Raw genomic sequence first — 55513 nt, 5'->3', positions numbered from 1 at the left:
GCCATTCTGGTCACGCACGACAGAGAGGAAGCGTTTGCGATGGCGAGCCGCGCCGCGGTGCTGCGCCAGGGGCGCATCGTGCAATGCGAGACGCCGCCGCAGCTGTTGGCCAGGCCGGCGAATGCGTGGCTGGCGCGCTTCATCGGCTATGAAAACGTGCTGGAGCACGCGGTGGTGCCGGGCCACGCGCTGCGGCTGGGGCCGCAGCACCCGCTGGCGCGCATCGAGTCGCTGACCTGGCTGGCGGACGGCGCCCGGGTGGAAGTGGCGGCGCAGGCGGGGCGGCTGAGCCTGAGCCTGTCCGCGCGGGAGGCGGCGAGCCTGGGCGCGGAACTGCGGCTTGGCGGCCGGTTTGGGCTGGGGGTGGACGCGTCCGCCCTGATTCCGTTCAGCGCAGGCTCTTGATGCGCTGTTCCATTTCCTCGAACTCCGGGCGTTCGCTGGAAAACAGCACCTTGCGGCCGAACTCGATGGCGCTGGGCGGCGGATAGCCCTGCATGCCGGCCAAGAGCACGGTCTTGATGCATTGCAATTCCTTGCTGTCCTCGTCCAGCTTCTGTTCCAGCAGCGCGCCCAGCGGCGACACCATGCCGTAGGACAGCAGGATGCCGAGGAAGGTGCCCACCAGCGCCGAGCCTATCATGCCGCCCAGCACCGCCGGCGGCGCGCCGACCGAGGCCATGGTGTTGACCACGCCCAGCACGGCGGCGACGATGCCGAAGGCCGGCAAGGCGTCGCCCAGGCGCTGGATGGCGGCGATAGGCGCCATGCCTTCCTGGTGGTGGGTTTCCAGTTCCACGTCCATCAGGCTCTCGATTTCGAAGGCGTTCAGATTGCCGCTGACCATGATGCGCAGATAGTCGCGGATGAAGTTAAGCGCATGGTGGTCTTGAGCGATGGCCGGATACTTGCTGAAGACCGGGCTTTGTCCGGGGGCGTCGACATCGGCTTCCAGCGCCATCAGCCCTTCCTTGCGCGCCTTGGCCTGCAGTTCGTACAACAGGCACAGCAAGTCCAGCGCGCGGGCCTTGTTGTGGCGCGAGCCCTTGAGCGCGGCGGGCAGCGCGCGCGCCACCGCTTTCAGATTCTTGGTCTGGTTGGCGACGATAAAGGCGCCCAGCGCGCCGCCCAGAATCGCCATCATCTCGGTGGGCATCGCGGAGAGAATGGCGCCGATGGCGCCGCCGTGGATCAGAAAGGCGCCGAAGATCATGCCGATCACGACGAGGTAGCCGATGATTACATTCATATGTGGTAGTCCCAAGCAAAGTCAGACCGATGCCGGCCTGGCGCGTCGCCGCGGCGAACGCGGCGGGTCTGCGAGATAAAGAAGGCGGAAGGCCTGGGGTCGGTTCAAAGTCCGGCCGGCGTGGCGATGGCTGAGCGCGCAAGCGGCGCATAAGCATTTCGACGCGGCGTCAGCCGTGCAAGGCGCCGCGGCGCGCGGCCGGCTTTGAACCGGCTCTCAGACGCGAGGCGGCCGACGCGGCGGATTGGGCGGCGGCGGCGAGGGAAGGGCGGCGATGAAGTCGGGCCAGCCAGGCCTCGCCGCATGCGTCGCCATGGCCGGGCTCATGCCGGGCAGGGTCTGGCATTCTCCGCATCCGCCCAACTCGGCGGCGCAGTGAGCGTGGCCGCCGCTGACCGCTTGCGCCGCGGCCGTGCCGTGGCCGAGGGCATAGGATGGACCGGCGCGGCCAAGGGCGCCGTCGGTGTGAACCGCGGCGTTGGCCAAGGGCAAGGCCTGCCAGAGCATGAACAGCAGCAGGGCCAGCCGGGTGATGGATTTGAATGCAGAAAGTCTCAATGCCCGTTTCCCATGAATCGCAGCGCAATCTAAATCAGGATCGGAGGGCTGGCAAGCCTAGATTCAGGCTTGAGCGGCAAGCGACGATATTTTCATGTTAATTAAATGGCATTTATCATGCCAATATCTTAATTGGAACTATTTATTAGTTTAAAAACTCTACCTTTGCTGCGTGCGCCGGGAAAAGGTCCGCGCGCATGCTTGACTCTAAGGTTGAATGGAAAATGATCAGTAGAAGACGAATTTTGGCTTGGAGCGGGGCCTTGCCCCTGCTGGCGCCGTTGGCGGCCAGCGCATTGAGTTCCGCTTGCGCCAGCGCGGCCGGGACGGCCAAAAGCTATCGGGTGGACGCCAGTCTGCAGTCCGAAAACCAGGATTCCAGAGTACGCAATCTGGTCTTCCATTACACTGCCGTGCCCAACGGCCTGGCGCTGGAAATGCTCACCCAGGGCCAGCACGGCGCCAGCGCGCACTACCTGGTGCCGGATGCCGCATTGCTGGGCATGTCCAACAAAGTGTACCAATTGGTGCCGGAGGAGCGCAGGGCCTGGCATGCCGGGCGCAGTTACTGGCAAGGGGACCGGCTGATCAACTCCAGCTCCATCGGCATCGAGATCGTGAACCTGGGCTATCCGTCTCCGGAAGAGGACGAACTGCCCTTGATGCGGCGGCAGTGGTTCGACTTCGATGAGGCGCAGGTCTCGGTGGTGGCGCAACTGGCGGCGGACATCATCGCGCGGCATCAGATTCCGCCGCACAAGGTGGTGGGGCATTCCGACGTGTCGCCGGGACGCAAGGTGGACCCGGGGCCGAAGTTCCCCTGGGAGCGCTTGTACCGCGACTACAATATCGGCGCCTGGCCGGAACGCGAGGCGGTCGAGTTCTACCTGCGCCGGGCGCCTTATCGCGGCGACGTGCGGGATCTGCAGAAACGCTTGCTGGATTACGGCTACGAGGCGCCGCAAACCGGCGTGCTGGACAAAGAGAGCCAGGACGTGGTGGCGGCCTTTCAGATGCATTTCCGGCCTGCGCGTTACGACGGCGCGCCGGATGCCGAGACTTCCGCGATCCTGGACGCCTTGCTGGAAAAATACTTCGACCGGCCGCGTCCGGGACGAACGCCGGGCTCGAAACCGGCCGCTGCGCCGAAGAAGGACAATGGAAAGGGCAGCGATACCTGGCCGCTGACGCCTTAGAACCTGTTCAATGCCTGCTGCGCTTCGTGAGGCGTGGCGCAGTGAGTACCGCTTCAGCCTGCTCATACGCCACGCCAACATTCCTCTTTCTCAGCCGTTTTCGTCTTGATCTCGCCCTTGTTCGCGGGGCATTGAACAGATGCTTATCAGGTTTCATCCTCGCCGGCGCTCAGGCCGGCGGAACCAAGGGACGGCTAGCCGTCCCTTTTTTGTCGCCGTCCGTCGGGCGGCCGGCCATGCCAGCCAAGGAGGGTGGGCGGCCGCACTTAGTTTGTGCCATAACGATAATCAGACAGCGTCATTTAGAGTTATTAAGCACTTTCTGCGTAAACAAGCATTTATTAGTAAGAAACACTTATTTCTAAAACAAAATAATTTGTAATAAAAACTATCAAATAGCCCTTTCAATTTAAATGCGACTTGTACTAGAATGCAATTGAACTGGTTGAGCTTATAAAAAAAGCCGAAACCTAAAAGTGATTGCTTACTAATTGCGGGATTTGGAAAGGAAGGTCGAAAATGAAACGTCTGCACGCACTTGGACTGGCAGCCCTGCTTTCCGCTCTTTCTACCGCAGCAATGGCCCAAGGCGGCCAAGTCCATTTCTACGGCGCCATCGTTGAAGGCGGCTGCAGCGCCCAAACTCACGAAGTGGCCAGCGCCGACGCGGCCCGCGCCAAGCCGGCTCTCGAACTCAATCAATGCGCCAGCCCGGCCAAGCTGACGCTGGATAGCGAAGCCGCCGCCCAGCAAGGCAAGATCGCCAGCCTGAACGTGCGCAAAGGCGAGAACCAGTTCAGCAGCCGCGATTTGCTGCGGAGCGCCACCGCCCGGGCCGGCGCGGTGAACCTGGTGGTCAATTACTTCTGATTGCAGTCCAAACCTGCTCAATAAATCAGCAAAAAACCCATTCAGCATTGACTGAGTGGGTTTTCTTTATTTGAAGTGTTGTTTTATTGCAAATATCGCTCAATCCTTAACAAACCCCTGAAATAAAACAAATATTCAAGATTGATTCATCAAATCGTTTAAAGTCGACGAGGCGTGTTTTTGCATAGATTTTAAAGAAAAAATTTAATATGAAACAAAAAAATCTACGCAATGGTTCCGCTTGATACTATGCGTCTGCGTTCCAGTACTGCAGGTCAGCACTGGCGGATGGTCCGCGACGCGGCATGCGAGGCTGCTGTGCGGTTTGAGAATGATTACCCTAGTCGGAGTCAAGAATGAAAAAATTTGTATTTGCTGGTTCCCTGATGGCTGTTGCCGCTTCCTCCATTTTCGCCGCCGCCGGCACCCTGGATGTTAAGGGCGAAATCGTTACCGCAGCTTGCGGCCTGGATTCCAAGAGCGTGAACCTGGAAGTGGGTCTGGGCAAAGTGCCGACCCATGTATTCAAGAAAGTGGGCGACCGTTCGGCTCCGACCCCGTTCCAAATGACCCTGACCGACTGCACCACCACCACTCTGAAGACCGTGGCTGTGATGTTCTCCGGCACCGCTGGCTCCAACAACGAACTGATGGCTCTGAAGAGCGGCGGCGCCAAAGGCGTGGGCGTTCGTCTGGTGAACACCAACAACGGCGACCAGATCAAGCTGAACCAGTACGGCACCGCCCTGAACCTGGTTGACGGCAACAACACCCTGAACTTCAGCGCTGCATACGAAGCCGACGGCGCCAAAGCCGGCGACGCCGTAACCGTGACCCCGGGTCAAGCGGATGCCTTCGCCGTATTCGATCTGCAGTACAAGTAATCCGCAGTTCGATTCAATAACGGAACCAAGCAAGGTTCCGGCTCCTGTTTCCTTGTGCCCTGAAGGTCTCATCGCTTAGGCGATGGTCTGGCCTGGTTTGTCCGCTGTCAGCAATGAGTAGTCTGCAAACCAGGGCATGAGGATAGTCATCTGCAAGCATTCCCCCAAGGCATACACCTGCGCCTGACAAGCGGCGCGGCTTCGTCATTGCCTGACGGGACAGATTCAAGGCCGGCGCGCTTCGACGCGACGGCGTGTTTTGGGCCAGGCTGCCGCAGGCGGCGCGCACTTAAATCGGGATATCGGCAGGCATGAACAAGCATCGCATTTACATTGTGGCAGTGGCGCTGACGCTGGGCCCTTGCATTGCGCATGCGGTGGAGTTCAACGACGCCTTTTTGCAGCTGGACCCGAGCAGCAGCGTGAGCCTGGAGCAGTTCGAGCAGGCTGGTTATATCGTGCCGGGCCGCTATATCGCCGATGTGTATCTGAACCAGCGCTTTTTGCAGCAGCTGGAGCTGGATTTCCGCCCGGAAGGCGCGGATCAGACCGTGCGCCCGTGTTTGCCGCCGGATTTGATTCGCCAGCTGGGCCTGCGTTCCGGCATCGTCTGGCCGCAGAACGAGCAGTGCGTCGATTTGTCGGCGGTCAGCGCCGCAAAAGTACGCTACAGCAAGAGCAGCGCGCGCCTGGACATCTCGGTGCCGCAGGCGGAACTGGCGTATCGCGATGAAGACTACGCGCCGCCGGAGACCTGGAACGACGGCGTGCCGGCCGCGATGCTGGATTACCGCGTATTCTATCAGCGCACCGACAACGGTCTTGGCGCCAGCAGCAGCAAGACCACCAGTTACGGCGTGGCCGGCGCCAACGCCGGCCCCTGGAGGCTGCGCTCCAATTACCAGTACGACGACAGCGCGACTAACCGCAGCCGTCTGAGCTGGAACAATACCCAGGTGTATCGCGATCTGCGCGGCATGCAGGCGCGTCTGACCCTGGGCGAAGTCTTCAAGACTTCCGAGATTTTCGACGCCTTCTCCATGCGCGGCGCCACGCTGAACAGCGACGACCGCATGATCCCGCAAAGCCTGCGCGGCTACGCGCCGCAGGTCAACGGCGTGGCCAAGACCAATGCCAAGGTGACCATCCGCAATCAAGGGCGGGTGCTGTACACCACCAATGTGCCGCCGGGCCCGTTTTCCATCCGCGATCTGAACAGCAGCACGCAAGGGCAGCTGGATGTGACCGTGGAGGAGGCGGACGGCAGCCAGCAGACCTTCACCGTCAATACCGCCTCGGTGCCCTTCCTGACGCGCAACGGCATGTGGCGTTACAAGGCGGCCATTGGCCAGGCGGATCAGAACGGCAGCGCGTCGCACCCTAACGTGGCCAGCGCCGAGGCGTCTTACGGCCTGACGCAGACCTTGTCGCTGTACAGCGGCTTCATCGCGTCCGCCGACTACCGTTCGCTGGCGATGGGCTTCGCCAAGGATCTCGGCAACTGGGGCGCTTTGTCCGCCGACGTGACCCAGGCCAACGCCCAATTGCGCGGCGGCCTGAACATGGCCGGCCGTTCTTACCGTTTCAACTACGCCAAGAAGTTTGAAAGCCTGGACGCGGACATCCGTCTGTTCGGCTACCGCTTCTCGGACCGCAACTTCCGTTCCTTCGGCCAATTCCTCAGCGATCTGGACGGCCAGAACTATATCAGCGACAAACAGCGGGTGGGCATGACCGCCAGCAAGACTTTCGGCCAGACCAATGTGTTTCTGTCGGCTGAAAAGTCCACTTATTGGAACGCCACCGCCACCCAGCGCGTGGATCTGTCGCTGAGCCGCGACGTCAATATCGGGTCCTTGCGCAACGTCAGCCTCAATCTGTCGGTGCAGAACCTGCGCGACCAGACCGGCAGCAGCAACCGCGTCTACCTGGGTTTGAGCATGCCGCTGGAGAACAACCGCCGCATTGGCTACGACGTGCAGGGCAGCGCCGGCAACACCAATCACACCGTCCGTTACTCGGACAGCAGCAACCCCAACCACAGCTACAACGTGGCGATGAGCGCGGACACCCGTTCCGGCAAGCCCTTGGTGTCCGGCGACTATCATTACACCGGCCGCGTCATGCAGGCCGACGTCTCGGCCAGCAAGCAGCAGGGCGGTTACAGCAGCCTGTCCGCGGGCTTGGGCAGCTCGCTGGTGCTGCACGCCGGGGGCCTGACCATGGGCAATAGCTACGGCGGCGAAACCCGCATGCTGGTGGACACCGACGGCGTGGCCGGCGTGCCGGTCTACGGCGTGTCGGCGCAGACCGACCGCAACGGCTACGCGATGCTGAGCAGCGTGGCGCCGTATTACAGCCAGGACGTGCGCCTGGACGACGACAATATGCCGGATTCGGTGGAGGCCAGTTCCGCGGTGCGCCGTGTGGTGTTGACCGAAGGCGCGGTGGGGCGCACCGAGTTCCCGGTCAAGGTCGGACGCAAGGCCTTGCTGACGGTGCGGCTGCCGGATGGCAAAATGCCGCCTTTGGGCGCCACCGTCAGCGACGTGGCCGGCAAGCGCGACGTCGGCATGGTGGGCGACGGCGGTCTGACCTTCGTCACCGGCTTGAGCCCGACGCCCAAGCTGGAAATCTCCTGGGGCAAGACGCGTTGCCGCGTGGACCCGCTGCCGGCCGATTACGAGCTGAGCCAGGGCAGTCGCGACATGGTGTGCGCGCCTCTCGCAGAATAAAGAATAAGGAATCGATATGAAAACGTTTCATCGCGCACTGGGGTTGGCGGGCGTGCTGGCCGCGCTGACCGCGCCGCTGGCGGCGCAGGCCAACATCCTGCTGGACCGCACCCGGATGATTTATCTGGAGCAGGACAAGAACGTCAGCATGGTGCTGAGCAACAAGAACCCGGAGCAACCTTATCTGGTTCAATCCTGGCTCAGCGACGGCGAGGGCAAGCGCCTGGCTTCCCCCTTCCTGGTGTTGCCGCCGCTGCAACGCATCGAGGCCGGCGAGAAGGGCGTGGTGCGCTTGAGCCGCATTCCCGACCCCAGCCTGCCGTCCGATCGGGAGTCGCTGTTTTATCTGAACGTGCAGGAAGTCCCGCCCAAGAGCGATAAGGACAATGTGCTGCAACTGGCGATCAAGTCGCGCATCAAGGTGTTCTACCGTCCCAAGGAAGCGCAATTGCCGCGCGGCGAAAACCCGGCCAACAAGCTGCAGCTGAGCTTCGACGCCGCCGCCGGCAAGCTGGTGTTCAAGAACCCCAGCCCCTATCACCTGACCCTGGTGGGCTTGGAACTGCCGGGCGACAAGAAGCCGCGCGATATGGATGGCCTGATGGTGCCGCCCAAGGGCGAGGCCCGTTTTGCGCTGAAGGCGCTGCCGGTCAGTCTGAAGCTGAGCAATATCAATGATTTCGGCGCTCAGGACACCTTTACCTTCGTTTGCGCGGACGGCCAGTGCCAGTACCGCGAAGACAAGAAATAATTCCGCAGGCGCACAGCGCAGGGAGAGCCCATGTTGAATCGTCGTTTGCCGCGTTTGCTATTGATGGCCGCGCTGGCCATGCTGCCGGCCTTGAGCCACGCTTTGGCGTGCAAGGAAGGGGGGCGCAATGGCAGCGTGATGATTACCGAGGACATAGGCTCCACGGTGGCGGTGCCCATCACCCTGCCAAGCGGCGAGATCATCTGGCACTCCTCGGTGCGCACGGTCAATGTCTCTTGCTACAAAGACCATAATGGCTTGCGGGAGGCGGAGGAGGTGTTCTTCTATCCTAACCCGCGCAAGGACAGTTCTCCGCAGGGGGTGCAGTTTGGCGTGATGTATAACGGGCGCCCCAATTTCGACCCCAATCTGCGGATTGCGACGGGTCAGGTCATTCCGAAGTGCCCGTCCAATATCGCATTGAATCAGTGCCCGACAACGGATTTTTCCTTGAGCTTCCAGGTGGTGATCGCCACCAAGACGCCGTATCCCGGCAATGGGAGCGTCGGCAAGTCGCAGTTTGAAGTCTTGCAGTTCGACGGGGTCGGCGGGATCAACGACATCAAGGGCAGCAATCTGGTTTACAAGGTGACCGGGCTGGACAAGATCCGTTTCATCCAGTGCGCGGTGAAGGTCAGCCTGAATCCGGCCAGCAATGCTTTGGACTTCGGCAAAATCGCCAAAACCGTCAAGGGGCTCAACCCGGCGGTGCCGCGCAGGGACTTTGCCCTGAAGCTTGAGAAAACCTGCGACGATCCGGTCAAGGTCAACGGCTATTTCCGCGGCATCAACGGCAAGGCGGATACCTATACCGCCACTTTGGTGAAAAAGAAGGACAACTCGGATAGCGGGCTTGGCTTGCAACTGTTTTACGGCGACGGACGCCAGCTGCGGCTGGAGCAGTCGGAGTTCCTGGCGGAGTTTTTCAAGGGCGACCGTCAGAAAACCGTGCCGATGTTCGCCACCATCGTCCCCACCAATATGGGCAAGGTGGAAGAAGGCCCGTTCCAGGGCACGGTCAATATCGATCTGGATTATATCTGAGCGGCTCGAGCCCTCTGGTAGGGTGGCGAGACGGCGAACTGAATTGGCGTAAGGAGTGGAGCAATGAAATTCAAGGCGATGGTGCTGGCTTTGGCGCTGGCGGCGCCGTTGGCGCAGGCGGCGGACGGCACCTTGAACGTTTTCGGCGAACTGGTGTTGAGCGCCTGCGGTCTGGATCCCAACTCGCAGAGCCTGGAAGTGGGCATGGGTCTGGTGTCCTCGCAGATGTTCCGCAAGATCGGCGACCGTTCCCGCCCGGTGTCCTTCGATATCCGGCTGACCGAGTGCTCCATCGACACCATGACCACGGTGGCGGTGCGTTTCAACGGAGAGGCCGACCGCGACAACGGCGAACTGATGGCGATCAACGGCAGCGCCGCCGGTGTGGGCATCCGCCTGATGGGACCGGGCGGCGGCGACATCGTGCTGGGTCAGTATTCGCCGCTGGTGGGCTTGACCAACGGCAGCAACACCCTGCGTTTCAACGCGATGTACGAATCCACCCGCGCGCCGGTGCCGCAAGGGCAGGAGGGCGGCATCAAGCCGGGTTCGGCCAACGGCCTGGCTCAGTTCGACTTGCGCTATATGTAAGCGTATGCATGAAAACGGCCCTTCCGCCATATGACGGAAGGGCCGTTTTCGTTTGGAGGCGGCGGACTCAGCCGGCCAGCCAGCTGCCGGGATGCGCCTCCAGCCAGGTTTTGATGCTCCTGGCGTCGTTGACGCGGGCGGCGCTGCCGCCTGCGGCCAGCAACACGATGATCAAGGGCTGGGAGCCCACGGTGGCCTGCAACACCATGCAGCGGCCGGCCTCCTGGATGTAGCCGGTTTTTTGCAGGGAAATCTCCCAGTCGCCTTCGCGCACCAGCGCGTTGCTGTTCTTGTATTGCAGCACGCGGCGGCTCACCGATTGAATCTGGTGCTTCTCCGTGGTGGTGAAGGCGCGGATCAGCGGATAGCCGTGCGCGGCGCGGACCATGCGGGCCAGGTCGGCGGCGGTGGAGGTGTTGCGCATGTCCAGGCCGGTGGCATCGTAAAAGATGGTCTCGCTCATGCCCAGGCTGCGGGCCTTGCGGTTCATGCGTTCCACGAAGGTGGCGCTGCCGCCCGGCAAAGCGGTGCGGGCCAGCGTGGCGGCGGCGCGGTTTTCCGACGACATCAGCGCCAGCAGCAGCATTTCCTTGCGGCTGAGGGTGGTGCCCACCGCCAGGCGCGAGGAGGTGTTTTTCACCCGGTCTATCTCGGCGTCGGATACCGTCACCTCCTGATCCAGCGAGGCGCCGGAATCCAGCAGCACCATGGCCGTCATCAATTTGGTGATGGAGGCGATGGGCATGCGTTGGTGGATGTTCTTTTGGTACAAGGGTTCGCCGGTGATGCCGTTGAGCACCAAGACCGAATGCGAATTCAGCCGCGGAACGGATAGGTCGGCCATCTGCGAGGCCACCATCACGCTGGACGGCGCACCTGCCAGCACCGGCATGGCTAACGCCGCGGATACCAGCAGGCTTGCAATTTTCTTGATCATGCTTCACTCCAGGGAGAGCGGATATTAACGAATCTCGGACCGAAAAATAGGCTCGCGGCGTTTGCGCCGCAAGCCGTGTTTTATGCTCGGTCTAACTGTATTTTAAACAATGTTTTGACTGTGTATAGCCTGAATCGCAGCTTTTTTATATGCAGGCGCATCGGGGGTGTGAAGCGGGGGCGAACCGCGTAGAATCAGGCTATCTCCTCCGATGTCTCGACCCATGCTGCGCACCTATCCCAACAGTCCGTTCAAACTGCATCAACCATTCGAACCGGCCGGCGATCAGCCCGGCGCCATCGTCCAATTGCTGGAAGGGCTGGGCGACGGCCTGTCCTACCAGACCTTGCTGGGGGTCACGGGTTCCGGCAAAACCTACACCATGGCCAACGTCATCGCCCAAAGCGGACGCCCGGCCATCATCATGGCGCACAACAAAACGCTGGCGGCGCAGCTCTACAGCGAGATGCGCGAGTTCTTTCCGGAAAACGCCGTCGAGTATTTCGTGTCCTACTACGACTACTATCAGCCGGAAGCCTATGTGCCCAGCCGCGATCTTTTCATCGAGAAAGATTCCAGCATCAACGAGCACATCGAGCAGATGCGCTTGTCGGCGACCAAGTCCATTCTGGAACGGCCGGACTGCATCATCGTCGCCACCGTCTCCGCCATTTACGGCATTGGCGACCCCTCCGACTACCATCAGATGATTCTGCATCTGAAGGAAGGGGAGACGCTGGCGCAGCGCGACATCATCAGCCGGCTGGCCACCATGCAGTACGATCGCAACGATATGGATTTCGGCCGCGGCACCTTCCGCGTGCGCGGCGATGTGATCGACATCTATCCGGCGGAAAGCAGCGACACCGCGCTGCGCGTCAGCATGTTCGACGACGAAGTGGAAACGCTGACCCTGTTCGATCCCCTGACCGGCACGACCAAGCAGCGGGTGGGGCGCTTCACGGTGTTTCCCTCCAGCCACTACGTGACGCCGCGCGACACCGTGCTGCGCGCCTGCGAGCACATCAAGGAAGAACTGCGCGCGCGCCTGGAGTGGTATCAGAAAGAGGGCAAGCTGGTGGAGGCCCAGCGCCTGGAGCAGCGCACCCGTTTTGACCTGGAAATGCTGTACGAGATGGGCTTTTGCAAAGGCATCGAAAACTATTCCCGGCACTTCTCCGGGCGGGGCCCCGGCGATCCGCCGCCGACGCTGATCGATTACCTGCCCAAGAACGCCTTGATGTTCATCGACGAATCCCATGTCACCGTGCCCCAGGTGGGCGCCATGTACAAGGGCGACGCCGCGCGCAAGGCCAATCTGGTGGAGTACGGCTTCCGCCTGCCGTCGGCCACCGACAACCGGCCGTTGAAATTCCACGAATTCGAATTGCTGATGCCGCAAACCGTGTTCGTGTCCGCCACCCCGGCCAACTACGAGAAAGAACACGCCGGCCAGGTGGTGGAACAGGTGGTGCGTCCCACCGGCCTGGTGGACCCGGAGATGGAGGTGCGGCCGGTAGCCACCCAGGTGGACGATCTCTTGTCCGAAATCCGTCTGCGCATGGAACGCGGCGAACGGGTGCTGGTGACCACGCTGACCAAGCGCATGGCCGAGCAACTGGCCGACTACTACACCGAGCACGGCATCAAGGTGCGCTATCTGCACAGCGACATCGATACCGTGGAACGGGTGGAAATCCTCCGAGATCTGCGCTTGGGCGTGTTCGACGTGCTGATCGGCATCAATCTGCTGCGCGAAGGCCTGGATATTCCGGAAGTCAGCCTGGTGGCCATCCTGGACGCGGACAAGGAAGGCTTCCTGCGTTCGGACCGTTCTCTGATCCAGACCATAGGCCGCGCCGCGCGCAACCTCAACGGCAGGGCCTTGCTTTACGCGGACCGCATCACCGATTCCATGAAGCGGGCGATGGACGAAACCGAGCGCCGCCGCGCCAAGCAGATGGCTTTCAACGCCGAGCACGGCATCGTGCCCAAGGGCGTGCAGAAGAAGATCAAGGACATCATCGACGGCGTTTACAGCGTGGAGGACGAACGCAAGAAGCTGGTGGACAAGGCCCGCGTGGCGATGTTGGACGAAAAGTCCCTGGCCAAGGAAATCAAGCGTCTGGAGAAGGAAATGATGGAGGCCGCGCGCAATCTGGAGTTCGAAAAGGCAGCCGGCCTGCGCGACCAGCTCAAGCATCTAAAAGAACAGGCCTGGATCAACGAGCTGTAAGAGCCTGTTCAAAATCTAGCTAGTAAGAGCGAGACAAGACGAAAACGAGCGAAAAAGCAGAGTGTACGAGTGCTACATGAGCATTTTGAGCTTGTTTTTAACGCTCTATCGCCGCAGCGCAGCAGATTATGAACAGGTTCTAAGCCGCTCAAAGCCCGCTGCGCTGTGTGAAGCCTTGCGTGGCGAGTCGCGGGGTTTCCTGCCGACAGGCCCTGCCTTGTCCGATCTTGTCCGCGAGACGCCCCGCTCGATTCCGAGCGGGGCGTTGTCTTTTCAGAGCGCGTCCTCCGCGAGCCGGCGGCGGTAGCGCTGCGCCAAGGCCGCGCAGGCCATCAGTTGGATCTGATGGAACAGCATCAGCGGCAGCACGATGGAACCCAGCGCCGGCGCGGCGAACAGCACCTTGGCCATGGGCACGCCGCTGGCCAGGCTTTTCTTGGAGCCGCAGAACACGATGGTGATCTGGTCCGCGCGAGAGAAGCCCAGCTTGCGGCTCAGCAAGAGGGTGATGGCCAGCAGCAGGCCCAGCAAGACCAGATTGACCAGCAGCAGCGCGGCCAGCGCCTGCGGCGGCGTTTGTCGCCACAGACCGCTGATCACCGCGGCGCTGAAGGCGGTATAGACCACCAGCAGAATGGAGCCCTGATCGACATAGCGCAGCAAGCTCTTGTTGCGGTCCACCCAACCGCCTATCCAGCGACGGGCGATCTGGCCGGCGATGAAGGGCAGCAGCAACTGCATCACGATGTCCAGCACCGGCCCCCAGCCCTGGCCGGCGCCGTGGTGCTTGACCACCAGCAGGCTGACCAGGAGCGGCGTGATGAAGATGCCCAGGATGTTGGAAGCGGTGGCGCTGCAAATGGCGGCCGGCACATTGCCTTGCGCCATGGCGGTGAAGGCGATGGACGATTGCACGGTGGAAGGCAGCATGCACAGATAGAGGACGCCGAGATAGAGTTCCGGCGTCAGCAGGGGCTGCAAGACGGGCCGCAAGGCCAGGCCGAGCGCGGGGAAGAGCAGGAAGGTGCAGCTCAGCACCACCAGGTGCAGCCGCCAATGCGCGGCGCCGGCCAGTACCGCTTCGCGCGACAGTTTGGCGCCGTGCAGAAAGAACAACAGCGCAATCGCCAGATTGGTAACGAGGTTGAAGGCGGCGGCGACATCGCCGGAGCAGGGCAGCGCGGTGGCCAGCGCGACGGTGGCGAGCAGGGACAGCGTGAAGGCGTCGAGTAGTTTGGGCATGGGGCGATGCGGCGATGGCAAGGGATGCCGCTATTGAACCGCAGCTCAATTGAGAATACAAATGCATTTATCTGATCAATTGATGAGTAATTGATATGAATGTGACTTTGCGCCAACTGCGAGTGTTCCAGGCTGTGATCGAGCTGGGCGGATTCAGCCGCGCCGGCGACGCGCTGGGTTTGACCCAGCCGGCGGTCAGCCGCGCGGTGCGGGAGCTGGAACAGGCTCTGGATCTGCGCTTGTTCGACCGCACCACGCGCGAGGTGGAGCCTACCGCCGCGGCTCGCCGTTTGCAGGGAAAGCTGACGCGGGTGCTGGAGGCGCTGCAGGACGCGCTGGGCGAAGCCCGGATGGAGGGCGCGCAGGCGCACGGCGTGGTGCGGGTGGCCAGCAGCCCCACCTTGTCGGCCAGCCTGATGCCTTTGTTGATCGCGCGGTGCCGGCAGCGCTACCCGCAGCTGAGGCTGGTGTTGCACGACCAGGTGCAGCGCCTGAACATAGACGCGGTCACGGGCGGACAGGTGGATTTCGGCCTGGTGGTGGAGCCCGACGCGGCCGCGGCGCTGGACAGCGAACCCCTGCTGGAAGACGACTTCTGGCTGGTGTGCCGCAGCGACCACGCCTTGGCCGGCCAGGACGCGGCGCATTGGTCGCAACTGGACGGCCAGCCGCTGGTCTTGCTGGACCACAGCTCGGGCAGCCGCCGGCTGATAGACGACTTGCTAGCCCGGCACGGCCTGGCCTGCGAAGTGGCGCAGCAATTGGGGCACTCGCAGTCGGTGTTCCGCATGGTGGCGGCCGGCCTGGGCCTCAGCGTCGCGCCGGGACTGGCCATGCCGCCGCCCGCCGGCGGCGGCTTGAGCGTATTGCCCTTGCTGCCGGTGGAGAGGCGCCGCATCGTCTTGATCAAACGGCCCAACCGTTCCTTGTCGCCGCTGGCGCGGAAAGTGTGGCAGCTGGCGCTGGAAATGCGCGAGGAACTGGCCGCCGCAGCGCGGCCGGCCGCCTGGGGCGGCTGAGCTCGCCGGGCCGCGCCGGGCGCGGCGGCTGGAAAAGACGAAGGCGGCGGGCTATTTAGATACTACAGGGGCAAAAACGAGATCCGGACCGCCGCGCGGCCAAGCACAGCGCGGCGGGGCGCGGTCGCGGAAGCTCGCAGCCGGCGTCGATAGTGAAAACAGCCAGCACGAGATGGGCTAGATGGGGGAGACGATGCCGCAAATCTTGGTGGTTGACGACGAAGCCGTGTCCCGGCAATTCCTGACCGCGGTATTGCGGCAGCTGGGCATGGGCAAGATTTCCGAGGCGGTAGACGGCCTGGACGCGCTGATGCAGCTGGATGCCGGCGACCGGGCCTTTGATCTGATTTTTTGCGATCTGGACATGCCGCGCATGGACGGCGTCGAGTTCGTGCGTCATTTGGGCGAGAGGGCTTATTGCGGCAAATTGCTGATCACCAGCGGTTTCGACGAAAGAGTGCTGGACAGCGTGGCGGATCTGGCGCGAATGTACGCGCTGCGTTTGTGCGGCGTCTTGCCCAAGCCGGTGGATCCGGAGCAATTGCTGGCGATGCTGGCCGCGCCCGTCGCGCCCGGGGAGGCGGTGTGCCTGCCTTTGGAACGGATCAACAGCGAGGAACTGCGCCTGGGCATAGAGCGCGGCGAGGTGGTGCCGTTTTTTCAGCCGCAGGTGGATGTGGCCAGCGGCCGGGTGTTGAGTGTGGAAGTGCTGGCGCGCTGGCTGCATCCGCAGCTAGGCTTGCTCGGGCCGTTGCAGTTCATCGAACTGGCGGAACAAAGCGGCCTGATCACGCAGATGACCAAGCGTTTGTTCGCGGACGCGTCGCAAGCGCTCAAACGCCTGGACGGGCGGCAGCGTCTGGACATGTCGGTCAATCTTTCCATGCAATCCCTGAAGGACTCCAGTCTGGTAGCTGCTTTGGTTGCGATTGCGAACGAAGCCGATCTTGAGATGTCCCGGGTGACGTTCGAGGTCACGGAAAGCGGCGTGATGGCGGACCCGGCCTCGGCGCTGGAAATCATGACGCGCTTGCGTCTGAAAGGCGCCGGCCTGGCAATTGACGATTTCGGCACCGGCTTCGCCAGCATGGACCGGCTGGCGCGCATCCCGTTCACCGAATTGAAAATCGACAAGGGCTTCGTCATCGACGCCGCGAGCAACGCCACCAACCGCTCCATTTTCCTGGCCAGCGTGGAATTGGGCCGCCGGTTGGGCTTGAAAGTGGTGGCCGAGGGCGTGGCTTCCGAGGCCGAGTGGGGCTTGTGCCAGGCATTCGGCGTATCGGCGGCCCAAGGTTCCCTGATCTCCCCGCCGGTGGACGAGGCCTCCTTCGCCGAGTGGCTGGCGAATTGCGGCGGAGGCGTGCCGCAGTCGGCGCGGGATTGGGTATTCATTGCAGCGCACACCTAAGCGAGAAAACCATGAAACGACTTGGAATCCTGTTGTTGCTGCTCGGCCTGGCCGCCGCGGCGCCCTTAGCCGCGGCGGTCGACGCTTTGGCCAAGCCCGCCGGCAAGGCGGTGCTGGTGATCAGCGGCAACGTCGGCCAAAAAAACCAGGGCGACGTCGCCGCCTTCGACATGGCCATGCTGGCCAAACTGCCTCAGCGCAGTTTCAGCACCCACACGCCGTGGTATCCGGGCTTGACCCGCTTTTCGGGGCCCTTGCTGCGCGACGTGCTGGCCGCCGCCGGCGCCCACGGCAAACTGTTGAAAGCGGTGGCGCTGAACGACTACAAGACCGATATCCCCTTTGACGACGCCAGCCGCTTCGACGTGATCCTGGCGACTCAGATGAACGGCAAACCGATGCCGGTGCGGGAAAAAGGGCCCTTGTTCATCGTCTACCCCTACGATTCGCAAGAAGAGCTGCGTTCGGAGCTGTATTACAACCGTTCCGCCTGGCAACTCAAATCCCTGCAGGTGCATTGAGCGCGATGAAGACGCCGCAGCGAAGCTATTCCGCCTGGCGCAGCCTGATCTTGATCGGGGCGACGCTGGCCTGCGTGTTCGCCGGAGTGGCCTATATCCAGGTGCGGCAGGCGGACATGCTGAACACCGCGGCGCGCTACGAAGGCGACAATATCGTATGGGCCTACTTTCAGCTCGAAACCGAATCGATGCGGCTGCAGACGACGATAGAACATGTGCTGAACCATGAGCAGGACCGGGCCGAACTGCAGGAGCGCTACGACATCTTCGTCAGCCGCGTGGGCGTGGTCGACCACGGCCTGTATTCCAGCCTGCTGGACGGCACCCAGGAATACCAGCAGGCCCGGCCCAAACTGGACGCCTTCATCCGCAAGGCCGACGCCTATTTCGGCCGCCAATCCGGCGCGGAGCTGGAACTGGACGGCCTGCGGCGGCTGGACACCGAACTGGACTTGCTGAGCGGTCCGCTGCACGACCTGTCGCTGGTGGCCAACCAGCGCATGGCGGAACAGGTGGACGCGCGCAATAAAAGCATGCAGCAGCACATCGTGGTCAGCAATTGGCTGATGGCCTTCGAATGGGCGCTGATCCTGGGCTTCGCCACCATCGTGGTGCGGCAGCTGCGGCAACTGGAACGCCGGCGCCACGAACTGGAGGAACTGACCGACGTGCTGGAGCAGGCCCGGGTTCAGGCCGAGGCCGGCAGCATGGCGAAAAGCGTGTTTCTCGCCAATATGAGCCATGAAATCCGCACCCCGCTCAACGGCGTGCTGGGCATGCTCTCCTTGCTGGGGGATTGCAATCCCACGCCGGTGCAGGCCGATTACATCAAGACCGCCGAAGAATCCGCCCGCCACCTGATGGCCCTGTTGAACGACGTGCTGGACGCCAGCAAGCTGGAATCGGGCAAGCTCGATCTGCTGCCCACGGTGTGCAATCTGCGGCAACTGCTGCTGCAATGCGAAAGCCTGATGCGCGGACAAGCGGTGTCCAAAGGGCTGGCCATGCGCATGGCGCTGGATTTGAACGTGCCCGAATGGGTGTTGTGCGATCCCACCCGCTTGCGGCAGATCCTGCTCAATCTGCTTAGCAACGCGATCAAGTTCACCGAGATCGGCGCGGTAACCATACAGGCGGAAGCCGCGGAATCGGGCGCGGAAGCCGGCGCCGTGCTGCGGATCACGGTCCGGGACACCGGCATCGGCATGGACGACGCCACGCTGGCGCGCTTGTTCAAGCGTTTCTCCCAGGGCGACAGCTCCACCGTGCGTCAGTACGGCGGCAGCGGCCTGGGGCTGGAGATTTCCCAGAACCTGGCGCAGCTGATGGGCGGCGACATCACCGTGCACAGCGCGCTGGGCGCCGGCAGCGTCTTCGTGCTGTCGCTGCCTTTGCAGGCGATGAACGCGCCGGAGGGCCGGGCCAAGACGGGCTCGGAAGCGGACCCGGCGGGGCTGGAGCGTCAGCTGCGCGTTCTGGTGGTGGACGACAATCCGATCAATCGCAAATACATGCAGGCGATGCTGCAAAAGCAAGGGCATCTGGTCACCGTGATCCAGGACGGCGCGGAAGCCGTGGAGGCGGCCGCCCGGCAGCCCTTCGACTTGGTCTTGATGGACTTGCACATGCCGGCGATGGACGGCATCGAGGCGACCGGGCATTTGCGCGAGCGCGCGATGACGCCGGGGATGAAGATCGTCGCGCTGACGGCGGACGTCCTCGCGGAAACGCGGGACAAGGCTCTGGCCGGCGGCCTGGACGATTTCCTGGCCAAACCGCTGCATGTGACGGAGTTCCACGCCATGCTGGAGCGTCAGTTCGGCAATGGGCCGGCGCGGGAGCCGAACGCCGAGCCCACCTTGCTGCCGGCCTTGCTGGACGTGGCGATGATCGAAAAAATGACCGAAATGCTGACCCTGGAAAAATACCGGGAGCTGGTGGCGCAATTCTTCGCCGGCAAGGTGGGCCGGGTCGACGAGCTGCTGGCCGCCGCGCTGGCCGGTCAGCGAGATCAGGTGCGACGCCATTCGCACAATCTGAAGGGGGCCGCGCTGACCCTGGGCTTCAGCGCGCTGGGCGGATCCTGCGCCGGGCTGGAGCGCTTGGCGCTGGCGGCGGAGGAGGGCTTGGCCGACGAGGCGGAAAGAGTGGGCCTGCTGTTCGACTCGACGCGCAGCGCCTGCATCGCGGCCGGCTATCTGGCCGGCATGGATTTGCCGGCGCTGCGTTAGCCGCGGGGGCGGAGGGAAAATAGCCGGCGCCTTTCTCGCGGACGCGTAGCCGGCGGCGGAAGTGATAAGATCGGGGCGAGTGGGTGCCTGAATCCCATACTGAATAAAAATAGAGAGCCGAAGCCGTCCATGAGCCAGAACGATTGCTTGTCCATTTTATTTGTTTGCATGGGAAACATCTGCCGGTCGCCAACGGCGGAAGGGGTGATGCGCGCCAAGCTGAAGCGCGCGGGCCTGGAGGCGCGGATTGAAGTGGAGTCGGCGGGCACGCACGGCTACCATGTCGGCGAAGCGCCGGACCGGCGCACCTGTCAGGCGGCGCTGCGTCGCGGCTACGACCTGTCCGATTTGCGGGCAAGACAGGTGGAGGCGCGCGATTTCGAGCGTTTCGACTGGATTTTGGCCGCCGACCGGCAAAATTTGGCTTTGTTAAATACCCAATGTCCGCCATCCTATCGGGGCAAGCTGCATTTGCTGCTGGAGCCGCTGTCCGGCGCCGCCCGCGACGTGCCCGATCCCTATTACGGCGGCGCAGGCGGTTTCGACACCGTGCTGGATCTGGTGGAGGCGGCTTGCGACGCCTGGCTGGCCCGCATCGCGGACGCCGAAACGGAGCCGGCGCCATGAAGCCGTTTGACGCGGCGCCGCCGCGCGCGCGGGCTGTTTTTACAATAACCAGAGAAAGCCAAGGACGCGTATGGGGCAGCTGACGAGGGGAAACGCGGCCAAGAAGCCGCTGGACGTAGTGCCCAGCCACAACGCCGACATTATCTTGCCCAAGCAGGCCGGCAAAGTGCCCTTGGCCAGCCAGGCGGTGATCGTCATCGGCTCTTCCACCGGCGGCACGGAGGCGCTGCGCACCTTGCTGACCGCGCTGCCGGTCTCGATGCCGCCCATCCTGATCACCCAGCATATGCCGGAGATGTTCACCCATTCCTTCGCCACGCGGCTGAATACCTTGTGCAAGCTGACGGTGAAGGAAGCCGAGGACAATGAACGGCTGCAAAACGGCACCGTCTACATTGCGCCCGGCCACTCCCATCTGCTGATCAAGCCGGCGCCCACCATAGGCTACTCCATCGGCCTGCACGCCGGGCCACCGGTCAACCGGCATCGCCCGTCCGTGGACGTGCTGTTCCGCTCCGCCGCCAATCTGGTGGGCAAGAACTGCATCGGCGTGATCCTGACCGGCATGGGGCGGGACGGCGCCAGCGGCATGCTGGAGCTCAAGCAGGCCGGCGCCTGGAACATCGCCCAGGACGAAGCCAGCTGCGTGGTGTTCGGCATGCCCAAGGAGGCCATCGCCATGGGCGGCGCGCACGAAGTGCTGGCCTTGGAAAGCATCGCCACGCGTTTGTCGGTGCTGGCCACGCAAAAGCAACAACAAGCCGGCGGCTCGGCTTAACCCTCTGATAGAACAAGAAGACATGAAGTATCTCCCTATTCTGGTGGTGGAAGACGACGCGGACCTGCGCGAAGCCATCGTCGACACCCTAAGCCTGGCCGGTTATCCCACCTTGGAGGCCGGCGACGGCGCCGCGGCCCTGGCCAAATTGAAAGAAGCCCCGGTGGGGCTGATCGTATCCGACGCTCAGATGGCGCCGATGGACGGCTACGCGCTGTTCGAGGAAGCGAAAAAACGCTATCCCGGCGTGCCCTTCATCCTGATGACCGCCTACGGCGTCATTGAAAGGGCGATTGAACTGCTGCGCGCGGGCGCCGCGCATTACCTGCTCAAGCCTTTCGAGCCGGCCAGCCTGATCGCCGAAGTGGAAAAGCATTTGCTGCGCATGCCCAGCGAGACGAGCGGCGAGGTGGTGGCCGAGTCCGCCGCGATGCGGCAGCTGTTCGCGCTGGCCGGCCGGGTGGCCGGCAGCGACGTCAGCGTGATGATCTCCGGCCCCAGCGGCGTGGGCAAGGAAGTGCTGGCGCGCTACATCCATCGGCACTCCAAGCGATGCGAGGGGCCTTTCGTCGCGGTCAACTGCGCGGCGATCCCGGAAAACCTGCTGGAGTCCACCTTGTTCGGCCATGAGCGCGGCGCGTTCACCGGCGCGGCCCAGGCCTTGCCGGGCAAGTTCGAACAGGCGCAGGGCGGCACCATCCTGCTGGACGAAGTCACCGAGATGCCGTTGTCGCTGCAGGCCAAGCTGCTGCGCGTGCTGCAGGAGCGGGAAGTGGAGCGCGTCGGCGGCACGCGCACCCTGAAGCTGGACATCCGTGTGCTGGCCACGTCCAACCGCGATTTGCAGGCCGCGGTGGACGCGGGGCAATTTCGCGAGGACCTGTATTTCCGTTTGAACGTGTTCCCGATGCGCATCCCCGCGCTGGCCGATCGGCGCGACGATATTCTGCCGCTGGCACGAATCATGCTTAAAAAGTACGCAGAGGCCGCCGGAAGAGGCAATCTGATCCTGTCCGAGGATGCGGAACGTCATTTGACGGCCTATAGTTGGGAGGGTAACATCCGCGAACTGGAGAATGTGGTGCAGCGGGCGGTGATTCTTGCCGCCGGGGCGGAAATTTTTGCCGCCGACCTGCTGCTGGATCACGACTCCGGCGCGGCTCAGGTTACCCGGACAGCGTCTGAAAAAGACTATTCCGTGTCGGATGAAACCGACATGAAAACGCTAGAGAAACGCCATATTCTGGAAACCTTGACCGCAGTGGGCGGCGTCAAGAAGCTGGCCGCGGAAAAACTGGGCATCAGCGAGCGCACCTTGCGCTATAAATTGCAGCGTTACCGTGATGAAGACGCAGCCGACGGATGTCAGGAGGTTCCAGATGGAAATGGCTTGGAGTAACCATGTCAGTGCCAAATATCGATCAACTGTTGGGCGAGCTGCGCACCGCCTCGGCCCTGGCCGCGGGCAAGCCCGCCGCTACGGCCCCGGAAGCGTCCCAGGTGGACTTCTCCGCTGTGCTAAAGTCCACCTTGGAGCAGGTGAATTCGGCGCAGCAGACTTCGCAGGAGATGCAGAAGCAATTTGAATTGGGTGACGAGGGGGTCAACCTGCAGGACGTGATGGTGTCGCTGCAGAAAGCCAGCCTGTCGTTCCAGACCATGGTTCAGGCGCGCAACAAGCTGGTCACCGCCTATCAGGAAATCATGAATACCCAAGTCTAGCGCTGCCGGACCCGACCAGCCGGCGGCGGTGGGCTCGAACCTAAAACCACTGTATGGCTGACCTGGCAGAAGAAAACGCTACGCCCGTTTGGCGAAGCCGCATGAATGAAGCGTCCGATCGCTTCAAAGCGCTTCCCAACAATAAAAAAGTCCTGTTCCTCGCGGCGGTAGCCGCCATTTTCGCTGTTATCGTGGGCGCGGTGGTGTTGAACCGCACGCCCAGCTATAAAGTCCTGTTCTCCAATATCTCCGACCGCGACGGCGGGCAGGTGGCCGCTTCGCTGCAGCAGATGAATGTGCCGTATCAGTTGGGCGAGGGCGGCACCATCTCCGTGCCCTCGGACAAGGTCTACGACGCGCGCCTGAAGCTGGCGGCGCAAGGCCTGCCCAAGGCCGGCGGCGTCGGTTTCGAACTGATGGACAATCAGAAGTTCGGCATCAGCCAGTTCGCCGAGCAAGTCAATTACCAGCGCGCCATCGAGGGCGAGCTGGCGCGCACCATTGAAGCGGTGGGCTCGGTGGAGACCGCCCGCGTCCATATCGCCATTCCCAAGCAAAGCGTCTTCGTGCGCGAACAGCAGCAGCCCACCGCCTCGGTGATGCTGAGCCTGTTCCGCGGCCGCATGCTGGACGCCGGGCAGATCGCCGGCATTTTGCACCTGGTGTCCAGCTCGGTGCCCAATCTGCCGGTCAAGAACGTCACCATCGTCGATCAGGACGGCAATCTGCTGTCCAAACAGAACGGGCCGGACGAGAACTCGGGCCTGGATCAGCGCCAGCTGGGCTATGTGCGCCAGGTGGAAGAGGGCTACGTCAAGCGCATCGAAGATATCCTGGAGCCGATCTTCGGCAAGGGCAATTCTCGCGCCCAGGTCACCGCCAGCGTCGATTTCGCCGAGGTGGAGCAGACCTCGGAAACCTTCAAGCCCAATTCCAGCCCCAATCCGTCCTCCACCCGCAGCCAGCAGATCAGCGAAAAGCTGAACAACGGCGCGGCGTTGCCGTCCGGCGTGCCGGGGGCCTTGTCCAATCAGCCGCCGTCGGCCGCCTCCGCTCCGATCACCTTGCCGCCGGGCGCCGCGCCGGGCACCGCCACGCTGTCCGGCCAGACCATGGGCGCGTCCGGCACGCTGCAACGCGACATCACCACCAATTACGAAGTCGACAAGACCATCCAGCACACCAAGATGCCGCAGGGCGGCGTCAAGCGCCTGTCCGCCGCCGTGGTGGTCAATTACCGGCGCATGCCGGACAAGAACGGCGAAATGAAGCCGACGCCGCTGACCCCGCAGGAGGTTCAGCAGATCAATAATCTGGTCAAGGAGGCGATGGGCTTCAACACCCAGCGCGGCGACACCCTGAACGTGGTCAACGCCGCCTTCGCCGACGCCGAAGTGCCGGCGACGCTGCAGGAAAAAGTCACCGACTACGTGGCCAGCAACGGCTCCAGCCTGATCAAGTACGGCCTGCTGACCATCGCGGTGCTCTACCTGCTGTTCGGCGTGGTGCGGCCCATCATGCGCGATCTGGTCAAGCCGCCGGCGCCGGTCAAGGGCAGCGAAGAAGAGGCCGCGGCGCAGGCCGCCGCCGCGGGCGGCCGCCTGCTGGGCGTGGCCGGAGAAGAAGGCGAGGAGGGCGCGGCCGGTCACGCCGGCGGCGCCGCGGGCGGCGGCGATCCGCGCGAAGCGCAGATGCGGCAATACACCACCAATCTGGAAGCGGTGCGTGAAATGGTGAAATCCGATCCGCGCATGGCGGCCCAGATCATCAAGGAATGGATAAGCGCCGATGAGTGAGAACGGAGTGCGCAAAAGCGCGGTGTTGCTGTTCAGTCTGGGGCAGGCCGAGGCGGTGGAGGTGTTCAAATACCTCGGTCCCAAGGAAGTGCAGAAAATTTCGCTGGCGATGGCGGCGATCAATAATCTGAGCTACGAACAGATCGACGAGGTGGTCAGCGAATTCAAGGGCGAGTGCGCGGCGCGCGCCAGCATCGGCGCGTCCGACGAATACCTGCGCAATGTGCTGATCGAGGCGCTGGGCCCGGACAAGGCGGCCAACCTGCTGGACAAGATCATGCAGGGCAACGACCACAGCGGCATCGAAAGCCTGAAGTGGATGGACCCTTCTTCCGCCGCGGACCTGATCCGCAACGAACACCCGCAGATCATCGCCACCATTCTGGTGCATCTGGAGCCGGATCTGTCCAGCTCCATTCTGTCCTTCTTCCCGGAGCGGATGCGCAACGAAGTGCTGATCCGGACCGCCACGCTGGAGGGCGTGCAGCCGCAGGCGCTGCGCGAACTGAACGACGTGCTGACCCAGCTCTTGTCCGGTTCCGACCGCATCAAGAAGAGCGCGGCCGGCGGCATTGGCCTGACCGCGGAAATCCTCAACTTCATGGGCTCCAACGTCGAGGCCGCCGCGCTCAACTACATCCGCGAGTACGACCCGGAACTGGCTCAGCGTATTCAGGACAAGATGTTCGTGTTCGAGAACATCCTGGAAATCGACGACCGTTCGATCCAGACCATTCTGCGCGAAGTGCAGTCCGATTCTCTGGTCATCGCGCTCAAAGGCACCAGCGCCGAGCTCAAGGACAAAATCTTCCGCAATATGTCGCAGCGGGCCGCGGAAATGCTGCGCGACGACCTGGAGTCCAAGGGTCCGGTCAAGCTGTCCGAAGTGGAGGCCGAGCAGAAGGAAATCCTCAAGGTGGTGCGCAAGCTCGCCGACGACGGCCAGATCGTGCTAGGCAGCAAGGGCGGTGATGAAGGTCTCGTCGAGTAATCCCATCATCCCCGGCGAGGAGCTGGAGGGCTGGAGCAGTTGGAGTCCCAACGCGCTGGACGGCCTGACCCAGAGACTGACGCCGGTGCAACTGATGGAGCTGGCGCAGCAGCGCCGCCGCCAGCAGGCGCAGGCGGAGTCCGCCGCCGAGCCGGCCCCGGCCGAGCCCGAAGCGGAAGCCGGCGGGGCCGAAAACGAGCGCGCGGTCAGCGGTTATCCCACCGCGGCGGAGTTGGAAGCCATCCATCAGGAAGCCTGGCAGTCCGGTCATGAGGCCGGGGAGGAAGCCGGCCGCGCCGCCGGTTATCAAGAAGGTTTGACCGCCGGGCGCGAGCAAGGGCTGGCCGAGGTGCGCGCCGAGCAGGAGGCCCGCTTCGCCGCGGCCTGGCAGCCGCTGCAAGCGCTGGCGGCAGGGCTGGCGCAAGATATTTCCCGTTTTGAAACCGAATTGTCGGCGGACTGGCTGGCGCTGGCGCTGGAGCTCGCCGGCCAGCTGAGCCATGGGCTGGCGCGGCAGAATCCTTTGTTGATTCAGGAGCTGCTGCGCGAGGCGCTGGAGGACTTGCCGGCCACGCTGGCTCAGGCGCGGCTGCGCTTGAACCCGGCGGATCTGGCCGTGGCGCGGGAGTTTCTGGCTCAGGAGACGCCGGAAACCCAGTGGCAATGGATAGAGGATCCGGAAGTGGAGCGCGGCGGCTGCGTGATAGACACCGCGGCGTTGCGGCTGGATCTGACCATGAACACCCGCATCGCCGCCATGCGCAAAGCCTTGGGAATGGACGATGAGCCCGCCGCTGATTGAGCGCCAGCGCGCCTGGCTGCGCGATTGCGCGGACAGCGCGCGCGCCGCCAAGCTGTGGCAGCCCTGCGGCAAGCTGGTCCGCGTCACCGGCATGGTGATGGAAGCGGTGGGCCTCAAGCTGCCGGTGGGCAGCGCCTGCCAGGTGGCCCTGGCGGATAAGCGCCTGGTGGAAGCCGAGGTGGTGGGCTTCTCCGGCGACAAAGTCTTTCTGATGCCGCTGAGCAATGTGCATGGCTTGCTGCCGGGCACGCCGGTGATGCCGCTGACGCCGCAGCACCCGCCGCAATTCGGCAAGACCCGGGCCCAGGCCGCCGGCGACGGCGCGTCTGGCCGCATGGTGCCGGTGGGGCTCAGCCTGTTGGGCCGGGTGCTGGACTCGCTGGGCCGGCCGCTGGACGGCAAGGGCGACATTCATCCCGACGCCTGGTTTCCCTTGCACAGCCAGCCGATGAACCCGCTGGACCGATCGCCGGTGCGCGATGTGCTGGATGTCGGCGTGCGCGCCATCAACGGCCTGTTGACGGTGGGGCGCGGTCAGCGTCTGGGCCTGTTCGCCGGCTCCGGCGTGGGCAAATCGGTGTTGCTGGGCATGATGGCGCGCTTCACCAAGGCCGACGTGGTGGTGGTGGGCCTGATCGGCGAACGCGGCCGCGAGGTCAAGGATTTCATCGAAAACATTCTCGGCGACGAGGGCATTGCCCGCTCGGTGGTGGTGGCCGCGCCGGCGGACATGCCGCCGCTGATGCGGCTGCACGGCGCCGCCTACGCCACCGCGCTGGCCGAGTATTTCCGCGCCCAGGGCCTGGACGTATTGCTGCTGATGGACTCGGTGACCCGTTACGCGATGGCGCAACGCGAGATCGCGCTGGCCATCGGCGAGCCGCCGGTGACCAAGGGCTATCCGCCGTCGGTGTTCGCGCGTCTGCCGCAATTGATCGAGCGCGCCGGCAACGCCGCCGAGGGCGGCGGCTCCATCACCGGCTTCTACACGGTGCTGTCCGAGGGCGACGATCAGCAGGACCCGATCGCGGACTCGGCGCGCGCCATTCTGGACGGCCACTTCGTGCTGTCGCGCGAACTGGCCGAATCCGGCCACTATCCGTCCATCGACATCGAGCAGTCCATCAGCCGGGTGATGGTGGACGTGGTGCCGCAGTCGCAGATGGCTTTGGCCCGGCAATTCAAGCAGCTGTATTCGCGCTATCAGCGCAACCGCGATCTGATCAGCGTCGGCGCCTATGTGCCGGGCTCGGATCCGGTGTTGGACGAGGCGATGCGGCGTCAGCTGCCCATGGTCGGTTTTCTGACCCAGCCTATGCATGAGTCGCAGGATTTTCCGTCCAGCTGCGAACAATTGCAGGGCGTGTTGTCCTGAGGCTGAGCCGTGGCGGAGAGCAAATACCTGTTGTTGATTCGCTTGGCCGAGGACAAGCAGAAGGCCGCCGCCGAACGCATGCGGCTGGCGCAAGGCCGTCTGGCGGACGCCCGTTCGCGTCAGGAGCAGCTGGACGCGTTTCGCGGCGAGTACCGGCAACGGCTGACCAGCCGCGGCGCTCAGGGCATCAGCGCTTTGCAGTATCAGGATTTTCAGCGTTTTCTCGCCCGTCTGGACGAGGCCATGGTGCAACAGCAGGGCGAGGTGGAGCGCTGCACCCAGCGTTTCTTGCTGGAGCGTCAGGCCTGGCAGCATGAATACAAAAAGCTCAAGGCCTATGAAAAACTGCTGCAGCGGGAGCAGGAGCGCGCCGCCGTGCGCGAGGCGCGGCTGCAGCAAAAGGCCAGCGACGAATTCGCCACCCGGCGTTTCTGGGACAGCACCCACGGCGAGGAATAAGGTCTTGCTCAAAGGCCGATGCTTGGCACGCTAGTTGCTTTATTGTCTGCGTCTTACTTGTAGAGAGTCGGCCATGACGACACCTGTGAACGCAGCCGCGGCCAATCCGGTCGGCGGCAAAGCCAATATGCCGGGCGGCAATCTGGCCACTGCCGGCGATACCGGCGCCGGCGACCTGTTCGCCAGCCTGCTGGGTCTGCAGATGAGCGCCCTGGGCAGCTCCTTCCTGCCGGGCGCCAACGCCGATCCGCTGGCGGACGCAGGCCTGGACAAGGATAAGCCGGCCAAGGGCGAGGACGGCCAGGCGCAGGCGACGCCCTTGCCGGGCATGCCGCTGATGGCCGCCGCGCAGCAGCCCGTCCAGCAGCAGGCGATGACCGCGCCTCGGGCCAGCGGCGATTTGCCGACCGGCGCCAAGCCGGTGGATCTCAAGCCGGACGTCGCCGCGACTCTGCCCGCCGCTCTTGGCAAGACCCGCAACCTGCCCCTGCAGGCGCAGCAAAATTTGCCGGAAGACGGCAAGGTCCTGCCGCAGTTTTTGCCGCTCCAGGGGCATGAACAGCTGGCGGTCAAGCAAACGGCGCCCACGCCGGTGTTCACCGTGCAGCAGCCGGTGACCGATCCCAATTGGGCCAAGGCGATGAGCGAGCAGGTGATGGGCATGGTCAGCCTCAAGGCCGACAAGGCGCAGATCCAGCTGAATCCGCCGCAATTGGGGCCGATCGAGGTGACGCTGAAGATGAACGGCAACGACCAGGCCCAGGTATTGTTCGCCGCGGCGGTGCCGGCCACGCGCGAAGCGCTGGAAAACAATATGCACCGTCTGTCTTCCATGTTGGCCGCCGGCGGCATTCAGCTGACCGACGCGCAAGTGTCCAGCGGACAATCCGGACAGCAACAGCAGGCGTTTCAGCGCGGACAATCGCAGCGCGAGAACGAGAGCGCCGAGCCCGAGCCGATGGATGCATTGAGCAGCATCAAGGCCGCTCGAGGCATTCTCAGCATTTTCGCCTGATCATTTGTGATAATCTCCCCTGTTCAATTGGCATCTAAAATTAGAAAATATAGTGAAGAAATCGTTTAAGATTTCACTATGAACACCCAGTGAACAGGGCAGGTATATGGCAGAAGATAAAAAAGCGGAAAAAGCAGAGAAAAAAGCAGGGGGCGGCGGCAAATTGATGCTGATCGTCATTGTGTTGCTGGTTCTGGTGTTGGCCGCGGTGGGGGGCTTGGCCGCTTACATGTTCACTAATATGAATAAACCGGCGGCGGCCGGCGAACATGCCGAGCAGACCAAGGAAAAACCCAAGAAGAAAAAAGAAGGTCCGCCGATCTTTGAAAAGCTGGACACTTTCGTGGTGAATCTGGCCGGTAACGACGGCTCTTTGCTGCAGGTGGACATGCAGGCGGAGCTGGCCGACGAGGAAGCCAAAAAGAAATTCACCGATTACGCGCCCAAGATTCGCAGCGCGCTGATCCTGCTGCTGTCGTCCAAGTCCGCGGTCGAGCTGGCGACGCCGGACGGCAAGGTGCGGCTGAAAGCCCAGGTCAAGCAGATCATCAATGAGTCGATGGACGCCGGCGAGGAGCAGCCGGTGGAAAGCGTGCTCTTCACTTCCTTCATCATCCAGAAGCAGTAAGCGGCATGGGCGACGATATTCTTTCCCAGGAAGAGGTAGATGCCCTACTCAGGGGCGTCTCCGGGGAGGATGAGGATGACAGCGGCGGCGGGGACGCGCAGGGCGTCCGCGGCTACGATATCGGCCGGCAAGAGCGCATTGTGCGCGGCCGGATGCCGACGCTGGAAATCATCAACGAGCGTTTCGCGCGCAATCTGCGCATCGGCCTGTTCAACTTCATCCGCCGCAACGCGGAAATCTCGGTTGGGCCGGTGCGGGTGCAGAAGTACAGCGAGTTCATCCGCAACCTGGTGGTGCCCACCAACCTCAACCTGGTGCACGTCAAGCCTTTGCGCGGCACCGGCCTGCTGATTTTCGACCCGGATCTGGTCTTCCTGATCGTCGACAATCTGTTCGGCAGCGACGGGCGCTACCATGTGCGGGTGGAAGGCCGCGACTTCACCCCCACCGAGCAGCGCATCATCCGCCGTTTGCTGGACGTGGTGTTCGTCGAATGCCAGAAGGCCTGGGAGCCGGTGCACCCGATCGAGTTCGTCTACCTGCGCTCCGAAATGAACACCCAGTTCGCCAACATCGCCACGCCCACCGAGGTGGTGGTGGCGATGACCTTCCATATCGAACTGGGCGCCGGAGGCGGCGATTTCCACATCTGTCTGCCGTATTCGATGGTGGAGCCCATCCGCGACATGCTGTCCAGCACCATGCAGGCGGACCGCACCGAGGTGGACAACCGCTGGGTCAACCTGATGACGCATCAGGTGCAGGCGGCGGAAGTGGAGCTGGTGGCGACCTTGGGCCAGACCAAGGTGACCTTGGGTCAGATTCTGAATTTGAAGAACGGCGACGTGGTGATGCTGGAAATTCCGGAACGGGTGGAGGCCGATGTGTCGGGCATTCCGGTGTTCGAAGCCAGCTACGGCACCGTGCAGGGGCGCTATGCGCTGAAGGTGGAGCAAGTGTTGGCCGGCGCGAATGATTTTCACGAGCCTCTGGGGGATAAAGAGTAATGAGCGAAGAAGAATTGCAAGCCGCGCAGATGGAGGCCGAAGCGGCCGCCGCTGCGGCAGCCGCCGCCGGCGGGGCCGGCGGCGAGGAAGAGATATCGATGGACGACTGGGCGGCCGCGATGGCCGAGCAGGAAGTGGTGGACGCGGCTCCGGAGGCGGTGCCGGCGCAGAACCTGTTCCAGGAGCTGGGCGCGAGCACGTCCGGCGCCGGCGTGCCGCAGAATCTGGACATGATTCTGGACATCCCGGTGCAATTGACCGTGGAACTGGGCCGCACCAAGATCGCCATCCGCAACCTGCTGCAATTGGCGCAGGGCTCGGTGGTGGAACTGGACGGCATGGCGGGCGAGCCGATGGACGTGCTGGTCAACGGCTGCCTGATCGCCCAGGGCGAGGTGGTGGTGGTCAACGACAAGTTCGGCATCCGGCTGACCGATATCATCACGCCCGCGGAGCGCATTCGCCGCCTGCAAAAATGACGAGGTCAGCCATGTTTGCGATGACGCGCCGTGCAGTGCAGGGCGCTTTTTATTTGGCGGCGTCCAGTCTGGCCGCCGCGGCCACCGTCGCGCCGCCGGCGGCCGCGCCGTCGCCGTTCATGAGTTTGCTGCAGGTCTTGTTTGGCCTGGCGGTGGTGCTGGGCGCCATCGTCGGCATGGCCTGGCTGTTCAAACGGCTGTCCGGCGGCATGCTGGGCGCGTCCAACCGCCTGAAGGTGGTGAGCGGCACCATGGTGGGGCCCAAGGAGCGCGTGGTGATCGTGGAGCTGGAGGGCGAGTGGCTGGTGCTGGGCGTGACGCCGCAGCAAGTCAATCTGCTGAGCAAGCTGCCGCGGCCGGAAGGCGCGGAAACCGAGGTCGCGCCGGCGGCGGAGCCGTTTGCGCGCTGGTTGAAGGCGGCGATGGACAAGAACCGCAAGGACAAGGCGGGGCCGCGATGAAGCGCTGTCTCCGATACGGCGCCTTGGCCTTGCTGGCGACGCCCTTGATCGCGGACGCGGCCGGCGGCCTGCCGATGATGAGCAGCACGCCGGCGGCCGGCGGCGGGCAGAATTACTCCCTCAGCCTGCAGATGTTGCTGTTCATGACCGGGCTGACCTTCATCCCGGCGATGATGCTGATGATGACGGCCTTTACCCGCATCATCATCGTGATGTCCTTGCTGCGCCAGGCGATGGGCACCATGCAGTCGCCGCCCAACCAGGTGATCGTCGGCTTGTCGCTGTTTCTGACCCTATTTGTGATGGGGCCGACCTTCGATCAGGTCTACGCCAAGGCCTGGGTGCCGTTCTCCGACGACAAGATCACGTTGCAACAGGCGGTGGACGAGGCCAGCAAGCCGATGAAGGCCTTCATGCTGCGCCAGACCCGGGAGAAGGATCTGGCCTTCTTCATCGAGATTTCCCAATCGGAAAAGCCGCAGACCAAGGCCGACGTGTCGATGAAGACCCTGGTGCCGGCCTATGTGATCAGCGAGCTGAAAACCGCGTTTCAGATCGGCTTCATGGTGTTCATTCCCTTCCTGATCATCGATCTGGTGGTGGCCAGCATCCTGATGGCCATGGGCATGATGATGGTGTCGCCGGTGACCATCTCGCTGCCGTTCAAGCTGATGCTGTTCGTGCTGGTGGACGGCTGGACCTTGCTGATGGGCTCGCTGGTGCAGAGCTTCTATACTGGCTGAGGCGGCATGATGGCTTGTGACTGGAAACGTCGCCGGGTTGGGCCCGGCGTTTTAGGCGAGGAGCGGGCGGCATGAGTCCGGAGCTGATCATCAATATCGTGCAGAACGCGCTGTACATCCTGATCATCGTCGCGGCGCCGGTGTTGCTGGTGTCGCTGCTGGTGGGCCTGCTGGTCAGCGTGCTGCAGGCGGCGACTCAGATCAACGAGATGACGCTGACCTTCATTCCCAAGCTGCTGGCGATGTTCCTGGTGCTGGTGCTGGCCGGGCCGTGGATGTTGAACACGCTGATCGAGTACACCACGCGGCTGTTCCAGAGCATTCCGCACGTGATCGGCTGATGCTGAGCATTTCCGACGCGCAGATCAACGCGCTGGTGGCCATGTTCGTCTGGCCGTTCGCGCGCATCGTCGGCCTGCTGCTGGTGGAGCCGGTGTTCGCCTATCGCGGCGTGCCGCGCCGTTTCAAGGCCGGCTTCGCGCTGATCCTCACCGTGATGCTGGCGCCCTTGCTGCCGCCGCTGCCCGCGGTGCCGCTGGTGTCGGCTGAGGGCATCGCCATCCTGTTGCAGCAGTTGTTGATCGGCCTGGCGATGGGCTTCGTCATGCGCATCGTGATTTCCGCGGTGGAAGTGGCCGGCTTCATCATGGGTTCGCAAACCGGCCTGGGTTTCGCCATGTTCTTCGACCCGATGCACTCGGCCCAGGTGCCGGTGGTGTCGCAGCTGCTGACCCTGTTCACCTTTCTATTGTTTCTGGCCTTCGACGGCCACCAGGTGGTGCTGTCCACCCTGGTGGAAAGCTACCGGGTGCTGCCGATAGGCATGAGCATGCCGGACCAGGGCATCAAGGCGCTGGCCCTGTGGGGCGGCCATCTGATCGAGTGGGGCGTCTGGCTGGCCATGCCGGTGATCGCGGCGCTGCTGATCACCAACCTGGCGATCGGGGTGATGACCCGCGCCGCGCCGCAGTTCAACATCTTCACTTTCGGTTTTCCGCTGACCCTGATGATAGGTTTCATCAGCATCTATCTGACTTTGCCGATGATGGTGCCGGTGCTGGAGCAGATGTACCAGGCCGGTTTCGAGATGATGCTGGCCATGCTCAAGGCCAAGTAGGCGGCCGCCATTCCTGTCCAGATTCAAGTTCTGCTAAAATAAGCGCCAATTTTGACTGAAAGGTCCGCAGTGGACCGGACAACAGACAGAGGCAACTATGGCAGGTCACAGTAAATGGGCTAACATCCAGCACCGCAAGGGTCGTCAGGATGCCAAACGTGGCAAGATCTTTACCCGCTTGATCAAGGAAATCACCGTTGCGGCCAAGATGGGCGGCGGGGACACCAATATGAACCCGCGCCTGCGCCTGGCGGTGGACAAGGCCAAGGCCGAGTCCATGCCCAAGGACAATATCGAGAACGCGATCAAGCGTGGCACGGGCCAGCTGGACGGCGTCGATTACGTGGAATGCCGCTACGAGGGCTACGGCATCGGCGGCGCGGCGGTGATGGTGGACTGTCTGACCGACAACAAGACCCGCACCGTGGCCGACGTGCGCCACGCTTTCTCCAAGTACGGCGGCAATATGGGCACCGACGGCTGCGTGTCCTTCCAGTTCAGCCATTGCGGCTATCTGGTGTTCGCGCCGGGCGTGGACGAGGACGCCTTGATGGAGGCCGCGCTGGAAAGCGGGGCGGAGGACGTGGTCGCCAATGACGACGGCTCCATCGAAGTGATCACCGGTCCGTACGAGTTCTCCGACGTTAAGGACGCGCTGGAAGCCAAGGGCTTCAAGGCGGAGATGGGCGAAGTGACGATGAAGCCGCAGAACGAGACCGAACTGTCCGGCGACGACGCCGCGCGCATGCAGAAGCTGCTGGACGCGCTGGAAGACCTGGACGATGTCCAGGACGTCTACACCTCCGCGGTGCTGGACGAGTAAGACGCGGACGCGGGGAGGCCACAGGCCCCGCGGCGGCAGGAAAAAGAAAGCTCCCCCAGGGGAGCTTTTTTTGCGTCCGGGCGGCGCGGCCCGTCTGTAGTTTTGCCGCTACATTGAAGCTCGCCCGGCGTCAAGCGCCGCCGAAGGGCTTGGCGCGGACTGTTGCATTTGCTGAACAGATTGAGTTTATCGCTTCCGGCGCGTGGGCGGCTCTGCTATAAAGCGTCAGCTGATTACGTTTTAGCAATTGGCGCCGCCGGGCTAGCCGCGGCGTCGTTTGATCACGATGAGGAAACTATGACCCGGGTCCTGGTGGTGGGCAGTGTCAATATGGATCTGGTGGTGGAAGCGGAGCGCTATCCACGGCTGGGTGAAACCTTGTTTGGCAAGCGCTTTGCGTCCTATCCGGGTGGCAAGGGCGCCAATCAGGCGGTGGCCGCCGCGCGGCTGGGCGCGCAGGTGAGCTTGTTGGGTTGCGTGGGCCGCGATATGTTCGGCTCCCAGCTCAAGGAGACCTTGCGGGCCGAGGGCGTAGACATCGGCCGCTTGCGCGAGGCGGACGTGGCCACCGGGCTGGCGACGATTACCCTGGCCGAAGGCGACAACGCCATCGTGGTGGTGCCCGGCGCCAACCATCAGTTGCTGCCGGAGCATCTGGATCAGGACGAACAAGCCTTCCGCGACGCCGACGTGGTGCTGGCGCAGATGGAGGTGCCGCTGGCCACGGTGGAGCGCGCGGCCGAGCTGGCGCAACGCCACGGCAAGCCCTTTTTGCTGAATCCGGCGCCGGCCCGCCCCTTGCCGTCCAGCCTGCTGGAACGGACCGCCTTGTTGACGCCGAACGAACACGAGCTGGCGCAGGCGCTGGACGAGCAGGGCGATTGGCAAACGCTGATGCGCAAACTGCCGGGACGGGTGGCGATGACGCGCGGCAAGGACGGCGCTTATTTCTGCCGCGCCGACGGCAGCCTGCATCATCAAGCCGGCTTCGTGGTGTCCGCGGTGGATACCACCGGCGCCGGCGACACTTTCAACGGCGCCTTGGCCGCGTTCTGGCCGCAGGGCCTGGAGGCGGCGATGGCCTTGGCCTGCGCCGCGGCCGCGCTGTCGGTGACGCGATCCGGCGCGCAGAGCGGCATGCCGACGCTGGCCGCGCTGCAACAGATGCTGAAGGAACAGGCATGAAGCGGCTGGGACATCTGAACCGCGACATCGCGCGGGTATTGGCCGGCATGGGCCACACCGATAGTCTGGTGATCGCCGATTGCGGCCTGCCGATTCCGCCCGGCGTCGAATGCATAGACCTGAGCCTGCGCCTGGGCGTGCCGGAGTTTCCCAGCGTGCTGGACTCCATCCTGGCGGACTTCAAGGCGGAGCGGGCCTTGTTCGCCTCCGAATGCCTGCAGCGCAGCCCGGCGGTGGAAGTGCTGGCCAACGATATGGCCGCGCACGGCGTGGCGGTGGAATACGCGCCGCACGAGGAGTTCAAGCGCCGCTGCCGCGAGGCCAAGGCGGTGATCCGCACCGGCGAATGCACGCCGTACGCCAATGTGATCCTGTATTCCGGCGTGATCTTTTGAAGGGACGGGCGATGAAGGTAAGCATGCGCGGCATCAGCAAGGCCTTTGGCCCGGTCAAGGTGCTGGAGGCGGTGGATTTCACCGTGACGGGCGGCGAAGTGCATGCCTTGATGGGCGAGAACGGCGCCGGCAAATCCACCTTGATGAAGATTCTGTCCGGCGTCCATCAGGCCGACGCCGGAGAGATCCTGCTCAACGACCGGCCGGCGACGATACGCTCCACCACCGAGGCCGAAGCCCATGGCATCGCCATCATCCATCAGGAACTGAATTTGATTCCGCAGCTGTCGGTGATGGAAAACCTGTTTCTGGGACGCGAACGCGAGCATAGTCGCTTCGGCGTGATCCGGCGCGCCGGCATGCGGCGCGAGGCCCGCCAGATTTTGCAGCAGCTGGGCGCCGGCCAGATCGACCCGGAAGCGGAGGCCGGCAAGCTGTCCATCGGCCAGCAGCAGATGGTGGAAATCGCCAAGGCCATGTCCTTGAACGCCAAGGTGCTGATTATGGACGAGCCGACCGCGGCTTTGACCGAGCGCGAGATCGAAGCCTTGTTCGTCTTCATGGAGCAGCTCAAGCGGCGCGGCGTGGCGATTGTCTACGTGTCGCACCGGATGGAGGAAATCTTCCGCGTCTGCGACAAGATCAGCGTGCTGCGCGACGGCTGCTTCGTCGGCGAGCGTCAGATCGCCGCCACTGATTTCGACGAGGTGGTGAGGCTGATGGTGGGCCGCGAGATCGGCGACCGTTTTCCCAAGCGCGCGTCCGCGCCCGGCGCGGTGCGCCTGGAAGTGGAAGGACTGGCCGACGACGGCCGCATCCGGGACATCGGCTTCGAGGTCCGCGCCGGCGAGGTGCTGGGCGTGGCCGGTTTGATGGGGGCGGGCCGCAGCGAGATTCTCAATGTCTTGTTCGGCGTCCGGCCGCGTCGGCAGGGGCGGGTGAGGCTGGACGGCGCGGAGCTGGACATCCGCCGGCCCGGCGACGCCATCGCCGCCGGCATCGCCTACGTGACCGAAGACCGCAAGAGCCAGGGCCTGGTGCTGGGCATGTCGGTGCGGGAGAACGCCACCCTGGTGCATCTGCGCCGCCACGCGCGGCTGGGGGTGGTGAATCGCCGTTCCGAGAACGAGGAGGCGCGACGGCTGATCGAGCAATTGCGCATCCGCACCCGCGACGCGGAACTGGACGTCAAATCCTTGTCCGGCGGCAATCAGCAAAAAGTGGTGTTCGCCAAGTGGCTGGCGGAGCCGCCCAGGCTGCTGTTGCTGGACGAGCCGACGCGCGGCGTCGACGTGGGCGGCAAGGCCGAGATTTACCACATCATCAATCAACTGGCCGCCGCCGGCGCGGCCATCGTCATGGTGTCGTCCGAATTGCCGGAAGTGATGGCGATGAGCGACCGCATCCTGGTGATACACGAGGGGCGCCGGGCTGGGCTGTTCGAGGCCGGCGCGGCGACGCAGGAAGACATCATGGCCGCGGCGGCCGGCGCGACGGCGGACTGAGCGTCGCCGCGCATTGAATATTCAGGTCGCGCCCATCGGGCGCAAGCAAGGGAAACGGTAAGCAAGATGACCCCGCAACAAAAAGCAACGCTGCAAAAACTCGGACCTTTCATCGCCCTGCTGGCGATCTGCGCCGGCTTGTCGGTGATGAGCGCCGACTTCCTGACCATGGGCAATCTGCTCAATGTGATGCGCCAGGTCTCCATCAACGCCTTGATCGCCTTCGGCATGACCCTGGTCATCCTGCTGGGCGGCATCGATCTGTCCGTGGGTTCCATCCTGGCCTTGTCGTCGGTGCTGACCGCGATGCTGCTGCAAGCCGGCGTCGATCCGCTGCTGGCCACGCTGTTGGGCATTCTGTCCGGCGCGCTGATGGGCTGCTGCAACGGTCTGGTGATCAGCAAGGGCAAGGTGGCGCCCTTCATCGCCACGCTGGCGTCGATGACCATTCTGCGCGGCCTGTCATTGGTGGCGTCCAACGGCAGCCCGATCACCGGCTTCGGCAGCGATATGTTCTCCATGCTGGGCGGCGGCTATGTGGCCGGCGTGGTGCCGGTGCCGGTGGTGTGGATGTTGCTGATGTTCGCCGGCTTCTGGTTCATGCTGAAGAAAACCGTTTTCGGCCGCCATGTCTACGCCACCGGCGGCAACGAGGAGTCCGCGCGGCTGTCCGGCGTCAAGGTGGACCGGGTCAAGATCTGGGTCTACACCTTGTCCGGCGCGCTGTCGGCGATGGCCGGCGCGGTGCTGACCTCGCGGCTGAATTCGGCGCAGCCCACCGCCGGCGCCGGCTACGAGCTGGACGCCATCGCCGCGGTGGTGCTGGGCGGCACCAGCCTGACCGGCGGCCGCGGCTGGATCGTGGGCACGCTGATCGGCGCCTTGCTGATCGGGGTATTGAACAACGGCCTTAATCTGCTGGGCGTATCGTCCTTCTATCAGCAGGTGATCAAGGGCGTGGTGATTCTGCTGGCGGTGCTGTTGGACCGCAGCGGCAAGAAGTAAGCACGTTTTCACGATCTTGCGAGCGAGACGAGACGAAAAAGGCTGAGGACGCGGCGCGCGCATCATGTCGCACCAGCATTCTGAAGCCGTTTTCAAGGCCGTGTCGTCGATGCGTGACAGATCGTGAACAGGTTCAGAGCGCGGCCCGCCAGCGGCGGGACAACAGCGCAAGCGACCATAACACTAGGGGAGTTTCAATATGCAGCGCTTTCATCACACTAGGGGGAGTTCCGATATGCAACGCTTAATCAAGCCTTTGGTTTTCAGTGTCATCGCGGCCAGTCTGATCGCCTGCACCAAGCAGGGTCCGGCCGACGGCGCCTCGTCCGGCGCCAGCGCGCCGGCCGCGGCCGCCGGCCAGCCGGTGGTGGGCCTGGCGGTGTCCACGCTGAACAATCCGTTCTTCGTCTCGCTGCGCAAGGGCGCGGAAGACGAGGCGGCCAAGGAGGGCGTGCGCCTGATCACCGTGGACGCGCAGGACGATTCCGCCAAGCAGCAGGCCAGCGTGGAGGATCTGATCCAGAAGAAGGTGAGCGTGATCCTGATCAATCCCACCGACTCCTCCGCCGTCGCCAATGTGGTGAAGGAAGCGGTGAGCAAGGGCATCAAGGTGGTGTCGCTGGATCGCAGCGTCAACGGCGCCGAAGTCAGCGCCCACATCGCCTCCGACAATGTGGCCGGCGGCAAGATGGCGGCGGACTTCCTGCTGCAGAAGCTGGGCGGCAAGGGCCGGCTGGTGGAACTGGAAGGCATCCCCGGCTCCTCCGCCGCCCGCGAGCGCGGTCAGGGCTTCCACGCGGTGGCGGACGGCAAGGCCGACGTCAAGATCGTGGCCAAGCAGCCGGCCGATTTCGACCGCGCCAAGGGCTTGTCGGTGATGGAAAACATCCTGCAGGGCAATAAGGACGTGCAGGGCGTGTTCGCCCACAACGATGAAATGGCGCTGGGCGCCTTGAAGGCGATCCAGGCCGCCGGCCTGAAGAACGTCGCGGTGGTGGGCTTCGACGCCACCGCCGACGCGGTGGCCTCGGTCAAGGCCGGCGGCCTGGCCGCCACCGTGCAGCAACAGCCGGAACTGATCGGCCAGTACGGCGTGCAGACCGCCAAGAAGCTGATCGACGGCCAGCAGGTGGAGAAATTCATCCCGGTGCCCTTGAACCTGGTCAAGCAGTAAGCCTGAAGACCGGTCTCGCTCTGGCGATGAGGGCCGGCTTGAGGTAAGGTGGCCGGCAATCGGCGGCCCCGTCCCGCGCTTGCGCAGGCCGGGGCTGTTTTGCAATCGAGTCCGCGGCGGCATGGCGCCGCCGCATGAGGAATAGGCTGTCGATGAGCGGCTACAAGCGTTTGACCATAGACGACATCGCCGAACTGGCCGGCGTGTCGCGCACTACCGCCAGCATGGTGCTCAACGGCCATGCCGAGCGCTACCGCATTTCCCGGGCCACGGTGGAGCGGGTGGAGAAGGTGGCGCGCGAGCAGCATTTCAACCCGTCGCAGTCGGCGCGCTCCTTGCGCTCGCGGCGCAGCAACTCGGTGGGGCTGGTGATTCCCGACCTGACCAACTCCGCCCACGCGGCCTTGGCCCAGGCGATGGAGGAACTGTGCCGCCAGCGCGATTACCAGATGCTGCTGGTGACCAGCGACGAAGATCCGCGACGCGAGGCCGAGGTGATGGCGCATCTGGCGGCGCGGCAGGTGGACGCGATGATCGTGGTGCCGTGCACGCACGAGGCCAAGTCCTACCAGAAATGGGTGCGGCGGTTGCCGCTGGTCTTCGTCGACCGCCGGGTGGACGGCAGCGGCATCCCGTCGGTGGTGACCGACGGCTGCGCCAGCGTGGAGCGCCTGGTGGGCGACGCGCTGGAGCAGGGCGTGTCCGAAGTGGTGTTCTTCGGCGGCCAGCCCGAGCTGTCGCCCAGCCGCGACCGTCTGCAAGGGTATCGTCAGGCCTTGGCGCTTCACGGCGTTGAGGAAGGGCCGGGCTGGGTGTGCCATCGCGATTACCTGCGCCGTTCCGGTTTCGAACTGATGCAGCAATGGCGGCAACAGCATCAACGCCTGCCTCAGGCTTTGTTCACCGCCTCGGTGTCGCTGCTGGAGGGCGCGCTGGCCTTTCTCAATCAGCATTGCGGCCTGGCCAACGCGCCGTTGCGCCTGCTGACCTTCGACGATCACTCCTTGCTGGACTGCCTGCCGCTGCGCGTCGACGCCATCGTGCAGGACAGCCGCGAAATGGCGGCGCGCAGCCTGGACCTGGCCCTGGCTCTGCTGGAAGGGCAGACGCTGACCGAGCCGGAGGCCCTGGTGCCGGCCAGCCTGCACCGGCGCTGGCCGGATTAGGGTCTGTTGAACTATGTTTTTCCCCGGCGGAAAAACAAAGCTCAACAGACCCTGGGGTTTGCTGCCGCTTCGCCAGCCGGCGTACAATAGCCGTTTCACGATTTTCGAGCCTGAGTCACCATGATCCGTACCCGTTTCGCTCCCAGTCCCACCGGTTATCTGCATATCGGCGGCGTGCGCACCGCGCTGTTTTCCTGGGCCTACGCCCGCAAGAACGACGGCGTGTTCGTGCTGCGCATCGAGGACACCGATCTGGAGCGCTCGACGCCGGAGTCGGTGAAGGCGATTCTGGACGGCATGCACTGGGTGGGCCTGGATTACGACGAAGGTCCGTTCTACCAGACCCATCGTTTCGACCGTTACAAGGACGTGATCCGGCAATTGCTGGACTCCGGCCACGCCTACCTGTGCTATTGCAGCAAGGAAGAGCTGGAAGCGATGCGCGCAGAGCAGGAAGCGCGCGGCGAGAAGCCGCGTTACGACCGCCGCTGGCGTCCGGAAGCCGGCAAAACCTTGCCGGCCGTCCCCGCGGACGTGACCCCGGTGGTGCGCTTCAAGACCCCGCTGGACGGCGTGGTGGCCTGGGACGACGCGGTCAAGGGCCGCATCGAGATCGCCAACCAGGAACTGGACGATCTGATCATCGCCCGTCCGGACGGCAGCCCGACCTATAACTTCTGCGTGGTGGTGGACGATTGGGACATGCAGATCACCCATGTGATCCGCGGCGACGACCACGTCAACAACACCCCGCGCCAGATCAATATCCTGAAGGCCTTGAACGCGCCGCTGCCGGTGTACGGCCATCTGCCGATGATCCTCAACGAGGACGGCCAGAAAATGTCCAAGCGCCGCGACGCGGTCAGCGTGGTGGACTACGCCGACAAGGGCATTCTGCCGGAAGCGCTGCTCAACTACCTGGCGCGCCTGGGCTGGGGCCACGGCGACGACGAGTTCTTCTCCATGGAGCAGTTCGTCGAGTGGTTCAGCCTGGAAGCGGTGAGCGCGTCCGCCAGCCGCTTCAACCATGAAAAATTCATGTGGCTGAACGCCCAGCACATCAAGAGCGCGGACAACGGCCGCCTGGCCGGACTGATCGCGCCGCGCCTGGCCGCCGCCGGCGTCGAGCTGGCCGGCGGGCCCGCCATCGAGGAGGTGATCGCCCTGGTCAAGGAGCGGGTGCAGGACCTGAACGCGCTGGCGCTGGAAGTGGATTATTTCTATCGCAAGCGCGAGGCCGCCGCGGCCGACGTGGACAAGCATCTGTCCGGCGACAGCGTGGCGCGCATGGGCCGTTTCGCCGACAAGCTGGCGGCGCTGGACGCCTGGTCCGCGGAAGGCATCCACGAGCTGTTCAAGCCTTTCTGCGCGGAAGAGGGCATCAAGATGGGCCAGTTGGGCATGCCGCTGCGCGTGCTGGTGTGCGGCACCACCCAGACGCCGTCGGTGGACGCGGTGCTGGCCTTGATCGGCAAGGACGAAGTGCTGCGTCGCCTGCGCGGCTGAGCCGGCCGTCGCCGCTAAAAAACCGCCCCGCAAGCGTTGGCTTGCGGGGCGGTTTGTTTTAGGCGGCACGCCCATGCGGCGCAGGCGCGCGCCTCTTGCCAGGCCTTGAACAGATCCTCAGGCCAGCGCCGGCTCGGCGCAGACGCGCGCGCAAGTCTCAGGCGCGGGCTGGCTCATATAATGATCCAGCAACAGGCGCATGTAGCGGTGGCTTTGGCAGATGGCGTGGCGCAACTCGGCCACTTGCTGCGCGCTTGGATTTTCGCCCACCAGGGTGACGATGATTTCCAGCGCCTCCCAGGGGTGTTCGTCGTCGTAATGCGCGTGCAGCGCCAGCCATTTCATCGCCTTGGCGCGCTTTTCCTTGGGGAACTGCCGAGCGTAGTCCTCCTTGGAGCAGACGGCGGCGCACCATTCTCCGGTGGCGCCTTCGATGGCGTAATTGGTGGCCGCCATCGCCACCTCCAGCGATTCGCGCTCGCAGACCTGATGGCACCAGTGGCTGAGGCTCAGCGTTTCCAGCGCCTGGGGGTTGCGCAGCAGGCTGTCCGTGTCCACGCCGGACGCCGCGGCCCATTGCACCCAGTGGTCGGCGTGGTTCTGCTCCACCCGGATGTTGCGGATCAGGTAGCGGCGCGCCATATCATGGCCGCGATGCTGGCCGTAGCGCACTTTCAGCAGGTTTTTGGCCATGTATTGCGGAAACTGTTCGATTACCGGCCAGCCGCCGCGCAGAAAGGCCTGGTGGATGGCGGCGGGCAGCACGCCGTCGCGCATTTGCCGGAACAACTCGTGTTCCACCACCTGGCGTTTGAAGGCGTCGCAATGGCGCACCAGCTCCCGCGTCCATTCCGGATAGCTGTGGAGGTCCATCAGCGGGCCGCTCCTGACAAAACCGATCTCTTTACTCATGGTGTCCCCTTTCCTTAGAAGCAAAGCCGGGCCAAGCCGGCCAGACGCGGCGGCCTCCCGGCCGCCCAGATCCGGCCTGACGACCAGGCCGGTAGCCTATTGCTGTCGCATTCGGCGGTCTCCATGCGCGTGGCGGAAGCCGAAGGGCTCCGGCCGGCTCAGGTGGAAGCCCTGGGCGTAGTCCACGCCCAGTTTGCGCAATTCGGCCACGATCTCGGGCGTGTCGACGAATTCGGCGATGGTGCGCTTGCCGGTGACGTGGCCGATGTGGTTGATCATTTCCACCATGGCGTGGTCTATCGGGTCCGTCGCCATCTCGCGGACGAAGCTGCCGTCGATTTTCAGGAAGTCCACCGGCAAATGCTTCAGGTAGGCGAAGGAGGACATGCCGGTGCCGAAATCGTCCAAGGAGAACAGACAGCCGATCCGGCGCAGCTCGTGGATCAGCCGTTGCGCGGCTTCCAGATTGGCGATGGCGTTGGTTTCGGTGATCTCGAAACAGATCAGCTCCGGCGGCACGCCGCTGCGCTGGAACTGCTGCTGCACGAAGGCGAGGAAGCCGTCGTCGCACAAGGTGGAGCCGGACAGATTGATCGCGCAATGCCGGATGTCCTGATTGCCGGCGCGGCGCAGCAAGGCCAGCTCCTGAAACACTTTTTCCACCACGATGCGGTCGATTTCGGTCATCAGGCCGTAGCGCTCCGCGATCGGCACGAACAAGCCGGGGGGCACCTGGCTGCCGTCGTCGGCGTTGAGGCGCAGCAGCACTTCGACATAGCGGCCGCGTTCCGGATGGGCGGCCAGCGGGACGATGTCCTGGGCGTAGAGGGTGAAGCTGTCGTCGCGCAGCGCCTGGCGCAGCCTTTGCACCCAGTCCATTTCGTGAAAGCGCGCCGACACTTCGGAATTGTGCGGGATGTGGAGCTGGATGCGGTTGCGGCCTTTTTCCTTGGCCATATAGCAGGCGATGTCGGCCGACCGCATCACCTCGGCCAGCGAGGTGTCGGCGTCGGACACGCAGACCAGGCCGATGCTGGCGCTGATGGAAAATTGGTTGCCTTCCCACTGGAAGCTGCATTCCATGATGGCCTGGCGCAGATTATTGGCCTTGGCGATGGCGGATTCCACCGAGCTGTTGCCGAGCAAGACGCCGAACTCGTCGCCGCCCAGCCGCGCCAGCGTGTCCGAGGCGCGCAGCCGCCGCGCCACCGAACGGCTGATCTGGCACAGCAGTTCATCGCCGGCGGCGTGGCCGTAGGTGTCGTTGATCAGCTTGAACTGGTCCAGATCGATGAACATCAGCGCCAGCGACGCCTCGGCCTGGCCCAGCTGCTTGATCGCCTTGATGGCGCGGGTTTCGAACTCCCGGCGGTTGAGCAGGCCGGTCAGCGCGTCGTGGCTGGCCTGCCAGGACAACTCGTTGATGTATTGCTGTTCCGCGGTGTTGTCGTGCAGCACCAGCACGATGCCGTATTGCTCGCCGCGGCGGTCGCGTATCGGCGCGGCCACCAGGCTGACCTGCAGCGGAATCGCGTTGTGGCGCAGCATGTTCAGCTTGGGATAGGTGCGGCTGCTTTCGTCCAGCCGGCAGAGCTCGGCGAAGCTCAGCGTGCTGTCCTTGTCCTGCCCCTGTTTGATCAGGCTGAGCAATTCGTCGAAATGCAGGCCCAGGCTTTCCGTCTCCAGGTGGCTGAGCATGCGCTTGGCGCTGTGGTTCAGATAGATCACCGCGCCTTGCATATTGAGGGTGATCACCGCGTCGCCTATCGATTGCAGGGTGATCTCGGCGCGTTGCTGCTCCGCCTGCAAGGCGGCCTTGTAATTGTCCGAGGCCTGGATCAGCCGGCGGATCTGCAAAATGGTCAGCAGCACCAGCAGCAGGCCCACCAGCAGATTGACGCGCCAGACCGCCTGGCTCACCTCGCGCGAGGCGTTGCCCAGCACGCGGGAAAAGCCCTGGGCCGGCGCCTTGACCGCTTCGTTGATCTCGGCGATCTGCGAGGTGAGGGCGGCCTTGTCGTCCTGGCTCAAGGAGCCGTCGGCGTAACCTTGGCGCAATTGCTCGCCTATGGTCTGAATTTCCTGCAGGTAGTAATCGCCGATTTTCCAATAGCGGATGGCTTCGGCCAGATAGCTGACGTGGTGAAACCACAGATAGGCGCGGATGATGTTTTCGATGTCGTCGGGGTGGTTGCCGCCGTCCAGAAAGCCTTGGCGCGCGGTGTCCAGATCCGGCGGCTTGCGGTCCAGCGCCAGCCGCGCCCGGTGGTCGCCCAATTGGATGGAGATGGCCAGCCGATAGCGTTGGAAGTCGTGGTCGGAGCCGGTTTGAGCGTAGCGGGTCAGGTGGTAGATGGAGTCCTTCTGCGCTTTAGACCACAGGCCTTCCCCCGCCACGTAGGCGCGGGCGGTGGACACCACGTAGAGGCTGAACGCGCTTAGCGCCACCTGCATGACGACAATGAGCAGGAAGGGCAGCACGACAAAGAGCAACTGTCGGTTGGCGGTATTCGACCTCATGGCGGTTCCGGCTGATGAATATGGTAACTATGCGGCTAATGGTCCCCATCAAGCGCCGCCGCCGACCTCTCCGGCCCGAGCGGCGAGCCGGCGCCGCGCTTGAGTCCGGAGCCTGCCCGTCGCGGCGCGCCCGCCGACGGGCGGAAGTTCACCGGTCTATGTGCCGGTGTATGGCGTTTTTATCATCCCATTCGAAATTATTCAATGTTTTTGACAACTATATCGAATGTTTATTTTAGATGAGAAAGTTTGATAATAAATGAATAGCCTAATTTCCATGGGCTTGCTATTGGCTTGACCATGGCGGCGGCCGGCGCGCGCAAGGCGGGCGGGGAGCGGTCGGCGCGCGTGCGCGCGCCGGTGGGAAGCGGCGGCGAGAGAGGGGGAAGAGGGCTGGTCCGCGGCCGCCGCGCCGGATCTCTTATGAACGGGTTTTCAACGCCGTATCGCTGAAGCGCCGCGGACTTTGAAGCGCTTCTTACATGGAGGCGGCGTCGCGAGAGGCCTGGTCGTACAAGCTGGCCAGCATGCGCAGCAACTGGGCGTTGTCGCCGATATCGGCCTGTTGGCCGCCGTTGTCTATCAGCGCGTTGATCAGGCATTGCTCGCGGACGTCGCGGTAGCGCTGGCACAGTTCCACGCCGGCCTGGGTGGTGGCGAACAAAGCCTCCTTGCCCACCTTTTCGCTGCCGACATAGCCCATCTTCACCAGCTTCTTCAGCGCATAGGACACCACGTGCGTGTCTTCGATGTTCAGCACGAAGCAGATGTCCGCCAGTTTCTTGCTGCGGCCGCGGTGGTTGACGTGATGCAGCAGCGACACCTCCATCGCGGTCATATCGGTTTCTCCCGCGGCCGCCATGCAGCGGATCATCCAGCGGTTGAAGGCGTTGTTGGCCACGATCAGCCCGAATTCGAACTCGGACAGTTCGGCGCAACGCTCCGAAACCAGATGCGATGAGGAGACGATATTGCGTTGAGCGTTCATGGACGGGCCTGGCGACGAGGTGGCTGGCCGGCCAGTATAGCAAAACGTCATTTGTGCTGGACATCGCCAATAAATACAAATAATTTATAGATGTTTTGTCTGCAAAATAATAAATTCGAGCGCCGCGAGGCGGACGGTTGCATATGGAGAATGGTTTGGCATCGAACCCAATGCGCTATTACTTGCTGGGCGAACGCGCCGCCGTGCTGGAGAGCGCGAAGCCGGCCGATCTGGCGTGTCAGCGCCGCATCTGGTGGCTGGCGCAGACGCTGACGGGCGCGGCCGGGCTGATCGACGTGGTGCCCGGCATGAATAATCTCACCTTGATTTTCGATCCGGACGCCGACGACGGCGAGGCTTGGCTGGAGCGCTTGCGCCGCGGCTGGGCGGCGGCGCAAGAGGCCGAGCCGCGCTTGCGGCGGGTGGACGTGCCGGTGCGCTACGGCGGCCGCCACGGTCCGGACCTGGCCGCGGTGGCGGCGCATGCGGGCTTGAGCGAGGAGGATGTCGCCGCCGCTCATGCCGCGGCCGACTACGTGGTGTACTTCCTCGGCTTTCAGCCCGGCTTCGCCTATATGGGCGGCTTGCCCGAGCGCCTGGCCACGCCGCGGCGCGCCGAGCCCCGGCTGGCGGTGCCGGCCGGCTCGGTGGGCATAGGCGGCGGCCAGACCGGTATCTATCCGGCGACCAGCCCCGGCGGCTGGCAGATCATCGGCCGCACCTCATTGAAATTATTCGATCCGCGGCGCGCGGAACCGTCCCTGCTGCTGCCGGGCGACAGCGTGCGCTTTGTGCCGCAGGAGGGCGGAGATGATTGAAATCACGCAGGCCGGCATTCAAAGCACGGTGCAGGACCTGGGCCGGAGCGGCTTGCGCCACCTCGGCGTGGCGCAAAGCGGCGCGCTGGACGCGCCGGCCTTGATCATGGCCAACCGCCTGCTGGGCAATGCCGCGGATGCGGCCGGCATCGAGGTGGCCCTGGGGCCGTTTGGCGTCCGCTTTCTGCGCGACGGCTGGTTCGCCTTGATGGGCGCGGATTTCGACGCGGAACTGGACGGCGAGCCGGTGTGGAGCGGCTGGCGTTATCCGGCGCGCGCGGGCCAGCGCCTGCTGCTGCGCGGCTGCCGCCACGGCATGCGCGCCTATCTCGCCCTGGCCGGCGGCATCGACGCGCCCCTGGCTTTGGGCGCGCGCGCCACCGATCTGCAGGCCGGTCTGGGCGGCTGGATGGGGCGGGCGCTGGAGGCGGGCGACCGCTTGCCGCTGGGGCCGGCGGCGGCGCTGTCCGGCCGGCTGGGACGGCGCAATCTTGCTTGGTCGCCGACGCTGCGCGCGCTGCCGGGCCCGGAGTGGCGGCAATTCGCCCGGGAGGCGCGGCAGGCCTTCAGCGAAGGCGAGTGGACGGTGAGCTCGCAGAGCAATCGCATGGGCTACCGCCTGCAGGGCGACGCGCTGGCGCGCGAGGCCGACGGGGACTTGCCGTCCCACGGGGTGCTGCCCGGCGTGGTGCAGGCGCCGCCGGGCGGCCAGCCCATCGTGTTGCTGGCGGACGCGCAGGCGACGGGCGGCTATCCGCGCATCGCCTGCGTGATCGAGGCGGATTTGTGGAAGCTGGCGCAGGCGCGGCCGGGCGCCAAGCTGCGTTTCGAGATGGTGGACGCGCAGCAGGCGGCGACGGCGCGCGCGCGTCTGCGCGGGTACTTGCAGGGACAGGACTGGAGTCAGGCATGCAGATCGATTTGAACGCCGATATCGGCGAGGGCTGCGGCGACGACGCGGCGATCATGGATCAGGTCAGTTCGGTGAACATCGCCTGCGGCTGGCACGCGGGCGACGCCGAACAGATGTGGCTGGCGGTGGAGGCGGCGGCGCGGCGAGGCGTGGCGCTGGGCGCCCATCCCGGCTTTCCCGACCGGGAACATTTCGGCCGGCGGACTATGCAGCGCGCGCCGGAGCGGGTGTACCAGGACGTGTTGTACCAGGTGGGCGCGCTGGCGGCCATGGCCAAGGCCGCCGGAACGCGGCTGCGTCACGTCAAGCCGCACGGCGCGCTGTACAACCAGGCGGCGCGCGATCCGGCGCTGGCCGACGCCGTTGCCCGCGCGGTGAGGGATTGGGATCCTGAGCTGAGGCTGGTCGGCCTGGCCGGCGGCGAGTCCGGCCGCGCGGCGCGGCGCCATGGTTTGCAGGCGGTGGAAGAGGTGTTCGCCGACCGCGCCTATCTGGCCGACGGCAGCCTGGCGCCGCGTGGAACGCCTGGCGCGGTGATCGAAGACGCGGAGCAGGCTTTGCGTCAGACGCTGGATTTGGTGCTGCGCGGTCGCGTGGCCTGCCTGGACGGCGGCGAGCTGGCGCTTCGCGCCGACAGCGTTTGCCTGCACGGAGACGGCGCGCACGCGCTGCACTTCGCGCGGCTGCTGCGCCAACGCTTGGAACAGGAGGGGGTAAACATCGTCGCCTTGTGAGCGTTAGCCGGAAACTAGAGCCGTCCGCAGGCGGCCATTTCCATCATACAAAGGAGAAACTGCATGGATCTTGCATCCTATCTGCCCCTGGTGGGCATTCCCGTCGTGGTGGCGGGCTTCGCTTTGCGCTTCAATCCGCTGCTGGTGGTCACCGCCGCCGGTCTGAGCACCGGCCTGGCGGTCGGCATGGACCTGGGGACGCTGCTGGAAACCTTCGGCGAGAAATTCCTCAATAGCCGTCAATTGGCCACCTTCATCCTGATCCTGCCGGTGATCGGCCTGCTGGAGCGCTACGGTTTGAAAGAGCGCGCGCAGCAATGGATAGCCGGCATCAAGAGCGCCACCACCGCGCGCATCCTGATGCTGTATTTCGTGGTGCGCGAGCTGACCGCGGCGCTGGGCCTGATCAATCTGGGCGGCCACGCCCAAACCGTGCGCCCCCTGCTGGCGCCGATGGCGGAAGGCGCCGCGGCCAATCAACTGGGGGAACTGCCTCAGGCGCTGCGCGACCGCATCCGCGCCCATGCCGCCGCCTGCGACAATATCGCCGTATTTTTCGGCGAGGACATCTTCATCGCCTTTGGCGCGGTCTTGCTGATGGACGCCTTCCTCAAGGAAAACGGCATCGCCAATATCGAGCCGCTGCACATCGGCCTGTGGGCGATTCCCACCGCCATCAGCGCGCTGATCATCCATATGGCGCGCTTGGCGCGGCTTGACGCCAGCCTGCAAGGCGATATCGCCGCCTGGCGCGCGAAACAGGAGGCCGCGGCATGAATGCATGGTTCAGCATCAATGACGTTTATTATCTGATCGGCATCGTGGTGATGCTCCTGGTGGGCATGACGCTGCGCGACCGCGGCAACCCCAAGCGTTACACCACCGCGTTGTTCTGGTTCTTGTTCGGCGCCACCTTTTTGTTCGGGGACTTGATGACGGCCGTCTTGGGCAAGGCGATGACCTACCGCCTGGTGGGACTCGTTGTTGTCGCGCTGGCGCTATTGGCCGGCGCCGGCCTGCTGGCTCCGGGCAGTTATAGCCAAAGAAGCGATCGGCAGCGGCAGGACGCCGCCCAGCGTCTGGGCAACAAGATCTTCCTGCCCGCCTTGCTGATTCCCTTGCTGACCGTGGCCTGCACCTTGGCGCTGAAGGGCGTGGGGATAGGCGGTCTCGCCTTGCTGGATCAGAAGCATCTGACCCTGGCCGCCTTGGCGGTGGCCTGCGTTTGCGCGGTGCTGCTGGGCTGGAGGCTGACCGGCGGAACGCCGCTGCAGGCGGTGCGGGAATCGCGCCGTCTGGTGGACGCCATCGGCTGGGCCGCCATTCTGCCGCAGATGCTGGCGATGCTGGGCGGGGTGTTCGTCGCCGCCAAGACCGGCCAAGCGGTGCAGGAAGCGGTGAGCTTGTTCGTGGATCCGGGCAATCGTTTTCTGCTGGTGGCGATCTACTGTATCGGCATGGCCCTGTTCACCATGATCATGGGCAACGCCTTCGCGGCTTTCCCGGTGATGACCGCCGGCATCGCGCTGCCTTTCCTGATCGTCGGCCATCACGCCGACGCGGCGCCGCTGGTGGCGATAGGCATGTACTCCGGCTATTGCGGCACGCTGATGACGCCGATGGCGGCCAATTTCAATATCGTGCCGGCGGCCTTGCTGGAGCTGAAGGACCGATATCTGGTGATCAAGACCCAGATTCCCACCGCGCTGGCTTTGCTGGGCGTGAATATCCTCTTGATGTATTTCATCGTGTTCCGTTGAGGAGACCGCATGAATCCGCAACAAGCATCCAAGCTGGCGGCGCTGCCGCTGGCCGGCCTGGTTCGGGAATATCCGAATCTGCTGAGCCATCTGCTGAACGGGCCGGAGGACGCGCGCGCGCCGCGCGATTTGCACCCGGTGTTCTACGGCTGCTACGACTGGCACTCCGCCGTGCACGGCTTCTGGCTGCTGGCGCGGCTGGCTCGCCGTTTCCCGGCCTTGCCGGAGCAGGCCGAGATCGCCGCCCTGTTCGCCGGCCATTTTACGCCGCAGGCTTTCCAGGCGGAGGCGGACTATTTCGCCGCGCCGGGCCGCGCCAGCTTCGAGCGGCCCTATGGCTGGGCCTGGCTGCTGGCCCTGGCGCAGGAGCTCGAGGCCTGGGATCTGCCGCAAGCCGGGTCATGGCGGGCGGCGATGCAGCCGTTATTGGCCTTGATCCGCCAGCGCTGGCTGAGGTTTCTGTCTTTGCAGGATTACCCGATCCGCGGCGGCGGGCACGCCAACACCGCCTTCGCCTTGCTGCTGAGCCTGGACTACGCCCGCGCCGCCGCCGATGCCGAGCTGGCGCAGGCGCTGGAGGCGGCCGCCCGGCGTTACTTCCTGGCCGATGCGGACTATCCGACGCGGCTGGAACCGAGCGGCGACGACTTTCTGTCGCCCTGCCTGTGTCAGGCCTTGCTGCTTGGCCGGCTATTGTCGGCCGAGGCGTTCCGCGACTGGCTGCGCGCCTTCGCGCCGGATTTGCCGCGCGGCGCTGCCTTGCTGAGCCCGGTCCGGGTCAGCGACGGTTCGGACCCCAAGATCGGTCACCTCATCGGCCTGAATTTGAGCCGCGCCTGGTGTTTGCGCCAGTTGACGGCCGCCTTGCCGCCGGATGACGCTTGGAGGCCTCTGCTGAATCAAAGCGCGCGGGCGCATCTGGACGCCGGCCTGCCGCACGTGGTCAGCGGCCATTACACCGGCGAGCATTGGCTGGGGACTTTCGCCCTGCTGGCTTTGGAAGAGGGGGAGTGCGAATGAGCAAGACCATTTTGTTGACGGGCTTCGAACCGTTTGGCGGCGAGAGCGTGAACCCGTCGTGGGAGGCCGTGCGCCGGCTGGACGGCGAGACGCTGGCGGGCGCGGCGGTGGCGGCGCGGCGGCTGCCCTGCGTGTTCGGCGAGGCCTTGGCCGTGTTGCGCGAGGAGATGGCCGCGCTGGGGCCGGCGCTGATCGTGGCGGTGGGGCAGGCGGGCGGGCGGCCCGAGCTTTCGCTTGAGCGGGTGGCGATCAATGTCGACGACGCCCGCATCGCGGACAACGCCGGGCGGCGGCCGATAGATAGGCCGGTGGTGCCGGGCGGGCCGGCCGCCTATTTCAGCACCTTGCCGATCAAGGCCCAGGCGGCGGCGCTGCGCGCGGCGGGCATTCCGGCGGCGGTGTCGCAGAGCGCCGGCACCTTTGTCTGCAACCATGTGTTCTACGGCCTGATGCACGCCTTGGCCGGAACGCCCGCGCGCGGCGGCTTCATTCACATCCCGTATCTGCCGGAGCAGGCCGCCGCGCATCCCGGCGCGGCCAGCATGAGCTTGGAGACGATAGTCGCCGGCCTGAGGCTGGCCCTGGAAACGGCGTTGACGGCGACGACGGACATCGTGGAAACCGGCGGGGCGACGCATTAGCGCGGTGTAGGATCCACGGCGCGGCACGGCGGGTACGGTCTGCAAGCGTTGCCGTGTCGTATCCGCATGCCGCGCTCCCCGCCGCGAAGCCTGGCGGTGTGAACGGCTAAGCGCGTTCTTGGACGGCGTTCAGCTCTTGAGCGCGCGCAGCCACTGCCAGCTGGCGATGCCGGCGAGGGTGGCCAGCAGCGAACCGCAGACATGGACGGCGACGGCGGTCAGCGCCGGCAGCAGCCGCTGTTGCTGCAGCAGGGAGACGACTTCGGCGGAGAAGGTGGAGAAGGTGGTCAGGCCGCCGCAGAAGCCGGTGATCACCAGCAGCCGCCATAGCGGTGACACGCCCGGCGCGCTGGCGAAGAAGGCGACGGCGAGGCCGATGATGTAGCCGCCGACCAGATTGGCGGCCAGGGTGCCCGGCGGCAGGCTGGGCCACAGGCTGTTGAGCTTGACGCCCAGCGCCCAGCGCAGCAGCGCCCCCAGCGCGGCGCCAACGGAGATGGCGAGTATGGTTTTCCACATGGAGCGGGTCTGGCATAAAAGCAAAACCCTATTGTGCCGGCCAGACGCCGCCAAGTATAGGCCGGTTTGCCGGAGCGAGTTCAAAGCCTCGCGCACCGGGGCGAGACCAGGCGAAACCGCCGAGAAGGCGGAACGCGCAAGGGGGAATGGGCGTTTCCGAAGCGGCTTTCAAGGCCTTTGCCCGGCTAGCCCGCCTACGCGCAGCAGACATTGAGCCGTTGATTTAGAGGATCTCGGCAATGCTGCGCGCCGCGCGCTTGGCGTCCAGAAAAATCAGGCCCAGCTTGGCCTCGCGCCGTGCGATCACGGTCAGCACCGCGTCAGGGCTGGCGTGGCTCATCAGGATGTAGCCGTGTTCTCCCTTGACCATCACCTGTTCCAGGCCGCCGCGCGCCAGTTCGCGCGCGGTGCGCTCGCCCAGGGAGAGCATCGCCGCCGCCATCGCGCCGACCCGGTCCTCGTCCACCTCTTGCGGCAGCAGCGCCGCCATGGTCAGGCCGTCGGCGGAAATGATGGCGGACGCTTCGATGTCGGCGGACGCGCCGTTGAGGTCGCTCAGAATGGATTTGAGCATTTGTTCACGCATGGGTTTCTCCTGGATTGTTCAATGCGCCGGCCGCCGCGCGGCCGGGGTTCAGGCGTAGCGGCGCACCAGCAGCTCCACCAGGCCGACGAAGGCTTCGCTTTGCAGCCGCGGTTCGCCACCTATGATCAGCGCGAAGGCCTGCTGCGCCACGTGCAAGGGGTAAAAGGCCAGCTGGCTGCGGCCGGCCGGATCCACCGAGGCCCAGGCGGCGCTGCCCAGGTTGAGGTGGTTTTTGAGCAGCAGGTGATGCCGGCGGCTCAAGGACATAAGGTCGCCGGCCAGCGCGGCGATTTCCTCGGCGGTTTCGTGGCGGAAGCCCGCGGTGGCGTAATAGAGGCCGTTGTCGTCGGCCAGCAGCGCCTGGCCGCTGCCGGACAGCGCCGCCAGCAGCTCCGGCAACTGGCTTTCCAGGTTGCCGGCGGCGGCCGGCCGCGGCTCGGCGGTGCCGTGGACGAATTCCAGCCGTTGCAAGCGGTAAAGGGTGGCCAGCGCTTGTTCCAGTTCGTCGTCGCACCATTCGCTGAGCAAGGGTTCGCTAAGCGGCACCGCATGGCCCAGCCGCAGGATGTTGAGCAGCAGACGGCGGGTCAGGTCGGCCTCCGCGCCGGCGACGGCGTAAAAGGCGCCGGCCGGCGTGGCCATTGGATAAAGCGGCCCGCTCAGACGCAGTTCTTCGTTCATTGCGGTTCTCCCAGGCCAGGGTCTATCGAGTACAGCAGCGCCAGCAGCAGCTGTTTGATGTCTTCGCGGCGGCGGCAGTCCACTTCGAACACCGGCGCGCTCAGCCCGCGGGCGGCCAGGGCGTCGGCGTAGACGGCGGTGGCGGACAGCGGCGCGAGGTCGGTCTTGCTGACGCCCAGCGCCAGCGGCGCGCGACGCAGCAGCGGCTCGAAGGCGCGCAGGAAGAAGCCGAGGTCTTGCAGCGGATTGGCGCGGCTGTGGTCCAGCAGCAGGATCAGGCCGATGCTGCCGCGGCTGACGATGTCCCACATGAAGTCGAAACGCTCCTGGCCGGGAGTGCCGTAGAGGTGGATCTTGGTGTCGGCGTCCAGGCGCAACATGCCGTAGTCCAGCGCCACCGTGGTGTGGTCCTTGCGATGCAAGGTCATGTCGCTGGCCTTGGCGTCGGTGCGGATCGGGGCGATGTCGCTGATGGCGGCGATGGCGGTGGTCTTGCCCGCGCCCACCGGGCCCGCGAAGAGGATTTTGTTATCTGGGCTGCGCATGATGGAAGGTCGTGAGGCTCACAAACGGGTCACTTTTTGCAAGAGTCGGGACAGGAGGCCGGCGCGTTCGGGCGCGACGGCGTCGGGGCGCACCGGCGCGCTGGAGATCACTTTCAGGGGCGGCGCGTCGCTGTTCCAGTCCAGCAGGCCCAGCGCGTGGGCCGCGGAGAGGAAGGTGCAGGCGTGTTCGGGATCGACGCGCAGCAGCCGGATGATGATGCGCAGCGTGGCCGGCGTCTTGGTCAGCAGCGCGCTCAGTCGCGTCGCGTCCGGCAGCGCCGCCAGCCGGGTCAGGTTGGGCCACTGCCTCAGCCGCAGCGGAGTGTCCGCGCCGATGCCGGCCGGCAGCCGGCCCTGGCTGCTCCAGATCGCCAACTGCCACAGCAGCGCCGGCAGCGGCTGGGTGATGACGCCGGCGCTGGCGCCGGCGGCTTGAGCGTGCAGCGCGGGCGCGTCTTGCCGGCACAGCTCGCGCAATTGCTCCGCCGGCTGCAGGCATTGCGCTTGCGCGCGGTCCGGCCGCAGCCACAGCAGCGGCCGGCCCTCGGCCAGCAAGAGCGCCGGCCGAGGCGGGGGCGCCCCCCGCGGCGTCGCGCCGCGCAGGGCGCGGCGGGGGGGGGCGCGGGGGGGGGTGTTGGACGG

Annotated in this window: 56 protein-coding genes and 1 pseudogene (1 of these 57 cut by a window edge); 45 read left to right on the top strand and 12 right to left on the bottom strand. The window is 64.4% G+C overall.

Going from position 1 to position 55513, the window contains the following annotated elements:
* On the top strand, positions 1-405 hold the 3' end of the coding sequence (locus NK214_RS10865; protein WP_253314453.1) for an ATP-binding cassette domain-containing protein. It extends 552 nt beyond the left edge of the window; 405 of the gene's 957 nt are visible here — the last part of the coding sequence; the start codon falls outside the window, past its left edge; its stop codon occupies positions 403-405.
* On the opposite strand, the gene motA is transcribed toward NK214_RS10865, so the two are convergent.
* Together motA and NK214_RS10855 are read right to left on the bottom strand one after the other, a co-directional pair.
* A complete protein-coding gene (gene motA, locus NK214_RS10860) occupies positions 389-1249 on the bottom strand; it encodes a flagellar motor stator protein MotA (protein WP_107799681.1) in 861 nt (286 codons plus the stop codon). The genes NK214_RS10865 and motA overlap by 17 nt on opposite strands.
* A gap of 216 nt (positions 1250-1465) precedes the next feature.
* Positions 1466-1807 (bottom strand): hypothetical protein, encoded by a 342-nt coding sequence (locus NK214_RS10855; protein ID WP_107799680.1) that lies wholly within the window; start codon positions 1805-1807, stop codon positions 1466-1468.
* Positions 1808-2052: 245 nt separating this feature from the next.
* Between NK214_RS10855 and NK214_RS10850 the strand changes: the two genes are divergently transcribed.
* The 7 genes from NK214_RS10850 (at position 2053) to NK214_RS10820 (ending at position 9878) form a co-directional block, all read left to right on the top strand.
* The gene (locus NK214_RS10850) at positions 2053-3003 is read left to right on the top strand and encodes an N-acetylmuramoyl-L-alanine amidase (RefSeq protein WP_253314452.1); all 951 of its coding nucleotides are present in this window, start codon (positions 2053-2055) and stop codon (positions 3001-3003) included.
* A 519-nt stretch (positions 3004-3522) separates the two neighbouring features.
* Positions 3523-3873, top strand: coding sequence for a hypothetical protein (locus tag NK214_RS10845; protein ID WP_146176655.1), 351 nt, complete (start codon positions 3523-3525; stop codon positions 3871-3873).
* Between the two features lie 356 nt (positions 3874-4229).
* Complete coding sequence (locus tag NK214_RS10840; protein WP_107799677.1) at positions 4230-4757, top strand: fimbrial protein; 528 nt, start codon at positions 4230-4232, stop codon at positions 4755-4757.
* Positions 4758-5068: 311 nt separating this feature from the next.
* The gene (locus NK214_RS10835) at positions 5069-7492 is read left to right on the top strand and encodes a fimbria/pilus outer membrane usher protein (protein ID WP_107799676.1); all 2424 of its coding nucleotides are present in this window, start codon (positions 5069-5071) and stop codon (positions 7490-7492) included.
* A 16-nt stretch (positions 7493-7508) separates the two neighbouring features.
* On the top strand, positions 7509-8243 hold the full coding sequence (locus tag NK214_RS10830) for a molecular chaperone (protein ID WP_107799675.1): 735 nt from the start codon (positions 7509-7511) through the stop codon (positions 8241-8243).
* A gap of 30 nt (positions 8244-8273) precedes the next feature.
* A complete protein-coding gene (locus NK214_RS10825) occupies positions 8274-9287 on the top strand; it encodes a fimbrial protein (RefSeq protein ID WP_082158901.1) in 1014 nt (337 codons plus the stop codon).
* 63 nt (positions 9288-9350) lie between these two features.
* Positions 9351-9878, top strand: a complete 528-nt coding sequence (locus tag NK214_RS10820) for a fimbrial protein (protein WP_081550751.1) — start codon at positions 9351-9353, stop codon at positions 9876-9878.
* 67 nt (positions 9879-9945) lie between these two features.
* On the opposite strand, the gene NK214_RS10815 is transcribed toward NK214_RS10820, so the two are convergent.
* A complete protein-coding gene (locus NK214_RS10815; RefSeq protein WP_107799674.1) occupies positions 9946-10815 on the bottom strand; it encodes a serine hydrolase in 870 nt (289 codons plus the stop codon).
* 223 nt (positions 10816-11038) lie between these two features.
* Here NK214_RS10815 and uvrB point away from each other — a divergent pair, with 223 nt between their 5' ends.
* A complete protein-coding gene (uvrB, locus tag NK214_RS10810; RefSeq protein ID WP_227108576.1) occupies positions 11039-13051 on the top strand; it encodes an excinuclease ABC subunit UvrB in 2013 nt (670 codons plus the stop codon).
* A gap of 273 nt (positions 13052-13324) precedes the next feature.
* Here the strand turns inward: uvrB and NK214_RS10805 are convergent, their stop codons facing one another.
* Positions 13325-14293 carry a bile acid:sodium symporter family protein gene (locus NK214_RS10805; RefSeq protein ID WP_253314451.1) on the bottom strand — a complete coding sequence of 323 codons (969 nt, stop codon included), beginning with the start codon at positions 14291-14293 and terminating at the stop codon, positions 13325-13327.
* Positions 14294-14388: 95 nt separating this feature from the next.
* Here NK214_RS10805 and NK214_RS10800 point away from each other — a divergent pair, with 95 nt between their 5' ends.
* The 29 genes from NK214_RS10800 to gltX all read left to right on the top strand — a co-directional run bounded on the left by NK214_RS10800 (position 14389) and on the right by gltX (position 42234).
* Positions 14389-15312, top strand: coding sequence for a LysR family transcriptional regulator (locus NK214_RS10800; RefSeq protein ID WP_253314450.1), 924 nt, complete (start codon positions 14389-14391; stop codon positions 15310-15312).
* 193 nt (positions 15313-15505) lie between these two features.
* Positions 15506-16723, top strand: a complete 1218-nt coding sequence (locus NK214_RS10795; protein ID WP_253314449.1) for an EAL domain-containing protein — start codon at positions 15506-15508, stop codon at positions 16721-16723.
* A gap of 11 nt (positions 16724-16734) precedes the next feature.
* A complete protein-coding gene (locus NK214_RS10790; RefSeq protein WP_107799669.1) occupies positions 16735-17244 on the top strand; it encodes a molybdopterin-dependent oxidoreductase in 510 nt (169 codons plus the stop codon).
* A gap of 5 nt (positions 17245-17249) precedes the next feature.
* On the top strand, positions 17250-19475 hold the full coding sequence (locus tag NK214_RS10785) for an ATP-binding protein (RefSeq protein WP_227108577.1): 2226 nt from the start codon (positions 17250-17252) through the stop codon (positions 19473-19475).
* Between the two features lie 129 nt (positions 19476-19604).
* Complete coding sequence (locus NK214_RS10780; RefSeq protein WP_255701213.1) at positions 19605-20102, top strand: low molecular weight protein-tyrosine-phosphatase; 498 nt, start codon at positions 19605-19607, stop codon at positions 20100-20102.
* A gap of 70 nt (positions 20103-20172) precedes the next feature.
* Complete coding sequence (locus NK214_RS10775) at positions 20173-20880, top strand: chemotaxis protein CheB (RefSeq protein WP_253314448.1); 708 nt, start codon at positions 20173-20175, stop codon at positions 20878-20880.
* Positions 20881-20902: 22 nt separating this feature from the next.
* Positions 20903-22279 carry a sigma-54 dependent transcriptional regulator gene (locus NK214_RS10770; protein WP_253314447.1) on the top strand — a complete coding sequence of 459 codons (1377 nt, stop codon included), beginning with the start codon at positions 20903-20905 and terminating at the stop codon, positions 22277-22279.
* Between the two features lie 2 nt (positions 22280-22281).
* Positions 22282-22602 carry a flagellar hook-basal body complex protein FliE gene (gene fliE / locus NK214_RS10765; RefSeq protein ID WP_019099998.1) on the top strand — a complete coding sequence of 107 codons (321 nt, stop codon included), beginning with the start codon at positions 22282-22284 and terminating at the stop codon, positions 22600-22602.
* Between the two features lie 101 nt (positions 22603-22703).
* On the top strand, positions 22704-24398 hold the full coding sequence (gene fliF / locus NK214_RS10760; RefSeq protein ID WP_253314446.1) for a flagellar basal-body MS-ring/collar protein FliF: 1695 nt from the start codon (positions 22704-22706) through the stop codon (positions 24396-24398).
* Positions 24391-25389, top strand: a complete 999-nt coding sequence (gene fliG, locus NK214_RS10755) for a flagellar motor switch protein FliG (RefSeq protein WP_048413990.1) — start codon at positions 24391-24393, stop codon at positions 25387-25389. Before fliF ends, fliG begins: the two co-directional genes overlap by 8 nt.
* On the top strand, positions 25370-26191 hold the full coding sequence (locus NK214_RS10750) for a FliH/SctL family protein (protein WP_253314445.1): 822 nt from the start codon (positions 25370-25372) through the stop codon (positions 26189-26191). The genes fliG and NK214_RS10750 overlap by 20 nt, the downstream gene beginning before the upstream one ends.
* Positions 26172-27566, top strand: coding sequence for a flagellar protein export ATPase FliI (gene fliI / locus NK214_RS10745; RefSeq protein ID WP_227107860.1), 1395 nt, complete (start codon positions 26172-26174; stop codon positions 27564-27566). The genes NK214_RS10750 and fliI overlap by 20 nt, the downstream gene beginning before the upstream one ends.
* 9 nt (positions 27567-27575) lie before the next feature.
* Positions 27576-28025: a flagellar export protein FliJ gene (gene fliJ / locus NK214_RS10740; RefSeq protein WP_107799662.1), complete on the top strand. Its 450-nt coding sequence runs from the start codon at positions 27576-27578 to the stop codon at positions 28023-28025.
* A gap of 73 nt (positions 28026-28098) precedes the next feature.
* The gene (locus NK214_RS10735; RefSeq protein WP_253314444.1) at positions 28099-29040 is read left to right on the top strand and encodes a flagellar hook-length control protein FliK; all 942 of its coding nucleotides are present in this window, start codon (positions 28099-28101) and stop codon (positions 29038-29040) included.
* 166 nt (positions 29041-29206) lie between these two features.
* Positions 29207-29668: a flagellar basal body-associated FliL family protein gene (locus tag NK214_RS10730; RefSeq protein WP_227107866.1), complete on the top strand. Its 462-nt coding sequence runs from the start codon at positions 29207-29209 to the stop codon at positions 29666-29668.
* 5 nt (positions 29669-29673) lie between these two features.
* Positions 29674-30675, top strand: a complete 1002-nt coding sequence (gene fliM, locus NK214_RS10725; RefSeq protein WP_048413985.1) for a flagellar motor switch protein FliM — start codon at positions 29674-29676, stop codon at positions 30673-30675.
* 29 nt (positions 30676-30704) lie between these two features.
* Positions 30705-31154, top strand: a complete 450-nt coding sequence (gene fliN, locus NK214_RS10720; RefSeq protein ID WP_048414031.1) for a flagellar motor switch protein FliN — start codon at positions 30705-30707, stop codon at positions 31152-31154.
* A gap of 11 nt (positions 31155-31165) precedes the next feature.
* The gene (gene fliO, locus NK214_RS10715) at positions 31166-31615 is read left to right on the top strand and encodes a flagellar biosynthetic protein FliO (RefSeq protein WP_233246691.1); all 450 of its coding nucleotides are present in this window, start codon (positions 31166-31168) and stop codon (positions 31613-31615) included.
* Positions 31612-32358 carry a flagellar type III secretion system pore protein FliP gene (gene fliP / locus NK214_RS10710; protein ID WP_107799658.1) on the top strand — a complete coding sequence of 249 codons (747 nt, stop codon included), beginning with the start codon at positions 31612-31614 and terminating at the stop codon, positions 32356-32358. Before fliO ends, fliP begins: the two co-directional genes overlap by 4 nt.
* Positions 32359-32429: 71 nt before the next feature.
* A complete protein-coding gene (gene fliQ, locus NK214_RS10705; protein ID WP_019099986.1) occupies positions 32430-32699 on the top strand; it encodes a flagellar biosynthesis protein FliQ in 270 nt (89 codons plus the stop codon).
* Positions 32699-33475, top strand: a complete 777-nt coding sequence (fliR, locus tag NK214_RS10700; protein ID WP_107799657.1) for a flagellar biosynthetic protein FliR — start codon at positions 32699-32701, stop codon at positions 33473-33475. Before fliQ ends, fliR begins: the two co-directional genes overlap by 1 nt.
* A 97-nt stretch (positions 33476-33572) precedes the next feature.
* Positions 33573-34298, top strand: coding sequence for a YebC/PmpR family DNA-binding transcriptional regulator (locus NK214_RS10695; protein WP_107799656.1), 726 nt, complete (start codon positions 33573-33575; stop codon positions 34296-34298).
* Positions 34299-34595: 297 nt separating this feature from the next.
* Positions 34596-35483, top strand: coding sequence for a ribokinase (locus tag NK214_RS10690; RefSeq protein ID WP_107799655.1), 888 nt, complete (start codon positions 34596-34598; stop codon positions 35481-35483).
* Positions 35480-35878 (top strand): D-ribose pyranase, encoded by a 399-nt coding sequence (rbsD, locus tag NK214_RS10685; RefSeq protein WP_253314443.1) that lies wholly within the window; start codon positions 35480-35482, stop codon positions 35876-35878. The genes NK214_RS10690 and rbsD overlap by 4 nt, the downstream gene beginning before the upstream one ends.
* 11 nt (positions 35879-35889) lie before the next feature.
* Positions 35890-37383 carry a sugar ABC transporter ATP-binding protein gene (locus NK214_RS10680; RefSeq protein ID WP_253314442.1) on the top strand — a complete coding sequence of 498 codons (1494 nt, stop codon included), beginning with the start codon at positions 35890-35892 and terminating at the stop codon, positions 37381-37383.
* A gap of 66 nt (positions 37384-37449) precedes the next feature.
* The gene (locus tag NK214_RS10675) at positions 37450-38388 is read left to right on the top strand and encodes an ABC transporter permease (protein WP_019099980.1); all 939 of its coding nucleotides are present in this window, start codon (positions 37450-37452) and stop codon (positions 38386-38388) included.
* A gap of 235 nt (positions 38389-38623) precedes the next feature.
* Entirely contained in the window at positions 38624-39562 is a 939-nt protein-coding gene (rbsB, locus tag NK214_RS10670) for a ribose ABC transporter substrate-binding protein RbsB (RefSeq protein WP_107799653.1), read from the top strand.
* Positions 39563-39696: 134 nt separating this feature from the next.
* Entirely contained in the window at positions 39697-40728 is a 1032-nt protein-coding gene (locus NK214_RS10665; RefSeq protein ID WP_227107874.1) for a substrate-binding domain-containing protein, read from the top strand.
* A gap of 120 nt (positions 40729-40848) precedes the next feature.
* Complete coding sequence (gene gltX / locus NK214_RS10660; protein WP_253314441.1) at positions 40849-42234, top strand: glutamate--tRNA ligase; 1386 nt, start codon at positions 40849-40851, stop codon at positions 42232-42234.
* Between the two features lie 117 nt (positions 42235-42351).
* On the opposite strand, the gene NK214_RS10655 is transcribed toward gltX, so the two are convergent.
* The 3 genes from NK214_RS10655 to NK214_RS10645 form a co-directional block, all read right to left on the bottom strand.
* Positions 42352-43146 (bottom strand): TenA family transcriptional regulator, encoded by a 795-nt coding sequence (locus NK214_RS10655; protein WP_227107878.1) that lies wholly within the window; start codon positions 43144-43146, stop codon positions 42352-42354.
* Positions 43147-43242: 96 nt separating this feature from the next.
* The gene (locus tag NK214_RS10650; RefSeq protein ID WP_107799649.1) at positions 43243-45666 is read right to left on the bottom strand and encodes a bifunctional diguanylate cyclase/phosphodiesterase; all 2424 of its coding nucleotides are present in this window, start codon (positions 45664-45666) and stop codon (positions 43243-43245) included.
* A gap of 478 nt (positions 45667-46144) precedes the next feature.
* A complete protein-coding gene (locus NK214_RS10645) occupies positions 46145-46654 on the bottom strand; it encodes a winged helix DNA-binding protein (protein WP_081546777.1) in 510 nt (169 codons plus the stop codon).
* A 155-nt stretch (positions 46655-46809) separates the two neighbouring features.
* Here NK214_RS10645 and pxpB point away from each other — a divergent pair, with 155 nt between their 5' ends.
* From pxpB to pcp, 7 genes are all read left to right on the top strand, one after another.
* Positions 46810-47472 (top strand): 5-oxoprolinase subunit PxpB, encoded by a 663-nt coding sequence (pxpB, locus tag NK214_RS10640; RefSeq protein WP_227107880.1) that lies wholly within the window; start codon positions 46810-46812, stop codon positions 47470-47472.
* Positions 47465-48397 (top strand): biotin-dependent carboxyltransferase family protein, encoded by a 933-nt coding sequence (locus NK214_RS10635; protein WP_253314440.1) that lies wholly within the window; start codon positions 47465-47467, stop codon positions 48395-48397. Before pxpB ends, NK214_RS10635 begins: the two co-directional genes overlap by 8 nt.
* Positions 48382-49119 (top strand): 5-oxoprolinase subunit PxpA, encoded by a 738-nt coding sequence (pxpA, locus tag NK214_RS10630; protein ID WP_253314439.1) that lies wholly within the window; start codon positions 48382-48384, stop codon positions 49117-49119. The genes NK214_RS10635 and pxpA overlap by 16 nt, the downstream gene beginning before the upstream one ends.
* Positions 49120-49182: 63 nt before the next feature.
* A complete protein-coding gene (locus NK214_RS10625; protein WP_107799645.1) occupies positions 49183-49896 on the top strand; it encodes a DUF969 domain-containing protein in 714 nt (237 codons plus the stop codon).
* A complete protein-coding gene (locus NK214_RS10620) occupies positions 49893-50879 on the top strand; it encodes a DUF979 domain-containing protein (protein ID WP_107799644.1) in 987 nt (328 codons plus the stop codon). The genes NK214_RS10625 and NK214_RS10620 overlap by 4 nt, the downstream gene beginning before the upstream one ends.
* A 9-nt stretch (positions 50880-50888) precedes the next feature.
* Positions 50889-51899, top strand: a complete 1011-nt coding sequence (locus NK214_RS10615; RefSeq protein WP_253314438.1) for a DUF2891 domain-containing protein — start codon at positions 50889-50891, stop codon at positions 51897-51899.
* Positions 51896-52540, top strand: coding sequence for a pyroglutamyl-peptidase I (pcp, locus tag NK214_RS10610; RefSeq protein WP_253314437.1), 645 nt, complete (start codon positions 51896-51898; stop codon positions 52538-52540). Before NK214_RS10615 ends, pcp begins: the two co-directional genes overlap by 4 nt.
* 129 nt (positions 52541-52669) lie before the next feature.
* Here pcp and crcB read toward each other — a convergent pair whose 3' ends face one another.
* The 5 genes and pseudogenes from crcB to NK214_RS10585 form a co-directional block, all read right to left on the bottom strand.
* Positions 52670-53059 carry a fluoride efflux transporter CrcB gene (gene crcB / locus NK214_RS10605; protein ID WP_107799641.1) on the bottom strand — a complete coding sequence of 130 codons (390 nt, stop codon included), beginning with the start codon at positions 53057-53059 and terminating at the stop codon, positions 52670-52672.
* 223 nt (positions 53060-53282) lie between these two features.
* The gene (locus NK214_RS10600; RefSeq protein WP_048410238.1) at positions 53283-53645 is read right to left on the bottom strand and encodes a roadblock/LC7 domain-containing protein; all 363 of its coding nucleotides are present in this window, start codon (positions 53643-53645) and stop codon (positions 53283-53285) included.
* 48 nt (positions 53646-53693) lie between these two features.
* Positions 53694-54326, bottom strand: a complete 633-nt coding sequence (locus NK214_RS10595; protein WP_227107887.1) for a peptidase M23 — start codon at positions 54324-54326, stop codon at positions 53694-53696.
* A complete protein-coding gene (locus tag NK214_RS10590) occupies positions 54323-54871 on the bottom strand; it encodes an ATP/GTP-binding protein (RefSeq protein WP_107799639.1) in 549 nt (182 codons plus the stop codon). Before NK214_RS10590 ends, NK214_RS10595 begins: the two co-directional genes overlap by 4 nt.
* 18 nt (positions 54872-54889) lie before the next feature.
* Positions 54890-55513: pseudogene (locus NK214_RS10585) on the bottom strand (hypothetical protein); the annotation flags it as partial.

The sequence above is a fragment of the Chromobacterium sp. S0633 genome (assembly GCF_024158805.1).
In the GTDB taxonomy this organism is placed as follows: domain Bacteria; phylum Pseudomonadota; class Gammaproteobacteria; order Burkholderiales; family Chromobacteriaceae; genus Chromobacterium.
Note: the sequence above shows the minus strand (reverse complement) of the source record. Positions and strands in the feature narration are given on the sequence as shown.

What these genes read in the sequence shown, in the direction of transcription:
- NK214_RS10665 (WP_227107874.1), top strand. Translation starts at nt 39,697, where the DNA reads ATGAGGAATAGGCTGTCGATGAGCGGCTACAAGCGTTTGACCATAGAC.
- NK214_RS10800 (WP_253314450.1), top strand. Translation starts at nt 14,389, where the DNA reads ATGAATGTGACTTTGCGCCAACTGCGAGTGTTCCAGGCTGTGATCGAG.
- NK214_RS10680 (WP_253314442.1), top strand. Translation starts at nt 35,890, where the DNA reads ATGAAGGTAAGCATGCGCGGCATCAGCAAGGCCTTTGGCCCGGTCAAG.
- rbsB (WP_107799653.1), top strand. Translation starts at nt 38,624, where the DNA reads ATGCAACGCTTAATCAAGCCTTTGGTTTTCAGTGTCATCGCGGCCAGT.
- NK214_RS10750 (WP_253314445.1), top strand. Translation starts at nt 25,370, where the DNA reads ATGAAGGTCTCGTCGAGTAATCCCATCATCCCCGGCGAGGAGCTGGAG.
- fliM (WP_048413985.1), top strand. Translation starts at nt 29,674, where the DNA reads ATGGGCGACGATATTCTTTCCCAGGAAGAGGTAGATGCCCTACTCAGG.
- NK214_RS10675 (WP_019099980.1), top strand. Translation starts at nt 37,450, where the DNA reads ATGACCCCGCAACAAAAAGCAACGCTGCAAAAACTCGGACCTTTCATC.
- NK214_RS10620 (WP_107799644.1), top strand. Translation starts at nt 49,893, where the DNA reads ATGAATGCATGGTTCAGCATCAATGACGTTTATTATCTGATCGGCATC.
- NK214_RS10795 (WP_253314449.1), top strand. Translation starts at nt 15,506, where the DNA reads ATGCCGCAAATCTTGGTGGTTGACGACGAAGCCGTGTCCCGGCAATTC.
- NK214_RS10625 (WP_107799645.1), top strand. Translation starts at nt 49,183, where the DNA reads ATGGATCTTGCATCCTATCTGCCCCTGGTGGGCATTCCCGTCGTGGTG.
- rbsD (WP_253314443.1), top strand. Translation starts at nt 35,480, where the DNA reads ATGAAGCGGCTGGGACATCTGAACCGCGACATCGCGCGGGTATTGGCC.
- NK214_RS10730 (WP_227107866.1), top strand. Translation starts at nt 29,207, where the DNA reads ATGCTGATCGTCATTGTGTTGCTGGTTCTGGTGTTGGCCGCGGTGGGG.
- crcB (WP_107799641.1), bottom strand. Translation starts at nt 53,059, where the DNA reads ATGTGGAAAACCATACTCGCCATCTCCGTTGGCGCCGCGCTGGGGGCG.
- fliP (WP_107799658.1), top strand. Translation starts at nt 31,612, where the DNA reads ATGAAGCGCTGTCTCCGATACGGCGCCTTGGCCTTGCTGGCGACGCCC.
- NK214_RS10785 (WP_227108577.1), top strand. Translation starts at nt 17,250, where the DNA reads ATGAAGACGCCGCAGCGAAGCTATTCCGCCTGGCGCAGCCTGATCTTG.
- motA (WP_107799681.1), bottom strand. Translation starts at nt 1,249, where the DNA reads ATGAATGTAATCATCGGCTACCTCGTCGTGATCGGCATGATCTTCGGC.
- NK214_RS10825 (WP_082158901.1), top strand. Translation starts at nt 8,274, where the DNA reads ATGTTGAATCGTCGTTTGCCGCGTTTGCTATTGATGGCCGCGCTGGCC.
- fliN (WP_048414031.1), top strand. Translation starts at nt 30,705, where the DNA reads ATGGAGGCCGAAGCGGCCGCCGCTGCGGCAGCCGCCGCCGGCGGGGCC.
- pcp (WP_253314437.1), top strand. Translation starts at nt 51,896, where the DNA reads ATGAGCAAGACCATTTTGTTGACGGGCTTCGAACCGTTTGGCGGCGAG.
- NK214_RS10735 (WP_253314444.1), top strand. Translation starts at nt 28,099, where the DNA reads ATGACGACACCTGTGAACGCAGCCGCGGCCAATCCGGTCGGCGGCAAA.
- NK214_RS10615 (WP_253314438.1), top strand. Translation starts at nt 50,889, where the DNA reads ATGAATCCGCAACAAGCATCCAAGCTGGCGGCGCTGCCGCTGGCCGGC.
- NK214_RS10600 (WP_048410238.1), bottom strand. Translation starts at nt 53,645, where the DNA reads ATGCGTGAACAAATGCTCAAATCCATTCTGAGCGACCTCAACGGCGCG.
- NK214_RS10690 (WP_107799655.1), top strand. Translation starts at nt 34,596, where the DNA reads ATGACCCGGGTCCTGGTGGTGGGCAGTGTCAATATGGATCTGGTGGTG.
- NK214_RS10655 (WP_227107878.1), bottom strand. Translation starts at nt 43,146, where the DNA reads ATGAGTAAAGAGATCGGTTTTGTCAGGAGCGGCCCGCTGATGGACCTC.
- fliF (WP_253314446.1), top strand. Translation starts at nt 22,704, where the DNA reads ATGAATGAAGCGTCCGATCGCTTCAAAGCGCTTCCCAACAATAAAAAA.
- NK214_RS10805 (WP_253314451.1), bottom strand. Translation starts at nt 14,293, where the DNA reads ATGCCCAAACTACTCGACGCCTTCACGCTGTCCCTGCTCGCCACCGTC.
- NK214_RS10595 (WP_227107887.1), bottom strand. Translation starts at nt 54,326, where the DNA reads ATGAACGAAGAACTGCGTCTGAGCGGGCCGCTTTATCCAATGGCCACG.
- NK214_RS10590 (WP_107799639.1), bottom strand. Translation starts at nt 54,871, where the DNA reads ATGCGCAGCCCAGATAACAAAATCCTCTTCGCGGGCCCGGTGGGCGCG.
- NK214_RS10835 (WP_107799676.1), top strand. Translation starts at nt 5,069, where the DNA reads ATGAACAAGCATCGCATTTACATTGTGGCAGTGGCGCTGACGCTGGGC.
- NK214_RS10650 (WP_107799649.1), bottom strand. Translation starts at nt 45,666, where the DNA reads ATGAGGTCGAATACCGCCAACCGACAGTTGCTCTTTGTCGTGCTGCCC.
- NK214_RS10815 (WP_107799674.1), bottom strand. Translation starts at nt 10,815, where the DNA reads ATGATCAAGAAAATTGCAAGCCTGCTGGTATCCGCGGCGTTAGCCATG.
- NK214_RS10780 (WP_255701213.1), top strand. Translation starts at nt 19,605, where the DNA reads ATGAGCCAGAACGATTGCTTGTCCATTTTATTTGTTTGCATGGGAAAC.
- fliG (WP_048413990.1), top strand. Translation starts at nt 24,391, where the DNA reads ATGAGTGAGAACGGAGTGCGCAAAAGCGCGGTGTTGCTGTTCAGTCTG.
- NK214_RS10820 (WP_081550751.1), top strand. Translation starts at nt 9,351, where the DNA reads ATGAAATTCAAGGCGATGGTGCTGGCTTTGGCGCTGGCGGCGCCGTTG.
- NK214_RS10635 (WP_253314440.1), top strand. Translation starts at nt 47,465, where the DNA reads ATGATTGAAATCACGCAGGCCGGCATTCAAAGCACGGTGCAGGACCTG.
- NK214_RS10845 (WP_146176655.1), top strand. Translation starts at nt 3,523, where the DNA reads ATGAAACGTCTGCACGCACTTGGACTGGCAGCCCTGCTTTCCGCTCTT.
- NK214_RS10695 (WP_107799656.1), top strand. Translation starts at nt 33,573, where the DNA reads ATGGCAGGTCACAGTAAATGGGCTAACATCCAGCACCGCAAGGGTCGT.
- NK214_RS10770 (WP_253314447.1), top strand. Translation starts at nt 20,903, where the DNA reads ATGAAGTATCTCCCTATTCTGGTGGTGGAAGACGACGCGGACCTGCGC.
- fliO (WP_233246691.1), top strand. Translation starts at nt 31,166, where the DNA reads ATGTTTGCGATGACGCGCCGTGCAGTGCAGGGCGCTTTTTATTTGGCG.
- fliR (WP_107799657.1), top strand. Translation starts at nt 32,699, where the DNA reads ATGCTGAGCATTTCCGACGCGCAGATCAACGCGCTGGTGGCCATGTTC.
- fliQ (WP_019099986.1), top strand. Translation starts at nt 32,430, where the DNA reads ATGAGTCCGGAGCTGATCATCAATATCGTGCAGAACGCGCTGTACATC.
- fliI (WP_227107860.1), top strand. Translation starts at nt 26,172, where the DNA reads ATGAGCCCGCCGCTGATTGAGCGCCAGCGCGCCTGGCTGCGCGATTGC.
- NK214_RS10645 (WP_081546777.1), bottom strand. Translation starts at nt 46,654, where the DNA reads ATGAACGCTCAACGCAATATCGTCTCCTCATCGCATCTGGTTTCGGAG.
- NK214_RS10830 (WP_107799675.1), top strand. Translation starts at nt 7,509, where the DNA reads ATGAAAACGTTTCATCGCGCACTGGGGTTGGCGGGCGTGCTGGCCGCG.
- NK214_RS10790 (WP_107799669.1), top strand. Translation starts at nt 16,735, where the DNA reads ATGAAACGACTTGGAATCCTGTTGTTGCTGCTCGGCCTGGCCGCCGCG.
- NK214_RS10775 (WP_253314448.1), top strand. Translation starts at nt 20,173, where the DNA reads ATGGGGCAGCTGACGAGGGGAAACGCGGCCAAGAAGCCGCTGGACGTA.
- pxpA (WP_253314439.1), top strand. Translation starts at nt 48,382, where the DNA reads ATGCAGATCGATTTGAACGCCGATATCGGCGAGGGCTGCGGCGACGAC.
- fliE (WP_019099998.1), top strand. Translation starts at nt 22,282, where the DNA reads ATGTCAGTGCCAAATATCGATCAACTGTTGGGCGAGCTGCGCACCGCC.
- gltX (WP_253314441.1), top strand. Translation starts at nt 40,849, where the DNA reads ATGATCCGTACCCGTTTCGCTCCCAGTCCCACCGGTTATCTGCATATC.
- uvrB (WP_227108576.1), top strand. Translation starts at nt 11,039, where the DNA reads ATGCTGCGCACCTATCCCAACAGTCCGTTCAAACTGCATCAACCATTC.
- NK214_RS10840 (WP_107799677.1), top strand. Translation starts at nt 4,230, where the DNA reads ATGAAAAAATTTGTATTTGCTGGTTCCCTGATGGCTGTTGCCGCTTCC.